Origin of the sequence: Paenibacillus sp. WLX1005 (genome assembly GCF_046603685.1) — a bacterium.
Lineage (GTDB): Bacteria > Bacillota > Bacilli > Paenibacillales > Paenibacillaceae > Saccharibacillus.
In genome coordinates, this window is the sequence record NZ_CP176756.1 from 1,689,632 (window position 1) to 1,747,302 (window position 57,671).

A 57,671-nucleotide genomic window follows, 5' to 3' on the forward strand; every position below is an offset into this window, starting at 1 on the left:
GATTCTATCGCTGCTGCTCATTCCAGTCGTTATCTGGTCGCGATCCTCACGGCAACCTGTGTAAGAATGGTTGACCAATGGATATAACCTTTACAAAAGGTACTGTTTATATTGTGATATGAAAATATCGATATGGATTGGATCAGACAACAACTTCAGAATATAGGTACGAATGAGAAGATGATCCAAGAAGCAGAACGGTTGTTCATAAGAACAGCCGTTTTTTGCTATATTGTGGGTTGTTCTGGCTTAGCTGTATATAGCAATGCCCAGCATTACTAGTGAAAAACCGGATATACAAGCAGCATAGCTCACTGTTATCCTATCGATTGATTGAACTTTTTGTTGCAAATGCAATATGAATACGATAGATTAAAGGTATCTAATTTTGTTGCATTTGCAATAAAATGAATATTGGAGGATATTATAATGACAGATATTTTACGTGAGGTCGGCATGATTGCGAGAGCGCTTGATTCCATTAGCAATATTGAATTCAAAGAGTATGATCTGACAAAAGGGCAATATTTATATTTGGTACGTGTCTGTGAGCATCCGGGCATTATTCAGGAAAAGCTTGCCGAAATGATCAAAGTTGACCGCACAACAGCTGCGCGTGCAGTGCAAAAGCTGGAACTGAGCGGATTTGTGGAGAAGCGCGAGGATGAGCATAATTTGAAGATCAAAAAGCTATTTCCCACTGCCAAAGGTCAGCAGCTGTACCCGTTTATCCAGCGCGAGCATCATCATTCGGAGCAGGTTGCATTGAACGGATTGACAGAAGAAGAAGGCGCTATGCTGCTGGCATTGTTGCAACGCGTGCGCAGCAATGTGGAGAAAGATTGGGAATTTGTGAAAAAAGGCAAAAAACGTCAGTATTAAGGAAATGACCAGCGTCGTGTGCGAGATCAATCGTATACCAAACATCAATGGAATATGAGCAATCAATATCATTGTGTATGTTAGAAATCATGAAATGATAACAGGACATTGCTGACCTGTTAGGTTGTGCATACCTATAAGCAATAAGGAGTGAAATACGATATGACAATCACGCTAAGCCGCTGTACCACCGCAGATGTGCAAGCGCTGCGTAGTATCAGCTACGAGACATTTGACGAGACGTTTGCTCCATACAATACACCGGACAATATGAGTGCTTATATGGATCAGGCATATGATACGAACAAGCTGGAAGAGGAGCTGTTGCATCCACATTCGCAGTTTTATTTTGTGATCAAAGACGGACAGCATGCCGGGTATATGAAGCTGAATACAGATGATGCGCAGTCGGAGCCAATGGGCGATGAAGCGCTAGAGATCGAACGGATTTATGTACGCAGTACGTTTCAAAAGCTAGGATTAGGACGTTATTTGTTTGATCAGGCACTGAATATAGCGGCAGAGCATAAGAAAAGCAAAATTTGGCTAGGCGTATGGGAAAAGAATGACAATGCGCTGGCGTTCTACCATCGGCTCGGCTTTGTGCAGATTGGTGAGCATTCCTTTTACATGGGAGATGATCGGCAAATCGATCTTATTATGATGCGGAAGCTGTAGTTAGTGTGTCATATGGATATTGAAGTGGTAAGCGACCAGTCGACGGTCATGAATAGTAATTGTATATAGTAAGAACACCCCTATCTGTTGATTGGATAGGGGTGTTCTGGGTTATGCTCCTACGCATCTTTACATGACGTTTTGCACAGTTATATTACATCTGGTGCATTTACAGAAACGGATGGTTGGATGTGGTCGAAGATTTGCGTATATACGGTTTTTTCTTCCAACCGCCCGCCTTTTTCTCTTTTGATGATAGAGAGAACGGTGTATAACCACCTGCATACATCGTCCCCGGCTTGTAACCAACAGCAGACGATAATTCGGCAGGTGTGGCATGCTGCTTATGTTCTAGCAGCTTGAGCAGCACTAGCGCCGCTGCGCGAGCATCTTCTAGTGCATCATGATGCTGAAGCTCAATGCCGTAATACGCAGCCAGATTATTAAGACGATGAGCAGGAAGCTCATTCAGTACTTTTTTGCTAAGCAGGTATGTGCAGTAATATTGAAAAGCGGGATACCCTGTTGCTGCCGCGTCCAGACTATGACGCAACACGCTCATATCGAAGGCAGCATTATGTGCTACCACATGTTTATGTTCAAAATAAGGCAACAGCTCTGACCACAATTCGCCGAATGTCGGTTCATGCTCCACCATAGACGGCGTAATTCGGTGAATACTAATATTCATGGGATCAAAATGCTGCTGTGGGTTGATCAGACGCGAATATTCGTTCACAATCTGTCCGTCCGCTACCTCGACGATCCCAATAGAGCAGGCGCTACTGCGACTGGAATTGGCAGTCTCAAAGTCAATCGTTACAAAGTTCATTCCATTCATCCTTTCCCGGCAATCCCCGGGTGCTTATGTTTGATTCCAATCCTGTTCGGATGTCCTATCCTATTAAAACGTTACAAAACCGTTGTTGACGAACCGGCATTCCACCTGTACCCTTTGAAAGGAAGCCGAATGATAAAGAGCGGTACATTTATCTATACAGGCACAGGGGGCATAACAATGCTCAGACTTCTTATTGTAGTACATATGTACGTCGTATACCAGTGAGTTACACACAATAGGCAGCAGCCAACCGACAATTTGAGATGCAAGGGGTTAACAGGACATTGAAGAGCAGACGTAGCGAACGACAGCACAGACGAAAAAAGAATTCCATACGCGCATGGCTCCTTACATTGCTTGCCGTATTGATCATTGGAGTGGGTGGCACAGTATGGTACATGCAGCAGCAAGTATCCACCGCCGAAACTAACAACGCAGCCGATTCGAATGGGCAAACTAACAATGCGGCTGCTCAAAGTCAGAATGGAATGACTTCGACGGACGTCTCCAACCCGACAAGCGGCAATGATACAACTGCTCAGCAACCGGCACCGACAGTGGATGAGCAATACGATCTCGTGCTGATCGGAAGCGAGATTGAAGGCATTCTGATGGCAAAGGCAGCGCACGATGAAGGATTGAATGTACTGATCCTTGATCCGCGGAACGAGCCGGGTGGTCAGCTGTTACAGGGACAGATGCTCGTACTGGACGAGCCGAACAACAATAAGAAAGTCAGTCTTGTTCAAGGCGAGATGAAGAAGCTTTATAATGCCTACAATAGCGGCGAAATTCGCAAGGAATCCGATTTTGTGGAATATTATAACGGGTTGATTCAGGGCATTACGCTCAAAAGCGGCATCACGCTCGGGCATATCCAGCAGGACGAAGTGAACAATATGCACTCCATTTCCAGCATCACATATACGGAGAAGGATGGTGCAGAGCATACGGTATCAGCACGTTATTTTGTGGAAAATACCGACTATGCTGCACTCAGCTCCAAGCTGGACGTTACGCGGATTCCGGGTGTGGAGTCCATTTTCAGTGATAGCGATAAGCCCGAGTATATGGCAGCAACATATATGCTCAAATTCAAAAACGTCGACTGGATCGCTCTCCACAGTGCGACATTATTGGACTATCCGCTCTCCAATCTGGAAGCGAAATATGGAACGAACACGTATGTCGATTACGACTTTGGCACCGGATTCAACAAGGTGACCGACAAGCTCAAGCTGGCGGATTCTCAGCTCAAGCTACGCGGCATCAACTCAACTTATCAGAAGCATGGCGATGTGATCATCAATGCACTGCTGATCTATGATGTCGATCCATCCAATCCAGAATCCGTCAGCAAAGCAATCGCCAAAGGCAAAGCCGCGGCGCCGGAAGTGCTGAAATTTCTGCGTGACAATATTCCCGGCTACAAAAACGCCGAGCTGAACGGGTTCCCGGATTATCTATATATCCGTGACTATAACCGGTATCAGACAGATTATGTGCTGACTTATAACGATGTACAAGACAGCAATATGTTCTGGGACAATGTGAGTGTGGGCGGTTATCCGATGGATATCCAAGGTACACGTGAAGTTCCAACAGGCAAAGGATACGGCAAACCAGACTTTTACGGCATTCCAATGCGATCATTTGAATTGAAGAATTACGATAATGTATTGGTCGCTGGTAAAAATATCGGTGCAGAGATTCAGGCATACGGTAGTGCACGCATCACTCCAACTACCGCGTTGGCAGCCGAGACGATGGGCATTATTTTGGGACATGAAGGTAAAGACAAGCGTCTACGTGAGCTGACCAAACAAGATTTTGAACAGATTCATGACTATTTGCGTAAAGATTACAATATCTCGTTGGAATAGGATGTATTGCTGCATTCCTGCATTCATGTATTCGCGGGTAGAGCATGAACAGATACTAGCGACATGATCCAACATACAAAACAAACAGGCACGCCGGTTATATAGAACCATGGACCGTTTCATCCCATTTGGGATAATATACGGTCGCATGCTTCTTATAGTGGCGTGCCTGTTTATTGATTTCTACATAAGTATGGCAAATCTATAAGTAGACGGTAAGAGCTGAAGTAAGCGGAGCGCAGACGAGACTATCGAATGCGCTATAAGAAAATATCTTCAATTTCCAGATTGGATTGCATGGACAGGTCTTTGAAGCCTTTATCTGTTTCGATCAACGGGCGGAAATAATCCGACGGATTGGTCATGACGATTTTGCCAGTTTCGCCGGAGTTGAGACGAACTTTTTTGCCGATCATATTCGGTAACATATTGCGGATAAATGTCTGCGCTGCATCCGGGTACAGCTGACCGAAACTCATACGATGCAGCTCTTTTAATACTTTGAGCAGCTCTTGCTTGGATTGATACACCCGATTGGTCGTCATCGCACTATAAATATCAGCAACCGAAACGATTCGCGAATATGGGTGAATATCTTCCAGCTTGAGACCGTGAGGATATCCTTTGCCATCGGTACGCTCATGATGTTGTAGAGCGACAATGGCGCTAATCTCATCCCCTGTAGATTGCATAATCAGATCATGCCCAAATGTCGTATGTTGCTTCATAATCTCAAATTCGTCCGCAGTCAGCTTGCCCGGCTTGTTCAGAATCTGAGGTGGAACCTTTGATTTGCCAACATCATGCAAATAACCAGCGCGTCCGATAATATACGCTTCACGCTCTGTATAGCCCATCCACGTTGCCAGATAATAAGACAGCATGCCAACCTGAAGAGAATGGGTATACGTGTAATTATCCGTATCATTGAGCACGAATAGGACGGATACGACGTCCTTCTGAGTATGCAGCTCGTTCATTAGCGGCTCCAGCATCTGATCCACCTGGCTACCATCGAATTCGCCACGCGAAGCCGCACTCAGAAACAGATTTTCAAAGCCCGACAAGGCAGTATCAAAATGCACTTTCGCTTCTTCCAGCGAACGCACAGGTTCGGTCTGTAAAGAATCAACCGTGTTCTCAATCTCCACATAATCAACACCATGCTGTAGCAGCTTGCTGATATCATTGGAAAGAAGAGTATGGCCCTTTTGCATAATGTGAATGCCGAATGAGTTGAATGTATCACTTAACAGCGTATCTCCCGGCTTTAAATCTGTCACATGCACTCTCAATGCGGGGCACCTCCATAAATGAATGTTAAATGTATCATATCAAGAAAGAATTTTGATAACAACGGAAACGTGGATAAAAGGACTCAGGACTTTGGCTCTACCGGATTCCACGGTCCGGTTTGCGCACCTTTCCATTCGGAACCGTCCGCCCATATTTCTTTTTTCCAGATTGGCACGGTTTCTTTGAGCCGTTCAATGGCGAAGCGACTGGCTTCATATGCATCATTGCGATGAGAGGAAGATACCGCGATGATGACACTCGTCTCGGCGATTGCAACGGTGCCAGTACGATGACTGATTGCACAGCGTGTGCCGGGCCAGCGGCTGGCAATTTCAGTTCCGATTTTTTGCAATTGACTCAATGCCATCGGTACATAAGCTTCATATTCCAGATGAATCGTCTGCATCTCGCCAGTCATCTCGCGTGTTGTGCCGATAAACGCAATCGTAGCACCGTGATTGTTATCGCCAACTTTGGCAATCACTTCTTCCGCAGACAGCACATTGCCGGTAATGACATACAGCCCATCTGGAGTTTGCGCGCCGTTATCGGCACCTGATCCACCGGATACGGGCGGAATAAGTGCCAATTCGTCATTTTCCTTAATAGTATTATCGACCGAAGCGTACTCTTGGTTAACAGCTGCAAAGGCGTGACGGATGGAATTTTCCGCATCAGGGTATAAAGAAGATAGCGTTTCCTTCAAATGAGCTACTGTAACCGGCAATGTGGTGCCATCATCAGCGACTGGTGGCTCGATATTTATTTGAACTTCGGACTGTCCGATTCGTTCGGCAAGCCCGGCGAATAATTTAATGGTATACTGCATAAAAGTAACGACCTCCAACATGTATTTATCACTTTTGATAGTACCATATTCTGATGTCATATTGGTGTGACAAGAAAAACACATACGGACATCGGCAGCAATGATATAATCAATGTTTATATTTGCGATAATACCCGAATTTGTGCGTGATGATACATCATCATAGAAGCTATTGAGACGAAAGGGGTTCCCGTATGAACACAGAACAGCAACGAGACAGCGATATGATCACGATTTTGCATACCAATGATCTGCACAGTCATTTTGAAAATATGGGCATCCTGGCTGCAATCGCGGATGAATATCGGCAACGCTGCGGCGATGAGCATGTGCTATTGCTCGATATCGGCGATCATATGGATCGGATGGCGATGGAAACGGAAGGCTCCAGCGGTGGTGCCAATGTCGATATTCTCAATATGACCGGCTATGATGCAATCACAATTGGTAACAACGAAGGGTTGACATATACGCCAGAGATTCTGAATCAGACATATGCTGGCATTGTTAGTCCGGTCATATGCAGCAATGTGATAGAGTATGAAACAGGGGCGCCGCCAGTATGGATGGAGCCATACCGAATTATCGAGAAAAGCGGCTGGACAATCGGACTGGTTGGGGCAACCGCGCCTTATGGTGATTTCTACGACATTCTGGGCTGGAATGTAAGCGAACCACTGGCAAGCTTACAACCACTCATTCGGCAGCTTCGAGGTCAGGTGGATTTGCTAGTGTTAATGTCGCATCTTGGATTGTCCACCGATCAGAGATTGGCAGAGCAATTACCGGAGTTGGATGTAATTCTGGGCGGTCATAGCCATCATGTACTGGAGCGTCCGTTGCAGATCGGTCATACCGTAGTCGGAGCAGCTGGCAAATTTGGACATTATATGGGGTATATGAGCTGGCAAAAGGATGTACATGGCAACCGTCCACGTCTATTGGATAGCGGGCTAGTTCCAACCTCACCAGAGATGGAGCGTAGCGCCGAGATTGAAGCGGCGATTGTGCTTCATCGTCAGCGTGCAGAAGAACGGATGAGCCATGCGATTGCGATGCTGGAAAGACCATTAGATATCAACTACGAGCATGAATCTCCGCTTGGCAATCTGTTGGCGCAGGCGGTGCGCCGTTATACCGGAGCGGAGCTGTCCATCGTGAATAGTGGACAATTGCTTGGCCCATTGCCAGCAGGCGAGATTAGTGAGGCACTGCTACACCGTCTCTGTCCGTCACCGATCAATCCGTGTCTGACCTTGCTCAAAGGCAGCAGCATTCGGCAGGCGCTGGAACAATCACTGCTAGGTGAATTTACGCATAAGCCGATTATGGGTTATGGCTTTCGCGGCAAAGTGCTAGGTGGGTTATGTGTAGATGGCATGAATGTTCATGTGGATTGGTCGCGCCCGCCCTATGAGCGTATAACAAGCATCAAGATAGGAACAGAGATACTGGATGACCAGCGTGAATATAGCGTTGGCTCGCTAGATATGTTTACCTTTCGAATCGGATACGAATCGCTCAGCGAGAGTGCGGGTGTGACATATATGCTGTCCGAATTTATCCGCGATCTGCTGCGAAGTGAATTGCAAACGCCGGGTGCGGTGTCTAGCTGTGCCGGAGCGCGCTGGTTTATGTTATGATAAACAAGACCTTGTACCAACAATTGCATAGTAGATGTGCATATGATCCGTTATGCAGAGTGAATTTCAGGGTTAATACATGAAATAAGGTGAAAAATAAATGACAGTTATACACAGAAGTGAGTGGCCGCTGAAGGAATTATCCCCGAGTTACGATCCGTGGGACCCACTGCAATCACTTCGCCAGTACGGCAAACATACGCTGACAAGCGTGGAGATGACGGTGACCAATCTGTGCAATATGCGCTGTGAGCATTGCGCGGTCGGCGATTCGCTCGTATTGCGCGAACCGGACATGATCCCGCTACCGCTGATGCTCAAACGCCTTGATGAGGTAGAGCATTTGCAGACGATCAGCATTACCGGCGGGGAACCGTCGTTTCGTAAAAAAACAGTAGATGAGGTGATCGTTCCGCTGCTGCGTTATGCACGCGAACGCGGGATCCGTTCTCAGATCAACTCCAACCTGACGCTGGACATCGGCCGATACGAGCAATTGCTGCCGTATCTGGACGTTATGCATATTTCATTTAACTATACATCACCCGATGATTTCCATGAGGTGGGCTTTGCCAATAGCGGTCATCCGGTTCCGCGCGAAGCCGCTGTACGCATGTATGACAAGATGATCGACAATACGCGTCGTCTGAGCGACGCAGGCATGTTCATTTCCGCCGAGTCGATGATTAATTACCGCACACACCGCAAGCTGCCAGAGATTCATAATCTGATTCGCGAAATGGGCTGTCAGCGTCATGAGGTGCATCCGATGTATGCTGCTGATTTTGCCGCTAAACTGCCAGTGCTGTCACTGGAAGATTTCCGTGCTGCGATTCACGATCTGTTGGATCATCGGGATCAGGATATGTGGATGCTGTTCGGTACATTGCCATTTTTTAGCTGCAATCCGGGCAAAGAAGATCGCGAGATCGTATCGCGTCTACGCGGCGAGCGCAATGTAACGGTACGTAACGATCCAGACGGACGCAACCGGGTCAATGTGAATATGTTTACCGGGGATGTGTTTGTAACCGACTTTGCGGCGATTCCGGCATTTGGCAATATTGCAAACCGTAAGCTGGATGATATCTTTGGCGAATGGAGCAATAACCATCCGCTGAATCAGCAGGTCAATTGTCATTGCGATCTGGCTGCTTGCTGCGGTCCGAATCTGCTCGTGGCAGATATGTATTACAAAGATACGGATTTCAAATCACGCAAAGCGATACTGTAAAAGTCGCCTTCATTGTGCGCAGGTACGCCGTGTATGGGTTCCGGCGGCAGTGTGCGGCTGATGTACCATATATCCGAGAAAAGGGGCGTTCCGGTTGGGGCATGAGTTTGAGATCGGCAGTTTAATACTCAATTTGGCTCTTGTATTTGTACTTGTATTTTTGAATGGATTTTTTGTGGCCGCCGAATTCTCACTGGTCAAAGTGAGGCATTCGCGGCTAACGGAATTGAAAAGTGAAGGCAACCGTCTGGCAGGGTATGCGCTCAAGGTAAACAGCAAACTGGATGCGTATTTGTCAGCTACTCAGTTCGGTATCACACTTGCCTCGCTCGGGCTTGGTTGGGTCGGTGAGCCGGCGATATCCGAGCTGCTGGTAGAACCGCTTATGTACAAATTAGGCTTTACCGACGGCACGTTAATTACGACGATTTCGGTCATTATCGGATTTGCGGTGATTACGTTTTTGCATATTGTACTAGGCGAGTTGGCGCCCAAGTCGCTGGCTATTCAGCGGACAGATGGCGTATCGCTGGCATTGTCTGCGCCGCTGCTGTTCTTTTACCGGGTATTCTTCCCGTTTATCTGGTTGCTGAATACGGCTGCCAATGGTGTTCTGCGCGCAGTTGGTATTGAGCCTGCGAGCGAAGCGGAAGGTGCGCATTCTGAAGAAGAAATTCGCATTCTGATGAACCAGAGCGCTAAGAGCGGGGTTATGGATGAAGGCGAGATTGAGCTCGTTAACAATATTTTTGAATTTTCCGATCTGCTTGCACGTGAAGTGATGTTGCCTCGTACCGATATGAATTGCTTGTATACGAATCTGTCCAAAGAAGAGAATCTGGCGATCATTCAGGATACGAAGCATTCGCGTTATCCAGTGGCGGTGGAAGACAAGGACAGAATCATCGGCTTTGTACATATTACCGATGTACTGTTGTCGCCAGTTAATCAGCCGTATGATCTGGCTGCGCTGGCTCGTCCGATCCTTAACGTACCAGAGTCGATGGAGATCAGCCATGTATTGCAATTGATGCAGAAGAATCATGCTCAGATGACGCTGGTAGTTGATGAATACGGCGGTACTGCTGGTTTGCTGACTGCTGAGGAGATTCTGGAAGAGATTGTTGGCGAGCTGTACGATGAGTTCGAAGATGAGCGGCCAGATGTGGAACGGATCGGCGATATCATTTCGGTGGATGGTCGTATGTTGATCGAAGATGTGAACGAGCTGTCCGGGGTGGAGATTGACGACGATGAAGTCGATTCCATCGGAGGCTGGATGTTCAAGGAGCTAGAGGGCGTACCGGAAAATGGCAAAACCGTCGAAGTGGACGGTGTCGTATTCGAGGTTGCCGAATCAGAGCGTCTGCGCATTATGCGGGTGCATGTTCATCCGCTGCCTCAACAGGAAGATGAAGAGGACGAGGAAAATGAACATCGCAATGAGGAGCGTTCATCCGGCGAATCGTAAACAACTGTAGAGATGCAAATCGTTGAGCCGATAAGATTGGTTTGAATCATACAATGGTATACAGGCGGTATGGATCTTGTCCATACCGCCTGTGCTACATGTATACATAGTATAGAAGTATGGAAAAGGAGTGCGAATGATGAGTGAATTTCCAGTACTACGCAAGCCAGAAGCGATGATGTTTGATATGGACGGAACGCTGTTTGAAACGGAAACCGTTCTGCTGCCCGCCTATTATGCCACCTTTGAACAACTGCGTCAGGAAGGGTTGTACGAAGGCGAGACACCGCCGGAAGAAATTATTCTCGGTTCGCTCGGTATGCTGCTGGAAGATATCTGGGCGCGTGTGATGCCCGGTGTGGGAGAACGCACAATTGTACGCGCGAATGAGCTGCTGGAACAGCTGCAAATTGATCGTATGAAGGCAGGTACATCGCGTTTGTATCCGCAGGTGGAGCAGACACTGCGTGAACTACATCGTCACGGTGTAAAGCTATTTATCGCCAGCAACGGGCTAGAAGGCTATGTAAAAGGGATCGTGGATGTGCACCAGCTTAACGATATACTGGATGGCGTCTACAGCGCGGGCGAGTACCAGACAGCGACCAAGGTTGATCTCGTGAAGCTATTGCTGGAACAGCATCAGATCGACCGCGCATGGATGGTCGGTGATCGTTCGTCCGATGTCGAAGCAGGACGCCAGAATGAGCAGACCGTGATCGGTTGTCGGTATGCGGATTTTGGTGACAGTCATGAGCTGGATGGCTCGGATGTGATTATTACGTCGTTTGAACAACTGCTGGATGTGTTTAATAAAGCGGAGTAGCGGCACGGTTTTACTTTGACCTGCAAATCAGTTACCCTGTAATGGATATGTTTTGGCCTGCCGTGGCTGGAGCTGCGGGCAGGCTGTTAGCATGTATAAAACAACGGTGATGGATTCACCGGAAAGTGGGGCTTTTTATGACAAACATTTATGACAAGGCCAACGAATTGTCTCAATCGATTCGCGATAGCAAAGAAGTGGCTGATATTACCGCAGCGATGCAACTGATCGACAACGACCCGGAAAGCAAACGCATGCTGGACGATTTCCGTGCGCGTCAGATTGAAGTACAACAACGTATGATGTCTGGCGATATGCCGAACCCGGAAGAAATGGAACAAATGGAAAAGCTGTTCGAGGTACTGAATCTGAACCTCAACATTCGTCGTCTGTTTGATGCCGAGCAACGTCTGAGCACAATCATCGAAGATATTAATAAAATCATTACTGACAGTTTGAGCCATCTGTATGGCGGTTCAGCTCAATAATCTGTCATAATGCAGCATTGCAATAAGAGTATAACAGCATCCTTTCATACTGATAGGATCACAGCAGGAACAGTTAATGCTTCCAGCTATTACTAATCATCGGTTATAACTTCGGATGACGATATCGCCCGGAGCAGAGAAGCAGCGCGACTTATCCCAAATTGGGAGGAGACGCGCTGCTTTTTTGTGCTATAATACAACAATAGTGATACAGATACGGAAAGGTGGTGCTACAGTTGCAAGAACAGGATGATTCGATTACGAAGCATGAGCAGCTGTTACAACATATCGAAAAGCTCAAAGTTGGCTCCAAAATCTCGGTACGCAAGCTGGCAAGGCAGATGGGTGTTAGTGAAGGTACTGCCTATCGTGCGGTCAAAGAAGCGGAAACGATGGGCATCGTCATTACACGCGAGCGGATTGGTACGGTACGGATCGAGAAGCGTCCACGCGGTGTATCTGATCAACTGACATTTGCCGATGTAGCGGACATTGTAGAAGGCAAAGTATTGGGCGGCGGCAGTGGTCTAGACAAAACGCTTGTGAAGTACGCGATCGGTGCGATGAAGCTGGATGCGATGATGCGTTATGTGGAAGCAGGTAGTCTGCTTATTGTCGGTAACCGAGAGGATGCCCACCATCTGGCGTTGGAGCATGGCGCAGCAGTGCTGATTACCGGTGGTTTTAGCACTAGCCCGGAGGTCAAAGCGCTTGCGGATGCACGCGGTCTGCCGATTATTTTGTCGCGTCATGATACATTTACCGTGGCGTCCATGATTAACCGAGCCTTATTCGACCGGATGATCAAAAAGAAAATTATGCTAGTTGAGGATATTATCGCTGGTAGACCGAAGCCGGGTGTACTGAAGGCATCCAGCACAGCGGATGATTTTCACGAAACGGCAGAGAAGACTGGCTATCAACGGCTGGCAGTAGTTGACGAATGGAATCGGATCATCGGCATTGTTGGACGTAAGGAAATTCAGCAATTGCCACCGGATCAACCTATTGAAAAGGTGTTAGTGCGTCGTCCGATTACCGCAACGCTGCAAACGTCACTGGCGTCCGCCGCGCAGACGATGATGTGGGAAAGTATCGACTTTCTACCTATCGTTGACCGGAACCGCAAGCTGATCGGCACGGTCACAAGACGTGAAGTACTGCAAGCGATGCGTGATGCACAGCATGAGCCGAATACAGGCAATATGGAGACGTTCGATTATCTGATCTGGAACGGATTTGCCGAAGAACGGGATGAAGAGGGTGGCGTGGTCTTCCATGGCTTCATTACGCCACAGATGGCGACGGAGCTAGGTAACATTTCCGAAGGCATTCTGATCTCGGTTATGATTCAAGCAGCGATTCGCACCGCACGATTATTTACCGGTCATGATTATGTACTGGACAATATGTCTACGTATTTCCTGCGTCCGGTTCAAATTGAGGATGCGATTATGATTCGTCCGACCGTGCTTGAAGCAAGCCGCCGCACATACAAAGTCGAGATTGAGATTCTGTACGAAAATGCGCCCGTCTCCAAATCGATGCTGACATTGCAATCGATTGATCATGGCTGAGAGTATACGATGAAGTGACATGCTACAGTAAGGTGAAGCGATATATCGAACCAACATGTATACAGCAAAGAGGCTGCACCGATATAAGCGGGCAGCCTCTTTGGTATATATAGCAATGCACTGTTGCTGAACAGTGTAGTCTGATTACACTTTAAAACGGTCAACCATGCCTTTCAATTCCTGCGCCACGCTGGACAAAACAGCTGCGGACGAAGAAATCTCTTCCATTGTCGCCAATTGCTGCTCGGTAGCAGCAGAGACCGATTCGATCTCGCCAACGGCTTGACTGCTAATACCAGACATTTCGTTGACCGATTGAATAACTCGGCTCGTACCATGAGACAGAGTGAAGGATGCGTCGGATACACTTTGGATACTATCGACCACCTGATTTACATAGCTACGAATCTGACCGAACGAATCACCTGCCGTTTGCACAGCGCTGATGCTTTGTTTGACCTCGCTGGCACCAGCATTCGTTTTGCCAACGACGGACTGGATTTCGGTCTGAATGTTCTGGATCAAGCCGCCAATCTGATTGGCAGAAGAGGATGCTTCGTCTGCCAGATTCCGGATTTCCTTGGCAACGACGCTGAAGCCTTTGCCATGCTCACCAGCGCGGGCGGCTTCGATACCTGCATTGAGAGACAGCAGATTGGTCTGCTTGGCAATCTGAGCAATGGCAGTTACAATCTCGCCAATCGTTTGAGAATGCTGGCTCAGATTACCGACGGAGCCGGACAATTCATTGAAAATAGATTGCAGCTTACCAATCTCATCGTTCGCAGAGCGCAGCGCATTGTCGCCCTCGGTTACTTTATCTGCGGTCAAAGCAGCGGTGGCGGCAACCTGCTGAGCGCTACCGGCAATATGCTGAATACCATCAGCCATCTGATACACGGTACCTGAAGTATGATTCACCTGCTCGGACTGTCGCTCCGAACCGGAAGCCATTTGCTGGATCGATTCGGCGATATGCTGCGACGCGTGTGTCGTTTCGGTAGAACTGGCATTTAATTGTTCCGAAGAAGAAGCCAGATGCAGCGACGTATCTTTGACATGGGCGACAATCTCGCGCAGGCTGGAAGTCATCTCGGCAAGTGATTGCGATAGCGCCGCTACTTCATGCTTGGCACGAATATTCCATGTTGTCGTCAGATCGCCTTTGGCAACCGAATCGGTCGCTTGAACAAGCTGCATAATCGGTCGTGTTAATCGTCCGGCAAATATATAACCGGCTACAATCGCAACAATCAGGGAGATGACAAGAATAATGATACTGCTGTACAGCAAGGTGAAATATTCCTGCATAATCAAGCTGTATGACTTCTCGCTGAATACCGTCCAACCTGTAATTGGATCTTTCATATAAGAAACGACCTTTTTCGCGGCTCCTGTTCCATAAATGAGTGTGCCACTGTTACCAGCTGATCCTTGTTGAAAGGCAGTCGTTGTATGAATATCGCTATCCAGCTGTGTCGTATCAGGGTGAGCCAGCACTACACCGGCACGGTCAGCAATATAGGCAGTTTGCCCATTGGTGGAAAATTCCTTGGCATATGTGCTCATCGTATCCAGCGGCAATGAACATTGTACAAAGCCAGTCAATGCATTGCTGTTATCAAACACAGGGTAAACGATGTTAATAATTTTTTTGCCGGAAGATTTGCTGACTAGCACATCGGAGATGACAGGCTTCTGTGTGGCGATCAACTGCTTGTAATAATCGCGATCACTGACATTATCCAAATCGGCATCGGTATTTTTGGCGATCTGCTGACCATCCTGATCGCTAAATACAAGCGTTTGCAATTCTGGATGCAGACCAGCTACTTGAGCGAGCAGATTTTTCGTTTGGGGAAGCTGGTCAGGTGTATACTGTTTGAATTCCGGGTTCGTTGCCAGCTGTTGCAGCATGGACAGCTCGCTGTTTACGAGTGTTTGTGCCTTTTGCAGCACGAGATCGACGTTCTGCTCATTCATGGCATATGCATCGTTCTGGATTTTCTGGGTTGTGCTAATCAGACTGAACGCTCCGAACACCAACAATGGTACAATGGTGATAATTGACACAACAAGTATTAACTGCCTCTTCATGATTTTGCCCCCGCTCTCCACTTAATCAAGTGTAAACTTGCATACAATATTCTTTTTATCGGTGACAATAAGTAAAACATTAGAAAGTATTGTCAGTATTTGTCGTGACCGAGTATAAAGTTTTCGTGGAACATACAGATCAATGGACCATTTATGGTAAAATAATAAAGCTGAGTATGCCCGCAAAATGGTGGGTAATGGCTGTATAGAATCTCAGAAATACGACTACAGAAAGCAGGGAAGCGTATGACCCCATTCGTACATTTGCACGTGCATAGTGAATACAGTCTGCTCGACGGGGCTGCGCGTATTCAAGATCTAGTGAGCCGTGCAGCGGAGAATGGCATGACCTCGCTCGCGCTGACGGATCATGGCGTGATGTATGGAGCCATCCCATTTTACAAAGCTTGTTTACAGCACGGCATCAAGCCGATTATCGGCTGTGAAGTCTACTATACTGCCGGTTCGCGCCGTGAAAAGGCTGCGCGCAAAGATCAGCCGATTCATCATCTGCTGTTACTGGCGAAGAACGAAACTGGTTATCGAAACCTGATGAAGCTGTGCTCAATCGGGCACCTCGAAGGCTTTCACTATAAGCCCCGTATTGATGGGGAAGTGCTGCGACAATATCACGAAGGCATTATTTGCCTGAGCGCCTGTCTGGGCGGCGAGATTCCGCAGCATCTGCTGAACAATGAACCGGAAAAGGCTAAACAGGCTGCCCAGCGTTATCTGGATATTTTCGGTGAAGATTTCTATATCGAATTGCAAGATCACGGTCTGGCAGAGCAGAAGAAAGTCAATCCGCTGCTCATTCAATTAGCACGCGAATTACATGTGCCACTCGTCGCTACTAATGATGTGCATTATCTCACCGAGGACGATGCCAAAACGCAGGATGTGCTGATCTGTATCGGCACTGGCAAAACGGTAGACGATGAAAGTCGTCTGCGCATCCCGACGAACCAGCTATACCTGAAAAATGGTCAGCAGATGGATACGTTATTCCCGCATGTGCCGGAAGCGACTGCCAACACGGTTGCTATCGCTGACAAATGTCAATTGAATATTCCGCTTGGTCAATCGCTGTTGCCATCGTATCATCCATTGCCGGAAGGGGTAGATGCTGCCCGCTATCTGGAACAGCTATGTCGTGAAGGATTGGAGCAGCGGTATAGCGAGGGCGAGCTATGGAATGTACCAGAACAACGTGCCGAGCTAGAGCAGCGTCTGCAATACGAATTATCTGTCATCGGCAATATGGGCTTTGCCGATTATTTTCTGATTGTATGGGACTTTATGAAGTTTGCTCATGAAACCGGCATTGTGACCGGACCGGGCAGGGGCTCATCAGCAGGCAGTCTGGTAGCATATGTACTACGGATTACGAATGTCGATCCGATTCGATATAAGCTTCTATTTGAACGTTTCCTGAATCCAGATCGCGTATCGATGCCGGATATTGATATCGACTTCAGCGATCTGCGACGTGATGAGATGATTGATTATGTTGTATCCAAATATGGACGTGATCGGGTTGCTCAGATCATCACCTTCGGAACGCTGGCTGCCCGTGCAGCTGTACGCGACGTTGGACGAGCACTCAATGTGCCCTATTCTGATACCGACCGCGCTGCCAAGCTGATTCCGGCGCAGATTGGCGTGACGATTCAGCGCGCGCTGGATCAGGTGTCCGAGCTGCGTGACCGCGCTGCTCAATCACCAGCGGTGAAGGAATTGATCGATACCGCGCTCAAGGTCGAAGGGATGCCGCGTCATGCTTCTACTCATGCCGCAGGTGTCGTCATTTCCAGTGGTCCGCTAACTGATGTCGTACCGTTGCAAGAAGGTAGTGAGCATGCCGTGCTGACCCAGTATGCGATGGAAAATCTGGAAGCAATCGGTATGCTGAAAATGGACTTTCTCGGACTACGCACCTTATCTATCATCGAACGCTGTTTGGACTGGATCAAGGAACAGACCGGTGAAGTGATTAATTTTGACCAAATTCCGATGGATGATGCGCTCACTTACAAAATGCTCAGTCAAGGCGATACGATGGGCGTATTCCAGTTGGAGTCGCCGGGAATTCGTCGTGTGCTGCGCGATATGAAACCGAGTGAATTTGAAGATATCGTCTCGGTCAATGCGCTGTATCGTCCAGGTCCAATGGACTTTATCCCGCGTTATATTGAAGGCAAGCATGGCAGCATTACGGTGGAATATCCGCATCCCGATTTGCAGCCAATTCTGCAAGATACGTATGGGATTATCGTGTATCAGGAGCAGATTATGCAGATTGCTTCCTTGATGGCGGGTTTCTCACTTGGGGAAGCCGATCTGCTGCGCCGAGCCGTTTCTAAAAAGAAACGCGAAGTGTTGGATCAGGAGCGTGCCCACTTTGTGGAAGGTAGTCTCAAGCAGAATTATAGCGAGCAGGATGCCAATGTTGTGTATGATATGATCGTTCGCTTTGCCGATTATGGTTTCCCGCGTGCGCATGCGACCGCTTATGGCGTGTTGGCATTCCAGACCGCTTATCTCAAAGCGCATTATCCGGTTCAATTTATCGCATCAATGCTGACCGCCGTTATGGGCGTACATCGCCGAGTGGCAGAATTCGTACTGGAATGTCAGCGTATGGGTGTGGAAGTGCTACCGCCGGATATTAATCAGAGCGGTGTAACCTTTACCCCCGTGCCAGATGAATCGGTATCCAGTGGTGGACATATCCGCTTCGGTCTTGGCGCCGTGAAGAATGTCGGTACGCAGGCGATTAACAGCATGATCAAGGAACGCGAAGATCGTCCGTTTGACAGTCTGGTCGACTTTTGCCGTCGCGTCGATCCGAAGGCGTGCAACAAGCGCGTCATCGAGTCGCTCATTCAAGCAGGTGCTTTTGACAATTTGCCCGGGCATCGTGCTCAACTGCTGCAAATGCTAGATGAAGTGATCAAGGAAGCGGCAAAATGGCGCAAAGAGCGTGAGGAATTGCAGATTGAGATGTTCGACTTTGATCTGGGCGAGAAGCCGAACTGGGAAGTGTCGTACCCGGATGTGCCGCCATTTAGCGCGGGTGAACAGCTGGAGTTTGAACGTGAGCTACTCGGATTATACTTGTCCGGTCATCCACTGGACGATTATGAGCAGCCGATCGAACAGTCCGGTCTGTCACGGTTGATGAATCTGCATGAAGCCGAAGACGAAAGTCTGGTCGCTGTTGCCGGTATGGTCGTTTCGCTCAAAGCAATTACGACCAAGCAGGGCAAAGCGATGGCATTTATGGAAATGGAAGACCAGATTGAGAAGTGCGAAGTTGTGATGTTCCCCGAAACGTGGCGCAAATGCCGCGATCTCGTTGACAAAGGCGTACTGCTGATCGTGCGCGGTCGTCTGCAACAGGAAGACGAGGGCTTCAAACTGCTGGCAGAAGAAGTAATACCTCTCACTCCCGATCATACAGTGGAGATGGCGGAAAAGGTCAAGCAGCGCATTCAGTCTGCACGCAGCAAAAAGTCCCTGTCATCCAGTAGCGGAACTAGCAGCGGTTCATCAACCGCCGCGGCGCGTTCCATCGCGCGCACATCGACAGCAGACGGCGGAACCGCCTCATCGCGCAATACGGCATCTTCAACTGCCGAGCGTAGTGCAGCCGCAGTCGTAGATGCGTCGAAGCAGCACGTCTATATCAAAATTACGAGCGAAGCCCAGCGTGCAGGCAAGCTGGAGCAGCTCAAGCAATTGTTCGCCAATCATCCCGGTCAGCTCGGTACGATTCTCTTTTATGAAGAATCGCAAAAGCTGTTCGATCTGAGCGGCAGTTATCGCATCAAGCCTTCTCCCGACCTGTTCAAGCAAATGGAGCAGATGCTAGGCGAAGGCACCGTACGTGTAAAATAAAAAATAACATCGTTTCTAAATAAGATTTTTATAGTATCGATCTGCCATTGTCCCTATCAACACTCCCATCGATCCACCGCTCACCTCTGAACGGTGGATCGATTTCTTATGATGTTTCTTTGTTGCGGCAAAAAAGTGTGGTATGGTATCATTATCCCATTATGTGGGCTTCGGCCTGCCATTTTATCATGATCGTATCATTTATCAAAAACAAAGCACATTCATAAACTGGGGAATAAGTATACGTCTGAAGAGGTGTAGTTGTGTTTAGAGATTTATTCCAGAAGAAAAAAAAATATGCGACCATTCCTTCACAGCGCTGGAGTAATGAACCCGCATCAGATGAGCAGCCACAGGAACGCCCGAAACGTGAAATTCCCGAAGGCCTGATGAACAAGTGCAGCAAATGCGGCACGATTCATTACAGCAAGGAACTGGAAAAAAACCTGAAGGTATGCAGCAACTGCGGTTATCATATGCGATTGAACGCGATTGAGCGTATCGTTATGACCGTGGACGAAGGCAAGTTTACCGAGTTTGACGCGGGTATGGAATCTGTCGATCCGCTGAACTTCCCGGGCTATGCCAAAAAGCTGGAGCAGCAGAAGATGAATTCTGGTCTGCGCGATGCTGTTATTACCGGTCAGGGCGAGATCGACGGTCATCCGGTCATTCTGGCTGTGATGAGCTTTGACTTTTTCAGCGGTAGTATGGGTTCGGTTGTCGGCGAGAAGATCACCCGTGCGATTGAAGCAGCTGATGAGCGTAACTTGCCACTGATTATGTTCTCCACCTCTGGCGGAGCGCGTATGCAGGAGAGTATTATTAGCCTCATGCAGATGGCGAAGACGAGCGCAGCATTGGCACGTTTTCAAGAGAACGGCGGACTGTACATATCCGTCATTACCGATCCGACGATGGGTGGCGTATCCGCCAGCTTTGCGATGCTGGGCGATGTGATTATGGCTGAGCCGGGCGCATTATTCGGTTTTGCCGGTCGTATCGTTATTGAGCAGACGATCCGCCAGAAGCTGCCTGACAATTTCCAGACAGCCGAGTTCAATCTGGAGCACGGACAGCTCGATATGGTTGTCAACCGTAAAGATATGAAGTCCATGCTGGGCGAATTGCTGGACTATCATACATGGAAAGGGGGATTTTGAGTGGCAGGAGAGATGCCTTTTGAAATGCCTCTCGTTGAATTGCGCAAAAAGATCGACGAGCTGAAACAGTTTGGTCAGGAAAAAGAAATCGATTTTACCGATGAGATCAACCGTCTGGAAGAGCGTTATCGTCAGATGGAAGGTGAAATCTATACCAATATTAGTCCCGCCCAGAAAATGCATCTGGCGCGTAATCAGCAGCGTCCAACAACGCTGGATCTGATTCCGCTGATCTTTACCGATTTTATCGAATTGCACGGCGACCGCATGTTTGGCGACGATCTGGCGATTGTCGGCGGACTGGCGCGTCTGGATGGTAAGCCGGTAACGATTATCGGACAGCAGCGTGGGAAGGACACGAAGGACAATATCGCTCGTTTCTTCGGCAGCCCGCATCCAGAAGGATTCCGCAAATCAATCCGTCTGATGAAGCAAGCCGAGAAATTCGGACGTCCGATTATTACATTTATTGATACCAAAGGCGCGTATCCGGGTAATACAGCAGAGGAGCGCGGTCAGTCAGAAGCGATCGCCCGCAACTTGTGGGAGATGGCAAAACTGCGTGTGCCTGTCATCTGCGTCGTAATCGGCGAAGGCGGTAGCGGCGGTGCACTGGCAATCGGCGTGGGTAATCGCGTCCTGATGTTGGAGCACGCCATTTACTCGGCAATCTCGCCGAACGGTGCCGCTTCCATCCTGTGGAAAGATGCCTCCAAAGCCGATCAGGCAGCAGAAGCGATGAAGATTACGGCAAATGATCTGCTGGAGATGGAAATCATCGAAGCGATTATTCCCGAACCACAGGGCGGAGCGCACAAAGACTATGAAGCAACCGGTACGGCGATTCGCAGCGAGCTATTGAATCAGCTGCGTCAATTGTCCGGTATGGATGCAACATGTCTGGTGGAAGACCGTTACCAGAAATTCCGCAAGATCGGCGAATTTGTCGAGAAGCAGGTACCGACTAACTTTGGTACAACCAATCAACAAGAGCAGCAAAAGGAACAAGCCGCAGACTCCGTATCGGCGGCAGGGGAAGACGAGCAGAAGCTATCCCCGGTGACCACTGCCTTTCATAACGACGATTCGACCGATGCGTTGCCTCACTAAGCATCGATTGATCGCCACCTAGTCAATCATGCCGTCCATGCCTCCCGGCAGGGAAGGGTATGGGCGGTTTTCTGTTGTGCAGGTGCACATCTACCGCTCCAAAGGCAGATTCAGGGCACGGCGGGATAAATAATATCCATCCCTGTATACAAAACGGAGAATTTGTAGTACATTTAGTTGTTGGGGCCTGTTATCTGTCCGATGACAGGTTATGTTGGAAAACAAACAATAGAGAGACCTTGAAAACGGAGGAAACACATTATGCGTAAATCTAAGATTGTATGTACGATTGGACCGGCAAGCGAATCCCTGGAAAACACGAAAAAACTGATTATGGCAGGCATGAACGTTGCCCGTCTGAACTTTTCCCACGGTGACTTTGAAGAGCACGGCAACCGTATCAAAAACATCAAACAAGCCAGCAAGGAACTGGGTAAAACTGTAGCTGTCCTGCTGGATACCAAAGGTCCGGAAATCCGCATCGGCAAACTGAAGGAAGAACCGATTGACCTGGTTCAGGATGAATACATCACGCTGACTACCGAAGAGATTCTGGGTGACCAGCATCGTCTGACTGTATCGTACAGAGAATTGCCGGGCGACGTTGAAGTTGGCTCTACAATCCTGATCGATGACGGTCTGATCGGTCTGAACGTTGTACAGGTACAAGGCACTGAGATCAAATGCCGTATCGTCAACGGTGGACAAATCAAAGGTCGCAAAGGCGTAAACGTACCGGGCGTGAACATTTCCCTGCCGGGCATCACAGAAAAAGATGCTAACGACATTATTTTCGGTGTTGAGCAAGGTGTAGACTTTATCGCTGCTTCCTTCGTTCGTAAAGCAAGCGATGTACTGGAAATCCGTGAACTGCTGGAACAAAAAGGCGCAAAACATGTACAAATCATCTCCAAAATCGAAAACCAACAAGGTGTCGACAACCTAGACGAAATCCTGGAAGTATCCGACGGTTTGATGGTTGCCCGTGGTGACCTCGGCGTAGAAATCCCGGCTGAGCAAGTACCTCTGGTACAAAAACAAATGATCGAAAAATGTAACCGTGCCGGCAAACCGGTTATCACAGCTACACAAATGCTGGATTCCATGCAACGTAACCCACGCCCAACGCGTGCGGAAGCAAGTGACGTGGCGAACGCAATCTTCGACGGCACCGATGCAATCATGCTGTCCGGTGAAACAGCTGCTGGTAAATACCCAGTAGAATCCGTACTGACAATGGCTCGTATCGCTGAAAAAGCAGAATCCGCGCTGAACTATCGCGAAATCTTCTTGAAACAAAGCCATGCACAACAAACGACAGTAACAGAAGCGATCAGCCAATCGGTAGCTAGCTGTGCGATGGATCTGAATGCAACAGCAATCATTTCTTCTACTGAGTCCGGTCATACTGCTCGCGTAGTAGCGAAATACCGTCCGCAAGCGCCAATCATCGCTGTAACGACGAACGACCAAACGATGCGTCGTCTGTCTCTGGCATGGGGCGTGCACCCGGTTAAAGGTACACAAGCGCATTCCACAGATGAACTGTTCCAAGTGGCACTGCAAGGTGGTAAAGATTCCGGTTTCCTGAAAGAGGGCGACCTGGTTGTTATCACTGCCGGTATCCCACTGGGCGAATCCGGTTCCACGAACCTGATCAAAGTAGCACAAATCGAAGCATAATCCCTTCGTTGTGTGTATAGCATAAGCAAAAAAGCAGTGGAGCGAATCCATTGCTTTTTTGCTTGTTTTTCGTATCATCGTCTGGCAAGGAGGAATTATAATGGCAAAACTGGAATTGAATCTGCCCAGTGCATGGCATGGCATCGCCTTCCGTGTACGGTATCAGGAGAACGATCCGATGGGCGTTGTCTATCATACGAATTATTTAAACTGGTTTGAGCTGGGGCGCACGGAGATGATTCGTGATCTCGGTTTCCGTTATCGCGATATGGAACAGGCGGGCGTACTACTGCCGCTTGTTGATGCTTCGTTATCATACGGACACCCGGCACGATACGATGATCGGGTCGCTGTGTATACACGCATCGTTAATTTCTCGCGGCTGCGTATTGATTATGAATACCGTATTCATCTGCTAGATGAGCATGATGAGCAATCGGTTGGCGAAGCTTCATCTTCACGCCAGCGTCCAGTATTTGCTGCTGACGATGAACTGCCCGGCAAACATCTGACGAGTGGAAGTACCCGGCATGTGTGGGTCAGTCGTGAATTTGTGCCAGTGCGGCTTGATAAAGTATTGCCATCGCTGTATGATGCACTTGTAAGGTCTTTGCAAGTGTAGAGAGGAGAGGTACCGCTTGAAGAAATGGATTGCTGCGCTAATCATCATTGTGCCACTCCTGGAATGGTACGTGTTTTTGCAAATGATTCAATGGATTGGCGGTTGGAATACGCTAATTCTACTCATATTGACATCGCTGATCGGTGTAGTCATGATGCGATTTGAAGGTCGCAAAGTGCTGGAGGATACGAAGGCTTTGATTAACGCCAACCAGCCACCGGGACGTAAAATGCTGGATGGATTATGTGTATTCATTGGCGGTATTATGCTTGTATTGCCGGGATTCGTGCTGGATGTGATTGGCTTTACTATCGTATTCCCGCTCACACGTCCGCTGTACCGCAATCTGCTGCTCAAATGGATTGAAAAACGGATGAAAAAGGGCTCGATCACTATTTACCGTCCGTAATAATATGTATGACTTCATGATGTGCATGAATATAATGAAAATGAGCCTTTCGCTGTGCAACAGGATGAATGTCCTGAGCATGGCAAAAGGCTTTTTTGTATTGCAGCTTTTATCTCTTTATTCCATTTTTAAAAGATATTCATGATTGATCAAGTTACTCTACCGTTCACGATATAGTTGCGCAGATCGCGGAAGACGTTAGCACGATTCAACGCGGCAACAAATACAAGTGTGACCGGACCAATGATTAATCCCAGTGCACCAAACAACTTCAGCCCGACAAACATACTGATCAGTGTTGCGAGTGGATCAAGCCCGACATTGCTGGCGAGAATCTTAGGCTCCATAATCTGACGAACAATCAGAACGACGATATACAGCACACTCAGACCGATACCGAGTCCTAGATTGTTGCTCATAAAGCTGTAGATTGCCCATGGCACCATCACAATACCGACACCAAGATAAGGCAGCAGATCAACCAACCCAATCAGCAAACCGATCAATAATGCAGATTGTACATTCAAAATGAACAGCCCGATAATGACGATAATGCCTGTAATAGAGATGAGAATGAATTGTGCTTTTACATAGCCGAACAGCGCTTTTTGCAGATCATTCCAGATGGCGACCGAAGGCTGGCGAATAGCGGAGGGAAACCACCCGGATACCATGCGTGTATGGCGTTCCCAGCTATTGCTAATAAAGAATGCCGACAGCACAACGACTACGATAATCCAGGCAAAATTCGGCAGTGCCGTCAAGAAGGATAGCAAATAATTCAAAATGCTGGTGACAATCCCGCTGACCATACTGGTCAAACTTTGCGTCGTCTGATGCAGATTGTCATTAATCGCACCCTGTGCAGGTCCTTGCTTCAAAAAGCCGCTGATCTGGTCGATGATCGATTGAATGCGGTCATTTTGAGTCCAGCCGACAAACATCTCGCGCCAGCTATCGATATGCTCATTGAATGTTTCCATCAAGGTAATCGTTTCCTGCACGAGTCGCGTGACAAGCAGCGATAGCAGTGCAAGTAAACCCCCTACATAAATGAGCAACGAAATGGAGACTGCCAACCAGCGCGGAAACCGAACCCGCTTCTGAAATAGCCGCACTAGCGGGTTCATCGCATATGCAAACAGCCAGGCAAGCAGCAACGGATAGAGGAGTGGGAACAGATAACGAACGGCAATACATGTCAAAACAATCGCTACCAGCACCCACAACCCTCGTAAAATCCGGTTGCGGATAATTGTGTTCAAATGGCTCGCTCTCCTTACTATTCATACTCACCGTTATGTAACCCGGTTCATATAATGAGTTAAACGATACAGTAGCGCTTTGAAACGAATAGGCACTTGAGTGAGCAATCTTTTATGTATGCGATGTGTTCATCCTATAAAAAGGAACCCTATTCATTTTATTGATTATTTTCCGATATAAGAAATTGGTAGGTGACTAACTGTGCTTGCTATCATTCAAGTAGAGAAGGGAAATGAACATTCCATGTGTACAAAAAGAGTAAAAATGATGACAGGATTTACAATAATGATGGTGATGCTATTCAGCTGGCTCATTCCTTCACAGGCTCAAGCAGCAGATACTGTTACCGCAGTGAAACGGATGGTATTTTCCATTCCTGCTAATACGTTTTGTGATCAATCGCATCTGGTGGAGTTATCATTAAATGTAACGAATTTGAGCAATGCCGATCAGAAAGTAAAGCTGGATTTTTTAAAAGCAGATGGGACTTCTTTTGTAACAGCGGGAACTACATATAATGGGATGACATCCGAGCTGATTCCCGGCTCAGGAGTAACAGTAGCAGCAGGTCATGCTTCCACGTATCATTTTACCTTTGGTGGGCAAACGAGCAATTGCGGAGATCGTCCATTTACAGGTATTCTGACGACGAGCGGCTCAAGCAATGCCGAGCTGATTGCTTCTGGATTCGTCAATAGTTCATTGTATAGTGTACCGATTATTATCAATGGTGGAATGGAATGGCTGTCTGCGCCACAGACCGATAGCACCGAGCCAACTCCTGCACCAGCGCCAACACCAATCAATCAACCTGTTGATCAGTGCAGTGTGACACCTGTCAATTCACTGATTCATGCAATGACCGCTAATCAAGATGTATACGGCAAAGCCAGTTCCAGTAGCTATGATACATCATGGGATGCACAAGCTTATCATGCGTTTGATAACAAATGCTATCCATTTTCCACAAAAAACGGCGAGATCAAAGGTTGGTTAAGTTACGAGTTTACTGACGCCAAAACCGTAACATCCTATTCGATGCAAATGAAGCAAAACGATAGTCAGTATGGACTGGCTCAAGCGCCAAAATCATGGGTATTCGAAGCTTATGATGGGAAAGCATGGGTGACATTGGATAGTCAAACTGGAATCAAAACTTGGACAACCGACAAAGCTAACGTCTATACGATTCCGAATACGACTGCGTACAAACAATATCGTATCCGCTTCTTAGAGAACAATGGCGGCAATCTGATCTGCATTAGCGAAATGGGCATGATGGGATATTAAAAGCAGTACCAACATACATCAAAAAAGTATATACACTTTAATGTATGTTTATAAATAAAATTCCTTCTCCATGTTCATTGCAGGCGGATCGAATGCAATATCATAGTAGTATAACTGCTGTATATTATTCGCCAAAATGATTTTGCCTAAAGCATAAATCGCTTCAAAACATACCGACCGACCTTACATAAATAAGGGTCGGTCTTTTTATTTTCGGCATATTCGTATACAATGAGGTATCGACGAATTTGTGAATAAAAGCGAGCGAGCACTATTGTAAAGGCTTACAAAAAATAATTTATCAAAAGGATAAAACAATTTGATATCCTATCAATCTCCACTTTTGTTCACAAGTCCGTCAAAATAAAGTATGATGATATAAGGTTCTTGGAAGGTTAATGACAGGTGTAAGGTTCAGCAACCTCAAAACACCTTAGTTCCTGCATACTACGATCTTCATAATTTTAACATTTTTAAAAATGTAAATGTTTTCATTAACAAATTAGACAAACTTCAAGAGTCGTTTTGCAAAGGAGAGAATCACATGACAGCTACCAAAGGTTTAGAAGGCGTTGTTGCAGCAAGTTCATCCATTAGCTCCATTGTCGATGGAGTTCTAACGTACCGTGGGTACGATATTGATGATTTGGCTGTAAATGCCAGCTTTGAGGAAGTCGCCTATTTGCTCTGGTTTGGTAAGCTGCCGAATCAGAACGAGCTTGACCAGTTGCAAAAAGATCTGGATAAATATGCAGTACTGCCGGATGCGCTTATTCAACAAATCAAACTGTATCCATCTGATATGAACCGGATGGCGGCGCTGCGCAGTGCCATCTCGGCGCTTGCATTGTATGATGAGCAAGCCGATGATATGAGTACCGAAGCGAATCACCAAAAAGTGATTAAATTACAGGCGCAACTGCCAGCAATCGTTGCTGCAATCGGACGCATTGCTGAAGGCAAAGACCCGGTTGAACCGCTGAAAGGTGTGTCCATCGCGCACAACTTCCTGTACATGCTGAACGGCACCGAACCGGAAGCAACAGCGATCAAAGCGCTGGATCAAGCACTTGTGCTGCACGCCGATCATGAATTGAACGCGTCGACATTTGCTGCTCGTGTTACGGTGGCAACGCTATCGGACATCTATTCCGGTATTACGTCTGCAATCGGCGCACTGAAAGGTCCACTGCATGGCGGTGCCAACGAAGCAGTTATGAAAATGCTTGAGGAGATCGGTTCGCCCGACAACCTCGAAAGCTATATTCAACAAAAGCTCGACAACAAAGACAAAATTATGGGCTTCGGTCACCGCGTTTACAAAAACGGCGATCCGCGTGCCAAACATCTGCAACAGATGTCGCGTGAACTGGGCGAGAAGAACAATGATCTGACTCTGTACGAGATGAGCGTGCGTATCGAAGAATTGATCAATGAGCGCAAAGGATTGAAGCCGAACGTAGACTTCTACTCTGCATCCATGTACACGATGCTGGGCATTCCACGCAATTTGTTTACACCGATCTTCGCGATCAGCCGTGTAGCTGGTTGGGCTGCTCACATTTTGGAGCAATATGAGAACAATCGGATTATTCGTCCGCGTGCTGAGTATGTAGGTCCAACCGATCAACAGTATAGCCCGGTCGAGTCTCGCTAATCATTCCGCATTTGCAGTACATTTTTATCGCGGAAATGGTTGACAGCAATTCCGACTTTTCATTATCTTCCAGTGTCTGCTAAAATAAATACAACCGTTGTTTGGAGCGCATGTCAGTGATGTCCTTCACAGCATATGCCATCATGGCGTATTGCGGGCAAGAACAGGCAGGGTTTACACGATACGATGAGATCATATCAAGGAACGCGCAGAGCGGATCTCGCCATCTTGATGATGACATCGCAGTCAAACGGGAGGTTGTCAGGCACACGCTGACAGCCCCTGTGGAGTGCGCTGCTGCCAACATGCGCCTGAATATAGACGGAAAATGAGTCAATTCACCGGCGATACTGCCATAAGGCACAATCCGGAAATATGACGAGTCACCAAATACAACCGAGGAGGAACTTATATTATGCCGAACTTTGAGAAGTACGAACTGCCAACTGCTGGTGAACAAATCACCATTCAAGATGGAAATCTACAGGTGCCAAACAACCCGATTATCCCTTTCATCGAGGGTGACGGTACTGGTCGCGATATCTGGAAAGCTTCCGTACGCGTACTGGATGCAGCAGTAGAGAAAGCTTACGACGGTTCCAAAAAGATTGCATGGTACGAAGTATTCGCCGGTGAGAAAGCGTTTAATACATACGGTGAATGGCTGCCTGCTGATACGCTGGAAGCGATCCGTGAATATATCGTAGCGATCAAAGGACCACTGACTACGCCAATCGGCGGCGGTATCCGTTCCCTGAACGTAGCGCTGCGTCAAGAACTGGATCTGTACGTATGCTTGCGTCCAGTACGTTACTTCGACGGCGTACCTTCCCCGGTAAAACGTCCTGAGCTGGTGGATATGGTTATTTTCCGTGAAAATACAGAAGATATCTACGCAGGTATCGAGTACCAAGAAGGCACAGAAGAAGTGAAAAAAGTGCTGGAATTCCTGAAAAACGAAATGGGCGTGAACAAAATTCGCTTCCCAGAAACGTCCGGTATCGGTATCAAACCGGTATCCGAAGAAGGTTCCAAACGTCTCGTTCGCGCGGCTGTACAATACGCGATTGACCACGAGCGTAAGAGCGTAACGCTGGTACACAAAGGCAACATCATGAAATTTACAGAAGGTGCTTTCAAAAACTGGGGCTACGAAGTCGCTGAAGCTGAATTCGGCGATAAAGTATTCACATGGGCACAATACGATAAAATCAAAGAAGACCAAGGTACAGATGCTGCTAACGCTGCTCAAAAAGAAGCGGAAGATGCAGGCAAAATCATCGTTAAGGATGCGATTGCTGACATCGCGCTGCAACAAGTTCTGACTCGTCCAGCTGAATTCGATGTAATCGCAACGCTGAACCTGAACGGTGACTATCTGTCCGATGCACTGGCTGCACAAGTTGGCGGTATCGGTATCGCACCGGGCGCAAACATCAACTATGTAACAGGTCACGCGATCTTCGAAGCGACTCACGGTACTGCACCGAAGTATGCAGACAAAGACGTAGTAAATCCAGGTTCCGTTATCCTGTCCGGCGTTATGCTGCTGGAACACTTGGGCTGGCAGGAAGCTGCTGACCTGATCTACAAAGGTCTGGAAACTTCGATCAACAACAAAACGGTTACTTACGACTTCGCACGTCTGATGGATCAAGCGACAGAAGTAAAATGCTCCGAGTTTGCTGATAAAGTAATCGAAAACATGTAGGAGGATGACTCCATGACAGCGATTAAGCGCAAAAAAATCACGATTGTGGGCGCCGGGTTTACCGGCGCAACCACTGCTTTGATGATTGCCCAGAAAGAGCTTGGCGACGTGGTGCTGATTGATATTCCGCAACTCGAAAACCCAACCAAAGGCAAAGCGCTTGATATGCTGGAAGCGAGTCCGGTGCAGGGCTTCGACAGCAGGATTACAGGCACTGCCAATTATGAAGAAACGGCAGACTCCGATGTGGTGATTCTAACGGCAGGCATTGCCCGCAAACCGGGCATGAGCCGTGATGATCTGGTCAATACCAACGCCGGTATTGTGCGTTCCGTATGTGAGCAGATCAAGCAGCATTCCCCGGAGTCGACCGTTATTATTTTGAGTAATCCGGTAGATGCTATGACCTACGTTGCTTACCATGCACTCGGTTTTCCGAAACATCGCGTCATTGGACAATCCGGCGTACTCGATACAGCGCGATACTGCACATTTATCGCTGAGGAATTGAATGTCTCGGTTGAGGATGTACGAGGATTCGTGCTGGGCGGACATGGGGACGATATGGTTCCCCTCGTTCGTTATTCCAGTGTAGGCGGTATTCCGATTGATACGTTGATTGCGAAGGAACGATTGGACGAGATTGTGCAGCGCACCCGTGTAGGTGGCGGCGAGATCGTTAATCTACTTGGAAACGGTAGCGCTTACTATGCTCCGGCAGCAGCGCTAACGCAGATGACTGAAGCGGTGCTGAAGGATAAGAAGCGTATCCTGCCTGTAATCGCGTATTTGGAAGGCGAGTACGGCTACGATAATCTGTTTCTTGGTGTTCCAGCGATACTTGGCGGGAACGGCATTGAACGTATTTTCGAGCTGGAACTGACCAAGGATGAACAATCCCAGTTGGATCGATCTGCCGATTCCGTACGCGATGTGATTCAAATTGTGACAGCCTGACGTGTAGTATTCGCTCTTGCATGCAAATTATGCAAGATTGCGAATACTTTGATGGCAGGTGAAGCAATCTGCATAAGCACGAATATTACGACCTTTTCTGTATATCCATTGCTGTGGATACTACAGGAAAGGTTATTTTGTTGTGTACAACAATTGTCCAAGCACGCAACGTGAATATGCATTTTTGATAGTAATACTATATTTTCCACATTGGATTGGGTAAAATAGGAATGTAGCTTTATCCCTCAGATAAAGAAGTCGGATAGTCGAATTACATACGGTTTGAATGATCGGCTTACGGCAGAATTGATTTGAGTAGGAAGGCTCATTTTATTTTATGTAGATGGGGGAGAGGAATCAGTGATTGATTTTCTCGTGTTTTTGCACATTTTAGGTGCATTATCGACAGGGTTTTATTTGTTGTTACCGTTTATTGCTAGTAAATTAGCAAGTTGGGATGGGTCATCGCAGTCCGGTGCGATCCATATCATTCGTGTGCTGAATCGCATTGCTCAGTTTGGTCTGATTGTACAACTGCTGACTGGTGGCTATCTGATGACGAAGGGCGATTATTCAATCGCGTGGATGACGATTGTTGTAGTGCTGCTATTGGCAATTGCTGCACTGGGCGGCATCATGGGCAAACCGCTACGTCTGGCGCTGGCGGACATTCAGCAAAGTAAAGATATCGCTGTCTATACGGGCAAAATTCGCTCGCTTAGTGTTGGATTGGCTGTATGCTTGCTGCTGATGAGTTTTTTCATGGTATACCGTCATCTGATTTGATCAACATCTGATCTAATCAACGGATACAACAGAAAAGTCGTAACAACAAAAGCGCAACAACAAAGACATAACAACAAAGGCGCAGCAAAATGCTGTAACGAAAAGGTACAATAAAAGACGTAAAGACAAAATGTAACGAAAAACGTATCATGAATGAAGAACAGAAAACTGTATGACGAACGCAAAATAAAGAACAAAGAACAAAGAATAAAGAATAAAGAATAAAAAGCAAAAAACGCAAAACAAATAACGAACAGCAGAAACTGCTACTGAACTGCACTGTACCTCTAAATGCACATTGGTTTACCCGAGGTGGTATCTAATTGTCCATTTTAAGAGGTGCAGTTTCATACTAAGTAGCGGTTTTTTGTTGTTTTTCTTTGTATTGATATGCTTCCAGTCTATTTCATTGTCGCCGATGTTCTTTATTTTTCGTTGTCCTTCATTTGTTGCGCTTCATTAGTGATTTATTTTACATAAATGAAATATATAGGGAGAAATGAACGGTTATTTGTTTGAACATGAATTGGCAGTGGTAATAAAGCACCGTACTGTTAAAAATATTGCACTGTTGAAATACCACACTGTTAAAAGCGCCGTACCGTTATATGAGAAGTTCAATAGCATACATACGCTATTGTCAGAATAGAGCTGGATCATTCTAAACGATGAGAGGGGAACTTTATTATGTCTACACGTCCAGAACAATTACCACCGCAACATCAGGATCAACATCCGGGAATCGAGCAGGAGATGACACCGCGTCCGCAATTTGAGGCGCCCGAGTATAAAGCTGCTGGCAAATTAACTGGTAAAGTCGCTATTATTACAGGCGGCGATAGCGGGATCGGTCGCGCTGTAGCTGTGTATTTTGCCAAAGAAGGTGCCGATGTAGCAATCCTGTACAAAGATGAGCATCAGGACGCCGAAGAAACGAAAGCGCATGTGGAAAAAGAAGGTCGTAAATGTATCGCGATCGCTGGTGATATCGGCGACGAAGCTTTTGCCAAACAAGCGGTCGATCAGGCAGTACAAGAGCTTGGTAAGCTCGATATTCTGGTCAACAACGCTGCCGAGCAGCATGTCCAGAAGTCGATTGAAGATATCTCTGCCGAACAGCTGGAGCGTACGTTCCGCACGAATATTTTCGGAATGTTCTTTATTACGAAAGCGGCAATGCCTTATCTAAAACAAGGCGCGTCGATCATCAACTCGACCTCCGTTACCGCTTATCGTGGACAGCCAACGCTGATTGATTACTCATCTACAAAAGGAGCAATTCTATCGTTTACCCGCGCTCTTTCAATGAATCTGGCGGAAAAAGGGATTCGGGTCAATGGCGTGGCACCGGGTCCGATCTGGACGCCGCTCATTCCGGCTTCGTTTGACGAGGAAGAGGTAGCGAAATTCGGTCAATCCCAGCCGATGAAGCGCCCGGGACAACCGGAAGAACTGGCTCCAGCGTATGTGTATCTCGCCAGCACAGATTCGTCATATGTGAGTGGTCAGGTCATTCACGTCAATGGCGGCGAAGTAGTCAACGGATAGTTGTTATAAACTAGTCAACACTAGTCAACATTTGATCGTTATCCTATACGTCTATATATCTACACGTCTATATGCTGAAATATTATATGTGCAACTATGAAGTCAAGCCTGCGTGCTACGCGGGCTTTTTGCTTTGGGAATAGGTCGACAATCCCCCTTTTTAAACGATACATACGATAGATGTAGGCTGGATATTGCCCAATTACGAATAGGATCATAATGAGAAAATGGATATACGAGCGTTCCCGCGAATCTGCTCTAAACATATGTTCCGTATTGGTCGAAAAAGATAAAGAGATCTATTTTCCGATAAGGATGAGAACGAATGACATTGTTGAGAAAAAGAATTATACAACAGCGACAACAGATCATGCTGCAACTTCGCAAAGAAGACGGTTTCTCGTTAATTGAAGTAATGGCGGCGATTGTGATTTTGTCCGTCATCATCATGATGGGTCTGACGTACTTTAGCAGCTCCCTATCGTATACCAAAACGAATGAGAACAAGACGGTTATGGTGAATCTGGCGCGTAATGCGCTGGTTTACGCGGAGAAGCAGGATTTTGCTGCATGGAAAAAATACTTTATTACCGATAGTAAGGGTACCATCACAGGAACTGCTTGTACGAGCAGTAGTGCGTGCAGTCAGTATAGCTTTCTTGTGACCAATTCCAGTCCAGAGGTGCTGGCACGAGTGCTGAATCCGAATATTAATGGTGTTCAGTATACGGTGACGATCCGTTACCAGCCAACGTCAACAACGACTACTAGTACGTCGACTACAGCGACAGATATTCGTAACAATACGAGTTATTTGCTCCCGATTCAAGTTAGTGTGCAGCCGACGGGACGGACGAATGTCACCGGAACGAATGTGGAGGGATATATCACCAATGAGACAATTCGTTGACCGTCTGCGCAGTCAGGATGGATTTTCGCTAGTAGAGGTGCTGGCTGCGCTGATCATTACCGGCATCATGGCAGGGGTGATCTATGGAGTCGCGCTGTTTGGATTTCGTAGTTATTATCAGATCAATACCGATAATTTGCTGCGTTCGAATGGCGATATTTTGACGACATCGATCATTACGCAGTTATACAGCTTTGCCCCGGAGCGGGTGCGTCAGATTACGAGTGGCGGTAACCCGGTCGGCATTCGATTGGAACGTACAAGTCAGGCATCGACAGCGCAGTCGGGCGATATGGAGATGTCGGATATTTATGTGTACGGCGGTGTGCTGTATATCGGCAATGTGCAGCAGGTTGCAGCGGTGAACAAGGCGCTGCTATCAACCAATCTGGATCTGCCCGCAACGAGTACACAAGGAGCGCTGCTGCATGATGCGAATCGCGATGGCATTGATGATTTGGCAAAAGCAGTCTCGCTGCAAGGTCGCATTCTGTTGAACAATAGCTCTACGATTGCGATTCAATCGCCAGACGGCAGTACCTTTTATACGACTGGTATTATTAATGTATTGCTCAAACTGTCCAGTGACAACCAAGGGCAGAGTAACGGCATTTCGCTGCAAAGCAGCTTTGGTTTCTAACGAGTGTATAGCATACAGGAGAGGTTGGCTTCCATGATGGGGAGAAAGACAACAAAACAACATCCATCGGCATCCGCTGACCAGCATATTCGTATCGGTAGCCGCATACGGAATAACTGGCGCAGTGAACGTGGATCAGCGCTAGTGATGGTCATGTTTGTACTACTGATTATGACTGTGCTTGGTTTGGCGGTCATGCGTGCCACGCTGACGGATGCTTTTATGACCGAAGTACGCGAAAGCGATGTGCAAAGTTTGCATCTAGCTCAGAAATCACTGGATGAAGCGGTCGCACTCATTGGTTCACAGCTGAACTTGAGTGGAGATATCGATCCGGTCGCGCTCGCGCAAAAAGTCGCAACCGTCAACACTAGTTTGCAGAATCTAGTAGTTGCCAATGCGTCGGTGCCAGTAGCGAAGAACGGACAGAACTTTTCCCGATTAATCAGTGCTGCTATGAAACAAGAGACGACGACTCGCTTCGTCTTCACCTTGACTTCAGAAGCGACAGTAAACAAAATCTCACGTAAACTTCAGCAAAAGGTAACGATCGACAGCTATCCGGAATTTCTGAGCTATGCATTCGGTTCGGAAAATAATCTGATCCTGAATGGTGCGCCTGATATCGTCGGCAATATCTACGCCGGCGGACTGCTGACGACAGATAATATCGCTAATTACGAATACAAAGGCAAGCAGCTTACGGCGTCGACGACGTATCCACTTTTAAATGGCAATGCGTATGTGCAGTCATTCGGTTCCATTGTCAAATCCGGCGAACCGATCAGCCAGCAACCGCAAAATACGGAGAGCGCATTACAAACTGCTCTGAATATTCCAGTCGAAAATGTAATGATCAAAAACAAGCAAAAATTCGTTCAAGTGAATCTCGACGATACGTTTGTCGATAAGCTGGCACAGGCAACCGGCATTGCGCGCGATACGCTGAAAACGAAATATGCACAGACAGCCACCGATTCCACTGGCACCAAAAACGCAGCTACGCTGATCACATCCATTCTGAGCGATTCGGCGTACAGCAGCAGCACGACCTTTGATCGCCTGGATCTCAAACCAGTTACACTGCCTGCCAATCCGACAGATGAGCAGATTGCTGCGGCGCAGAAAGCGGAGGCGGACAAGCAGACCAAAGTGCAAACCAATCTGCCGCAGCTGACCAAATCGACTATTTTTGATGGCGATCTGACATTGGATGGACAGACGCTGAATGCACTTGTTTATCCAGAAAAAAGCAGTACCGTTACAGGCACGGACGGCGTATCTACATTTAACAAATGGTTTATCGTAAATGGGAACCTGAATATTATCAATACCGGCAATACTCCGATCAAAATCCAAGCCAATATCATCAGTACTGGAACGGTCACGATCAAAGGTAAAGTTACGATGGACTCGTCCATGTATGTGATGAAATCAGCAGTATCCGGTTCGTATTCAACCGTGCTGGAGGATGCGGTCATTACCGGGTTGAATGATAAAGAAGTAGTGATCATGTCCAAAGGATCGATTCTGCTAAATCGGTTTGATTCCTTCAATAATGCACAACCTGCACAATTGACCGGCTTCTTTTATACCGATGCACAGGCGACGCTATACGGTGTCGGTTCCAAATTTGCACTAAATGGCGGATTCTTCGCCAAAGGTGACCTGACCGTTAATGCGGTTAATGGAGCAGCCAATGCAGGCGAATCGACGATTGCCTTTTCCGCTCCGTTTAACCGTAGCGACAGTCGGTTTAAGGTGACGTACAGTGACAAAGTATACGCGCATCAAGGATTGGGATTACCGCGTGTCAATCAGATCACCGTTAATGTTGGTAAGCTTCAATTGTTACCGCAGAGTGCCTCTTGACGATGAATACGATGTGAATCTTTTTATCATATGCAAATGATCATGGTTGTAAAGTAAAGGTTTGATAGAGCAGAAGAAATAATCTGCTTAGCGTTACAACTTCCCATCGTTTCAAACGATCCTACAAGCAACAAGCCTAACATGCTATCCATGTCATAATTGAAAAAGCCCAGAACGCTGTTATTCTCAACGTTCCGGGCTTTTTGTTATGGCTGCATATCTGTTGACAGCAGTAGGACTGGTTTAGTTTTAGTACTAGATTAGTAGCGATTGCCATCCTGACTTGGACCGCTGCTTTCGCTCGTATCCGAAATAGTGACGGTCGTGGATGCGCTGATGCTTGGATAATTGGTATAGGTTGCTGTAATGGTAGCTGTTCCTTTTTTACGTGGTGTCAATTGACCTGTACTCGTATTGAGCGTAACGAGATCTTTGTTACTGGTGCTGAAGACGACATTCTTCCAAATATCCGCCGCCAGCTGTGCATCGGGATCTTGATTGAAGACCAGATCTTGTTTGAGATTGTAGGCGGTTAGATTACCGACCTTCAGATTGTTACGAGCCGTTTGTCCACTGGTCAGGAAGTTCAGACTGATCGGATCAATCGTGATCGTTTTTGATATATTGTTTTTTCCATCATCAGCTTCAATTGTAACCTCACCCGGAACGAGAGCGCCCAAAACCAATTTTGACGAATTTGTATCAGGCATACGTTTCAATTTGCCACTTGGATCGGAAATGGTCCAAGTAACGATGGGAACAGTACTTGAAGCCAGCTTAGCTGACAGTGTAATCACTTGTCCCATTTGTACAGTATCTGGTCCATTTAAAATTAATTGATCAGAAATCACTATAGTATGCGTAGTAACTTTACCACCGCCTTCAACGGTAATAGTGACAGTACCTGGTTTCATTGGTTTCAATGTAGCAGTATCGACAGTCCCAGCATTCAATGTTGCTACTCCATCTGCACTAGTCATAGACCATTTGAATTCAGTAGGTGTTAACTCAATTGGATCAGCAGTAACTTTAACCTTCAAATCAATGGAGTCACCACCAGCAATAGCGACTGTATCACCAGTTATCTTTAAGTCCAATGTACCATAAATTTGAATCGGCAGCTCAGCAGTATATGTTCTACCACTGGTTGCTGTAACAATGGCAACTAGGGTGACTGTACCTGGTGAGCTACCACGCACGATGACACTCCACGGATCAGTCGAATTGGCTGTTAACGTCGCTTTACTATCACTACTATCCTTGAACGACCATTTCACTTTTGCTGTTTGATCGACAGGGTTCAGAATGGCAATGTATTTACTTTGATCATTTACTTTTAATTTAGAAACTCCGGTAATGGTAAGACCCGGCTGAGTCACTGTAATTGTAGCGGTATAACTAATATTGCTGCCATCTGTTGTCGTCAGAGTAACATGCGCTGTACCCGGACTGATTGCCGTTGCCAGTGAGGTTTCACCAGATGCGGTCACAGTAAGCACCGATGGATTATCGGAAGTCCATTTTAATACTTTATTACTGGCATCTATAGGTGTAACAACGGGAATCAAGACCTCTTGAGCATTAACAAATAGTTCACGATCAGCCAACTTCACAGAAGTGATTTTGACCGAGGATTGGAATATAACATCAGGGAATACGACTTTCGTTTTATCACCAGTGCTGCTATCCGGTAAAGCAACATTACCGGCAAACAGTGGCAATGAAGCGCCCGTGCCGCTGCCTTTTAATGAAGCACCGATCAATGTACCTTGAATACTACCCCCAAAGGTAACAGCTGCCTGCGGAGCGAGAATAGTACCTTTCACGCCCATGCTTCCGATCGTTAGTGTTGTTGCTTGTTTGAAGTTAAACATAACTTGCCCTGGATCAAGAGTGTTGCCATTCTCATCCTTGATCGTAAGACCGCCACTCATGGATACACTAGTGCCACTAATATTAACGATAGCAGTTGATGTTTTTGGCACGGTAATGTTAAGTGAGTTGGTACTACTGATTGCGGTACCAGATACATTGAATACATTCAATGACTTATCAGTACCAGTCAGATTGACCGTACCCCAAGTTTCGACTTTGGTCGTCCCATTGGCAGTTAATGCTGCCAACTGCGTCGACGTGTTAATCAATTTGGTAAACGTAGTATCGAAAGCAATCGGTTTGCCTTGAGTAGCGGTATAGCTCTTATATTGAGGCGCCGTTAATGTACCTCCATATACAGCAATCCCGTTCAGCACTGAACCGCCCCCAACACTCAAATTACCGCCTGCGATTAGAACGGGTGTCGTGCTGGACGTATTGGTCAGCTTGCTACCGACACTAAACCCGCCGTTTAGTGTAATGTTGCCGCCGCCAGCCATTTTACCTTCGCTGGAAAAGCCGGAAGAGTCCATCTGGATATTACCTTTGATGAAGAAGTTATAGTTACCAGCAGAACCAAGTACATTCGTGCCGTGAATATCATAATATTGCAAATTGGCGTTAAGCAGACTATAGGCGCCTTTGGCTGTTGGTGTAACGACCAGCTGGAACTTGACCGGATCGGCTTTGTCCGGTGTATATGCCTGTACGCCATTCGTCGTTGTCAAACTGTAGGCGATGTCTGCATATGGCATAGTCAGCGTATAGCCAGTAGCTACAGTGCCAGTGACTACCATACCTGTAGGGAGAGAAGAACGATCAATTTCCAGATTGGCAGGCAATGTCTCTGTATACTGAATGCCGGAAACTGCCATATGAGCAAATCCTTGCTCTTCACTGCTAACCGAGCTGTATGCAATCGTCTGTGGAGTGATCGAATATTGCAAAGTCACTGGTTTGCCGCGCTCAGCTGTATTGGTTGTTGCATCTACACCAGACACAATTTTGCGTTCGGTCAGCAGATTTGCTTTTGCCGGATCGATCGTCAGATTGACTGTTTTGGTTGTAATCGCGCCCTGCTTGTCACGGGCGGTAATTTCGATTTGTAGTGCGCCGCCCTGTGGCAGCGGGTTCGTAAAGGTCTGGCTGATCGTTTGCCCGGATACGACTGTTTTCTCTGGGATTTCCAGATCGGTCAGATAGGCACCATTGGATTTGAATTTGACGCTTGTATACAGTGTCCGATCCTTCAGATCCCAGTCATTCGGTGTATAGCTCAGCACCAGATCGCGCAGATAGGATGGCTTGCTGCTGGCATCCTGCGGCGCTACCACCGTAATATCGGGCGCGTGATTGGCACCGATAAAGGCACGGTACATCGTATTGACGAACAGCTTTTGCTCCCATTCCGGGAATTGGGTATTCGTATGACCAGTACCGGAATAGGTGACATTGCCGTTGGAGTACGTATAGTAATGGTTCCAGCTATCCTGTACATCTCGATTGCTGCCAGTAATGTTATACCAGGACACGATATCCGGGTCTTCCAGATTCAATGTAAAGTACTGATCATGCGTCGTATTAATCTGACCGACACTACCAGAAGTCGGTTTGGCAGTGAGATCAAACGGATAGGTCGTTAGCAGACCGGTATTGACAACCTGTGTCGTGGTGGACGCATTCACCGAGTTCAGACCGATATTCGTTTTCGGTGCAATCTGCCCGGACAACGCTTGGAAATTGTCGATCCACGGCTTCGTTTTCGCTGCGCGTGTCCCCGATGTTGATTCAAAAATCGTATCATGCGTAAACATGACTGCTTGTCCAGAATTGATAAAATCTTTGATTGCTTGAATCGAATTGTCCGTCAATGGTGCATAGATGTTGTACTCGTCACGGAAACCGAAGATCAGCATATCATACGTGCCGTTCAAGCTTTTATAAGCCGTTGTATTGAAATCAGTCATTTGAATCGCTTTAATATTAAGCTGATAATCGGTGCCGCCCAGATAGCTTTGCACCATATTGGATGTGTTGAGCAGACTGCTGTTTGTATTGTCCGTTGGCATCACCTGAAGTACACGGACAACGGTTTTCTCATCCTGATACCGGATGACGCCATTCGTATAGTTGGACAGGGCGCTACCGGACTGGGTATTAACGATTTCCAGTTTCCAGTACAGCAAACCCGAATAAGCTTTGGGCAAAGTATACGTCAGACTGCCATCGGAGCTGCTGAGCGAAGCGCTGGCAACCAGATTGTCGCTGTTCGTTTGCAGTACTTTATCGACGCTCAGATACAGATTGGCATGAACATTATCAGATGAGTAGCTAGAGATATTGTCAGTTGTGAAGGTGAATTTTAGCTGATCGCCCAATTTGTAAATGTTCGCTTTGTTCGTACTATAGTCAATCGGCAAGCTGCTAATGGTCATCTGTGGTCGCTGGGTCATCAGCTTGTACAGACTGGAGCTGGTGCTCTTGATCTGCGTTACAACAGAAGGCAACGTCGTATCGTTTACAAACGTTACATTGCTCACTTTACCAGCAGTCGTGCTGTATTTGGCAAATGTGCTGTATAGAATGCGCTGGTCGGCAGCCACTTTGGTCGTATTTGCAGTCTGGCTAAGAATAGACTCATGCAAAATAACCGGCAATCCTTTGCCAATATAGTTGTTGACGATATCGTCCGCTTTCAGATGCGTAATATCGTTCATAATGCCAGCGGTGTTATGATCTTGTCCGTTCACACCGGCGGTACTATACGTTCCTTTACCGATATAGATCGCATCATACTTGCCGCTCAAATCCTCGCGTAGAGCAACAAATTGCTTCATCCGCATCGTGGTCACAGTCACGTTGGATGTCCCTTGCAGCTGAGTGCTCAGCGCAAAATCCCCGTTATCGTTGATCTCCAAAATTTTGATCGAATACGGGGTAGATGCTCCTGCCATCATATGGAATAGCGGAATGCTGACCAAGCATAGTAGCGCGGCAAGCAGGATGATTTTTACTTTTTTAAGCTTCATTGGCGGGCGCCTCCAGCAATTTTAATTCAGCTGTAATCTTTGATATCTCAGATTCCGATACATAGAGTACGTACTTAATTATATATCGGCTTACACCGCCGATTTATGAACGACAAATAACCTAATTTCGGCAAAAAAATGAAGTAGATTCAACATTTCCATCTACTATACATTTCAATCTGATTCTGCCGATAATGGTACTATAATATCCGAATTCTTCCATTTTATGCTGGAGATGAATAACGACATGAAGATTATGAAAAAAAAGCTGGGAGACTTGTTATACGAGAACGGTCTGATCTCTCAGGAGCAATTGAATCAAGCACTGGAAGAACAGCGAAGCTCCAAACGTAAATTGGGCGATGTATTGCTGGCGCAAGGGTATATTACCGAGCAGCAACTGATCGAGGTATTGGAGTTTCAGTTGGGGATTCCGCACGTCAATCTGTTCAAATATCAGATTGATTCTGCGGTCACGCAGATTATTCCAGAAAGTATGGCGAAGCGCTATCAGGTGTTGCCGTTTATGAAAGAAGGCAGCAAGCTATTCGTGGCGATGGCGGATCCGCTGGACTATTTTGCAATCGAAGATTTGCGTATGAGTACAGGATTCCGTATTGAACCGGCGATTTCCAGCCGGGATGAGTTGCAGCGCGCGATTGCCCATTACTATGGTCTGCGCGATTCGATGAGTCAGATGATGGGGGAATTGCCAACAACCGAGGAGATCGAGGAAACAGAGATTACCGATGAATCCTCGCCAGTTGTAAGGCTCGTTAATCAGATGATCCAGCAGGCGGCGCATCTGCGTGCTTCCGATATTCATATCGATCCGAATGAGAATGATGTCGTAATTCGCTACCGGATCGACGGACAGCTGCGCACCGAACGTCATCTGCCCAAGCAGATGCAAGGCTTCATTACCGCCCGTTTAAAAATTATGGCAAAGCTGAACATCGCGGAACGCCGGTTGCCACAGGATGGACGGATCAAATTACAAGTTGATCTGAAAATGATCGATATTCGGGTCTCGTCCTTACCAACCATGCACGGTGAGAAGATCGTTATGCGTTTGCTGGATCTGAGTACAGGTGTGAAGCCGATTGATCAGCTTGGTTTCAATTCCCATAATGCAGCGGCTTTTCGTGAAATGATTGAGCAGCCGTATGGCATCTTGCTCATTACTGGACCGACTGGTAGCGGGAAGACGACTACGCTGTATTCGGCGCTAAATGTGCTGAATGTAGAAACGTCCAACATCATTACCGTTGAAGACCCGGTGGAGTACCAGTTGGAGGGAGTCAACCAGGTACAGGTGAATCCGGGGATTGGACTGAGCTTTGCATCCGGTTTGCGTTCGATTCTGCGTCAAGATCCGAACATCATCATGGTGGGGGAAATCCGGGATAACGAAACAGCCGAAATTGCGATTCGTGCATCATTAACCGGTCACTTGGTGTTGTCTACCCTGCATACGAATGATGCTGTTAGTACCGTCATGCGTTTGCAAGATATGGGCGTGGAATCGTATCTGATCGCTTCATCCCTACTTGGAATCGTGTCTCAGCGTCTTGTACGCCGAGTATGCCCGGATTGTCGTCAGCATTATGAGCCAACAGAACAAGAAGCGGTATTGCTGCAAAGTCGCGGGATTCCGATTGATCGTTTACAGCGCGGCAAAGGCTGTGGTAACTGTAACCATACCGGCTATCGTGGACGGGTGGCGATTCATGAAGTGTTGAAGATCGATCAGCAATTGCGCGAGATCATTTCTCAGGGTGCATCACTGGAAACGATTCGTAATGCCGCTCGGGAACAACAGATGATCACGCTGATGGAAGATGGCTTGCGCAAAGTGGGAGAAGGCGTAACAACCTTGCAAGAAGTGATGCGTGAAACGGTATCCTACTAAATGTAAATAACCGTCCTATCGTGGCTGATGTCATAGGCAATATCGTGGCAGGAGCCGGCAAGAGACAGGGGGAATGAAGTAATGAATGATATACACCCGGATATCCGACAGATGCTGACCGATATGGTTCGATTGGGCGCTTCCGATTTGCATTTGTCCGCCGGTTCTCCGCCGATTATGCGTGTAAATGGAAAGCTGGATGCCCGCTCCAATGAACCGCTAACGAGCGAGCAGATTGGACAGATGGCGCTGCAACTGCTTGGCGATGAGCGATATGCCCATTTTCAACAAAAGGGCGATATTGACTTCTCGTACGCAGTAGAGAATAGCGCACGCTATCGGATTAATATTTTCCGGCAAAAGGGAGCGGTTAGCGTCGCCGCCCGCCGCATTACGAATGAGATTCCAACGCTAGAGCAGTTGGGATTGCCGCCGCTGTTAAAAGGTCTGACTGAGCGTCATCAAGGATTGATCCTCGTGACCGGACCGACAGGCAGCGGCAAATCGTCCACATTGGCGGCGATGATCGGTTACATCAACAATCGTCAAGCCAGGCATATCGTAACGCTGGAAGATCCGATTGAGTATGTGCACAGCCACAAGCGTTCGCTGATCAATCAACGGGAAGTAGGTAATGATACGGCGACCTTTGCAAGCGGAATTCGCTCGGCGCTTCGTCAGGACCCGGATGTGCTGCTCGTCGGTGAGATGCGCGATCTGGAGACGATCTCCGCCGCTGTTACCGCCGCCGAAACTGGTCACTTGGTGCTAGCTACGCTGCATACGAGTGATGCGCCGCAGACAGTGGATCGGATCATTGATGTGTTTCCTGCCCATCAGCAGGGACAGATTCGGATTCAGCTGGCAGCCGTATTGACCGCTATCGTCTCGCAGCGGCTATTGCCAACGCTAGATGGAATGGGACGCGCATGTGCGACTGAGATTCTGATCAACACACCGGCAATCGCCAACCTGATTCGTACCGAGAAGACGCACCAGATTCGCAGCATGATGCAAACCGGCAAACAGCAGGGCATGCACACGCTAGAGATGAGCATTCGCGATCTGATGCAGTATGGCAAGATTGATCCTGCAATCGGTCGTCTGTACTTGCCGGAGGTGAGTGTCTGATGAAGCAATTTCAATATCAGGTTCGCACCGTTAATGGCAAGGAATTAAAAGGTACGCTGAGCGCGTCCGACAAAACGGCTGCACTAGAAGAATTACGTCGCCGCGGATTGACTGTATTTTCACTAGAAGAAAAGCGTATTACGCTGCTGACGAAGGATATTTATATTGGTAATCCGGTCAAAACGATTGATTTTATCGTCTATTGTCGCCAGTTTGCTACTTTGATCAAAGCAGGCGTAACGATTCTGGATGCAACCCGTATTCTGGCGGAGCAGACGGAGAGCAAGATTTTGCGCAAAGCATTGCAAGATGTGCACTCCCGTCTGATGCGCGGGGTGTCGCTATCGCAGGCAGTTCAGGATCAGCAAAAGATTTTCCCACGATTGTTTATTAGCATGATTCGCGCAGGCGAAGAATCTGGTGATCTGGAGAATACGCTGGAACGACTTGCCGTTTATTTTGAAAAGCGGCATGTCACCAAGGAAAAGATCAAATCTGCTCTTGCTTATCCAGTCACCGTTGGCATTCTGGCGGTAGCGGTCACGATCTATCTGCTGTGGGCGATTGTACCGCAGTTTGTCGATATGTTCGCTTCGATGAATGCCAAGCTGCCGACGATCACTATCGTCGTCCTAGCACTCAGTAAAAGTATCCAGCATCAATGGTACATCTGGGCGCTCGTTCTGCTGCTGCTCATTATCGGATTTGTCATGATGAAGCGTTCAGAAAAAGGCGCTTACTGGATCGATTATGCCAAGCTGAAAATGCCGGTGTTCGGCATGCTGAATCAGAAAGGCTCGATCGCCCAGTTTGCTCGCACGTTCTCGTCGCTGTATGCCAGTTCCGTACCGGTATTGCAGTCGCTCTCTATCGTGACAGAGGTGGCAGGCAATCGTGTCATTGAGCGATATCTGAATGAAGCTAGTGAATCGCTGCGCAAAGGACAACCATTGTCCGATCCGCTCAAAAAAGCATGGGTCTTCCCGCCGATGGTCACACAGATGATCGCGATTGGCGAAGAAACCGGTGCACTGGATCAGATGCTTGCCAAAGTCGCTGACTTTTACGAGATGGACGTAGAAAATACCGTTGACCGTCTCAAATCACTCATTGAACCGCTGTTAATCGTCTTTCTGGCAGCCGTCGTTGGCGTTATCGTTGCAGCTATTATGCTGCCGATGTTCAGCCTCTATAACTCGCTATAATCGTTCAACCGATTATATATATGCACTACCACTTAAATTCATCCATTGGGGGAAAAACAATGTTAACTACAAACTTGAAAGCATTTGGTAAAAAAGGATTCAAAGCACTGGGTAAAGACGAAAAAGGCTTCACACTGATCGAGCTCTTGGCGGTTATCGTTATCCTCGGTATTATCGCAGTAATTGCAGTTCCATTGATCGGTAATATTATCAATAAATCAAGAACAGATGCCGATGTGAACACAGCTTCCCAAGTGTACAATGCCGCTCGTATGTATGTTATCAATCAAAATAATGGTGATTTTACAAATCAAAGTGTAACAGTTACACAAATGCAAACTGGTAACTTCCTGGATGCTACGCTGGTATTACCAAGCACGAAAAAAACCTTGAATGGTACGGATTCAAAAGTTACTTTTGATAAAGATGGGAAATTGGTTAATGTAATTCTTAAAGATTCAGGCACCTCGAATACAACGTATACAGCTGCTGAAGTGTTGGCGGCAGCGAAAGCTTCTTCTTAATTTAAAGTTCTAATCATAACCATTCGATTTTAAAACAAATCATCAACTCACCTACTCACCTACAGGAACCGGAACACAACTCCGGTTCCTGTTTACATTCTGCAACAGGAAAGTGAACGTGAACCGCAATGACAATACTGATCGGAATCTATATGCTCATACTCGGTATGGTACTGGGATCTTTTTATAACGTGGTCGCTTTGCGTGTTCCGGCAGGCGAGTCGGTCATTCATCCGCCTTCGCGCTGTCCGCACTGCGGCACACGGCTGACAGGTGCTGATATGGTGCCAGTATTCAGCTACATCTGGAGTCGGGGGCACTGCCGTCACTGTCAGGCACCGGTATCGATGCTGTATCCGGCGGGCGAAGCGCTGACGGGGCTATTGTTTCTATGGATGTATCTGGCATATGGCTGGAGCATGCAAATGGTGATCGGGCTGGTGCTGATCAGCCTATCGGTAATCATCACAATAGCCGATATACATGTTATGAAGATTCCGAACCGGATTTTGCTATTCTTTTTGCCGGTTGTGGTAGTACTGGTATTGCTGTTCCCGTTCACATCGTTATGGAGTCATCTCGCAGGCGGGATTGGCGGCGGATTGATCTTACTGATCGCTGCGCTTGCCAGCCGCGGCGGTATGGGCATGGGCGATATCAAATTATTCGCATTGTATGGCTGGGTGCTGGGTTTGTCGAGTATGCTGGTCGCCTTGTTTGCAGGTTGTCTGCTCGGCTTGATCGTCGGACTTCTTCTGCGCGCGATCGGTAAACATGGCAAGCAGCAGCCGATTCCATTTGGTCCATTTCTGGCAGCCGGTACACTGATCGCTTACGTATACGGACCATCCATTATCAGCGGGTATCTCTCGCTGTTCGCATAGGAGGAAAGCATCGCATATGCTTCAATTCAAATCATCGACACATGCAGGTCTCTCGATTGAGCAAACCGGTATTCGCTATGTTTCCCTGAAAAAGAAAAAGCAATGGGAGCTGGAGCAGAAGCGCTTTTTGCCATTGCCTGCCGGTGTCATCGTCGAAAATCAGATCGAAGATGCAGACACACTAGGACAGTTGCTACAAGGGTGGGTGACCAAGGAAGGGCTGAAAAATAAATCCGTTTCCCTGTCCATTCCGCCATCCCGTATTCTCGTGCGCACGATGAGCATTCCGGTTTCTTCGGTGAAACAGGCGGCACAACTGGTGCAGCTGGAAGTAGAAACGGGGATGCATTTGCCGTTTGAAGACCCGGTATACGATTATATCGTAACGAGTACGGATGCAGACGAAGCACATCTGCTCGTGTTTGCCGCGCCTAGTCAGATGGTCAAGGACTATGTGCAATTGTTCGAAAATGCTGGTATGCGCATTGCCTCTGTAGAGATTGCTACGACCTCATTGTCACGCGCTGTGATGATGGAACAGGATCTACAATTTACCGAAACGATGCTGCTGCAAATTAACGGTCGCGTACTCGATATGTATATGTTCCGCTCGGGCTATCCTGTATTTATGCGGACGATTACACTCGCATTGCCGGAAAATGAATATTACAGCGAAGAGGAAAATCGTCAGTTAACCGAGGAAAGTCTGGGCGATATTACATCCGAGATTTTGCGGATGCTGAACTTTTACCAGTATAGTCTGCATGACGGTTCGGTACGGATCGAGAATATCGTCGTTACCGGTTCTGACCGCGAGCGTACCTTGCTGGAAATGGGCTTGACCGATGCACTCACCGATCTGACATTATCCAATGTGAACTTTCAATCTGGTAACGGTGCATTTCGTAGCGATGCCGAACTAAATGATTATCGGATGGCGGTCGGTGCGGCGCTGAGTCATGAAGGGCAGCAAACGATTAATTTGTTACCACGTACCGAACGTCGCAAGCAGCAGAGTTCCTATGTACTTGTTGGTGCGGCGGCGGTCTGGGTGCTGCTGATGGGTTTGACGTTGTTCGGTTATTTTGACTATCATGCGCGTATTGATGCGCAAGAGCAGCAAATTCAGCAGCTGACTGACGATAATACGACCGCACAACTCGAATTGAACAAGCTGAACGGCAATGGCGCAAGCGGTGGCACTAGTGCGCAGGCGATTATGAATGCTGTCATCCAGTATAAAATGGATGTCGTTAACGTACTTGGTCAACTTCGCAGTGCATTGCCTGCTGGTGGCGCGATGCGCAATATTGCCTTTGACCGCAGCAGCGATATCCAGTTGACGGTCAATGTACGTACGCTAGCAGACGCATCGGCGTATTTGATCAAATTGCGCGGTATGGGTTTTGCCAATGGGGTGGATATTAATACCGCATCCCGCGACAATACCGCAGGCGCTACTTCTACCAGTGTCGTGCCGCTGCAACTATATTCTGTCGTGTATACAATCCATTTACAAAATCCTACTACCGCGCAGAGCAGCACCGTAGCAGGGCAAACGGGTACGACAACATCTGGTACATCATCAACATCGGCGCCAAGTACATCCACAACTTCAATCACTACACCAACATCCCAGCAGGAAACGACAACTACAACCACGACCGAAACGGAGGGCACCAATGGAACAGCTAACTAAATCACGTCCTGCTATGCTGCTCGGTCTGTCTCTACTGTTTCTGATCCTGCTGGCTGTCTATATGCTCGGTGTTCGACCGCTAAGCGAACGATCTGCCGAGTATGACCAGAATATTGCGCAGATGCAGGAAGAGAATACTCTGTTGCAGCAAAAGGTCATCGAATTGAAAAGTAATGCCGCAAGTGAAGAAACGGTCACACAAGCCGTTCCATCTGCTGATCAGAGCGAACAATTGCTGCTATCTCTGCAACAAGTTGGACAAAAAAGTAATGCTCGCCTGACCGACATTGCCTTTGCAACCAAAAATGCAGCTACCGATACCACTGCCACATCTCCCGATGCGCAATCTCTACAAATCCCGGGCGGACAGCTGCAAATGAGCGCCCAAGTTGAAGGCGGCTATACCGAAATCAAAAACTGGCTACGTGAAGTACAGAAACTTCCGCGCCTCATCACCGTCGATTCATTCAGCTTTGACGAACCGTATCAAGCATCCAAAGCGACTCCATTCATTACAGCCAAAGTCGTCCTCACCGCTTACTACACGCAATAAAAAGCAGCTTGTTTCATATCCAAACATCTAGCCCATCGGAATCAACTCCGGTGGGCTAGTTTCATGATTTGCAGTTTTCATTAAAATGCACACGTTAAACTTTTATTGCCTATCGCTTATTTCCGCACATTTTCAGGTGAACAGGTATGTTATGATAATAGTTGTCAACACAACCGTTATAGATATGAATCGTCCTGAATTGCTTTAGAAACCTTGTGAAACGTAGATGTGGAGATGAAACTAGATGAGAGAATGGACAGACAACTTTACCCGAATATTCGAAAAATATATGTTTGCCATCATCCCCGGCACGCTGTTGATCGGCTTTTTGCTGTCGGATCAGTTGATTGATTATGCAGGCTGGATTCCGTATTTGTTTGCTTATGTTACCTTTGTGATGGGGATCGGCTGTGGTCGGCGGCATGTGCAGGGAGTACTGCGCAGACCGCTACCTGTCATTATTACATTGCTAGTGACGCATCTGGTTGCGCCGCTGTTTGCTTACGAATTGGGACAGCTGATGTTCGGACCAGATTCGCCGTATACGATCGGGCTGGTGCTGTTTACTGCTATTCCGCTTGGCGTATCGTCCGTATTGTGGGTCAGCATGTCGTCTGGCAATGTGGCGCTTGCGCTTGCGATGGTCATTGTCGATTCGGCAATTAGCCCATTTGTCGTACCCGGTTTGATTGAATTGTTTTTCGGCACAGGTGTGCACTTTGATACGCTCGGTATGATTCGCGATCTGATGTTGATTATCGTACTGCCAACAATGCTTGGCATGATCGTATATGAAGTGTCCGGTGGCAGATTTAAGCCGTGGTCGGCGCCGGTTACTTTGCCATTGTCCAAGCTGTGCTTTATCGGCGTCGTTCTGCTCAATGCAGCAGCGATTGCGCCGCAACTGCATGAACTGAAAGGCGATCTGCTAGTTGTTGTTCCGTCGGTCTTGATCATCGTGGCGCTTTGCTATGGACTCGGTTACGTCTGTTCTGGTATACTTCGCGCAAAAGGTCTTGAATTGCCCGCAACGCTTGCTTATGCGTCGGGGATGCGCAATATTTCGGTCGGCATGGTCATTGCGATGAGCTATTTTACCCCGCAAGCGGCTGTACCGGTAGTGCTTGGCATTATGCTGCAACAGCCGATGGCAACGCTGCAATATTCGATCTTTGTGCGTGTCGCCGCTTATCGCAGCAAACAGCGGCTCAAGGAAGCCAATTATATCAAAGGAGATTGAATGTTCCGCATGAAACCGTTCCGTATCCGCCTCACGCTGATCATTATGCTGCTGCTCGCCGTTCTCGGTTTGGCAGCTGCTTTTACGATGGCGCATATTTACAAAAGCTCGCATGAGCAAACATTGGAAGACAATATGCTACGCGAAATTCGGCTGCTGGAAACGACCTTTGACTTTCAAGCGGTCGGCACGGAAGGACAACCCGCCAATAGCATACTGGATTATTACACCCAGCAAGCACAACAGATTGGCAAGCTGACCGATTCCAGAGTGACTTTTATCGAGCTGGACGGTACCGTGATCGGCGATTCGGAAACGGATCCGCGCGGCATGAACAACCATAGCACGCGTGAGGAGATTGTGGCAGCCAAGCAAGACGGCGTTGGTAGCGCCATCCGGTACAGCAGCACACTCAAGGAAAATATGCTGTATGTCGCTGCACCGGTGAACAAAGGGGATACATTTAACGGGTATATTCGCCTGTCGATGAGCCTGACGGCGGTGGAAGATGGCGTGCGCAGTGCATGGACGATTATGGGCATTAGCTTGCTCGTGCTGTTCATTGTAGCGGCATTGGTCAGTTATTATGTTGCTGCCAGTCTGACGCGTCCGCTGGAGCATATTACTCGGGTCGCGAACCGAATTTCGCGATTGGATTATGGAGCGCGAGTCAAGCTAGAACGTCAGGATGAGATTGGCGAACTTGGCAAGGCGATCGATAACATGGCAGACAGTCTGGAGATGCAACTTAAAGTCATTCGCGATAATGAAGACCTGCTGCAAAGCGTACTCGCTAACATGACCGGTGGTATGGTTATGGTCGATGATGGCGGCAAAATCGCACTGGTGAATCGTTTTGCCGAGGAAATGCTAAGTATCAACTCCCGCCGTATGATCGGCAGACCGTATCATGAGCTGAAGCAGCATTATGAGCTGAGTCGTCTGCTTGGGGAAGGATTGCGGCGCAAGGAGCGCATTCATGATGAGCAAACATTGTACAATCCAGAGCCGCGTTTGATCGAGATTGACGGGGTGCCGATGTTCGAGGACGACGATGCGTATCGCGGGATGCTGTTTCTCATTCAGGATGTATCCAATATCCGTCGTCTGGAGCGGATGCGCAGCGAATTCGTCGCGAACGTATCGCATGAATTGAAAACGCCGATTGCTGCGGTCAAAGGCTTTGCCGAGACACTGCTCAGCGGCGGTGTCAATGACGAGCAGACGGCGCGGTCGTTTTTACAAATCATTTATGATGAGAGTGAGCGGCTGAATCGATTGATCGGTGACATTCTCGAATTGTCCAAAATCGAATCCAAGCGCTCGCCGCTGGAGTTTTCACCGATTCATCTGCAATCGTTTTTCGAGACGATTCGTGAGATGCTCAATTCATCGGCAGCGAAGAAGAAGATTACGATGGAGATGAATGTGCCAGAGGAGTTATTTATGGAGGCGGATGAAGATCGGCTGCGGCAGATTTTTGTGAATCTGATCTCCAATGCGATTAACTATACGCAGGATGGTGGCATGGTCAAGCTGGCTGTGCATGAAACGATGTCTGAGCGTGGTGAGGAACGTATCGTATTCGATGTGACCGACACCGGTATGGGCATTCCGCGTAAAGATCTGCCGCGTATTTTTGAACGCTTTTACCGAGTGGACAAGGCGCGCTCACGCAGTTCAGGTGGCACAGGACTGGGATTGTCCATCGTTAAGCATCTGGTCGAACTGCATCATGGGATAGTGACGGTGGAGAGTGAGGTTCATATTGGCTCTACCTTTACAGTGAATCTGCCACTGCTGCAAGGCGATGAGTACGATTTGTAATCTTGTGCAGACAATGTTTTCTAGAAATTGTAAAATGAATGTATGCTGCTGTGTTGTTTGACGCAGTAGCATGTTCATCTTGCGGAAGATATGTTGATGAATGTTGAACCGCGGGATTATCAAATTATTTTATTTTACACTCTGTTAACAAAATAGTGATATGCTGGTCACGGTGAATGAAATGTAAACCCGAGTGGAGGTTACCATGACGAAACGATTGCTGGTCATTGAAGATGAATCAACGTTGTCCCGGCTGTTATCCTACAACCTGACACAAGAAGGATACGAAGTAACGGTAGAGGATCACGGCAGTGCCGGTCTGGAACGTGCACAGAATGAATCGTTCGAGCTGATTCTGCTCGATCTGATGCTGCCAGGCATGTCGGGATTGGATATTTTGCGCAAGCTGAGAAGCTCCGGCATTCGTACGCCGGTTGTCATTTTAACAGCCAAAAATGCGGAAGAAGAAGTGGTAGAGGGTCTAAAAGCAGGAGCCGACGATTATATCACCAAGCCGTTTGGCGTGTCCGAGCTGCTTGCCCGTGTAGCTGCTGTTCTGCGGCGTGCAACGGGGCGCGAAGATCAGCCAATGGATGAAGATGTACAGGAAAGTCGCATTGAGCTGGGTGATCTGATGATCTACCCGGATAAATACGAGGTGGCGCTTGGTACTCAACAGATTACACTGCGTCCCAAAGAGTTTGAAGTATTGTTGTACCTTGCTCGCAAGCCCGGCGTCGTGATGACACGCGATGATCTGATGAATGCGGTCTGGGGCTTTGATTATATCGGCGGACAGCGTACGGTGGACGTTCACGTCAGTTCGCTGCGTAAAAAGTTAGAGCTGGACCCGGATTCGGTACATATCGATTCCATACGCGGTGTCGGCTACAAATTGGTCGTTCGCAAAAAAACAGGTGCTCCTCATTCCGGTTAACGGAGTGACGGGCATCTTTTTTTGCGGCAAATTACATAAGCATGCGGTAGTTCTGCATTTGATTTTACAATGATCCTTTAGTCTTGTAGATAAGAGTGCTACTAAAGAACTAAGGAGTGTATAACCTTGACTAGCCCCGCCCTAAAAGAACGCCGGCCTCAACCAGCCGCTTCATCATTAGAGACGGATACCTATACAGCAATCCCAGCTAATTCGCAGCCATCTTCCCAATCTATACAGCCAGAAACCGAACGCCCGGAATTGCAATTGCGTCACTATCTGCTCACCGTACCCGGCATCCCGAAAACGGAACATTGTGGCGATACGCTGCAACGCTTTCGCAACGATCAGCAGATGCCGTGTGTTGCCGTATGCGATGAACACAATATCCCTCTGGCACTGGTGATGCGGGAACAGTTTTATCGCCGTATGGCAAGTCGATTTGCTAGTGAATTGTATTATGCGCGTCCAACAAGTCGCTTCAGCCAGCCGGAGCCGCTCATTATGCAGATTAGCGATGATCCAGCAGTCGTTGTCGATGCGGCACTAGCACGTCAAGGCGAAGCTTTTTATGAATGTGTGCTGTTGACTGATCAAGGCAAGCTCGTCGGCGTAATTACGATTCGCGATCTAATGGAGCTGTCACGACATTTGCAGGCACGCTCTGAGCAGCAGCGTGTGCGATCACTGCAGCAATCCGGCGGCTTTGTACAGCAGATTGCCGAAGCGGTTCAGACAGTTAGCGGCGCTGCTCGTCAGACATCACAGCAATTGCTATCCATCAAAGAGCGCACGATCAGTGGTCATCAGCAGCTACATGAAGCAAGTCACAGCTTCCAACAGGCACAGCGGCTCGTCAATCACCAGCGTGTACAGGCAGAGCAAATGCTGGAGCAGACCGTTCAAGCACGGAAAGTCGTCGATGATGTAGCAGAGCTTGCCGGGCAAAGTAGTATGCTCGCTCTCAATGCATCTATTGAAGCGGCGCGCGCAATGCAGGCAGGACGCGGCTTTGCCGTTGTAGCATCCGAGATGAGATTGTTGTCGGAACGCATTACGGCGATGTCATCGGATATCGGACGACTGCTGGGCAATCTGAACGGTATGATCGGTCAATCTGCTGAATCCAGCCAGACGGCGGAGCGTACGATGGATGACAGCATGAACCGTATTCAACAGGCGGATCAGTTGTTTGCAGAGATGGCATCTTCGGCGGACGCGGCAACCGAGCAGGCAGAGCAATTGCGGAATACGGCGGGGACAGCGAGCCGATTGACGATGCTGGTCATGCAGGAATTAGAGCGACAAGCTTGATTGTAATTTTTACATTGCCTTTACAATTCAAAAGTTCTCGGTTTACAAATATCCCGTATGATTTATAGATGCTGGCATCCACAGGGATGTCGATAGGTATGAATAGAGAATTAGGGGAGTGTGACCTTGTGTCAGACATTATTCGCATCGAACAATTGAACTTGTACTATGAGAAGCATCATGCTCTTAAAAATATTGCATTGAATATTAAAGAAAAAGCAGTCACTGCCTTTATCGGTCCATCCGGTTGTGGGAAGTCGACGCTGCTGCGCACGTTGAACCGGATGAACGATATGATCCCCGGTACACGCATTGAAGGCAAAGTAGAAATTGCCGGTTCTGACATTTATGGAGACGATGTGGAAGTAGAAAGTCTGCGTCAGCAGGTCGGTATGGTATTCCAGCAGCCGAATCCATTTCCAAAATCGATTTATGAGAATGTCGCCTACGGTCCGCGTCTGCACGGCGTCAAATCCAAAGCCGAGCTGGACAATATTGTAGAGCGCAGTCTGCGCCAATCCGCATTGTGGGAAGAAGTGAAGGATTACCTCAAGAAATCCGCCTTCAGTCTATCAGGCGGTCAACAGCAACGTCTTTGTATCGCCCGTGCGATTGCCGGTCAGCCCGATATTCTGCTGATGGATGAAGCGACGTCCGCGCTGGACCCGATCTCCACGCTCAAGATTGAGGAGCTGACGCAGGATTTGAAAAAGGAGTATACGATTGTGATGGTGACGCACAATATGCACCAGGCAGCACGTATTTCCGATCAGACCGCCTTTTTCCTGAACGGTGAAGTGGTGGAGTCAACCGATACGACAGAGATGTTCTCCAATCCGACGGATTCGCGTACAGAGGATTACATTTCCGGGCGTTTCGGCTAATACCTGCCACCCGGCAACTGCCAGTGGACATTTGAACAAGTTAATAGGAGGATCATGTATGCCCAACCGGAAAGGATTTGACGACAGCCTGTACGAACTCCGCGATCTACTCACAGCAATGGGTGATCATGTAGTCGACGCATTGCAGGAAGCGGTGCAATCATTGCAAAACAAAAACATCACGCAGGCGAAGCAGGTCGTGGATAACGATTACCGTCTGAATGAACTGGAAGAAAAGGTTATGGATATCGGCTCGCGCCTGATCGTTACGCAGCAGCCGGTAGCGAAGGATTTGCGCCGTATTATCGTCGCATTCAAAATCTCCAGCGATCTGGAGCGCATGGGCGATCTGGCACTGGATGTAGCCAAAGTTACGCTGCGACTGCAAGGTGCCGAGCTGATCAAACCGCTCAAGGATATTCCGCAAATGGCGGACATTGTTGTCCAGATGACGCAGGATTCGATTCGCTCGTATCTGGATGAAAATACCGATCTGGCGCACAAAGTCGGCGTCGATGATGATCAGGTGGATCATCTGTATAGCGGTATGATCCGCGAACTGCATGAGCATATGAAGGATAACGGAGCAGATGGTCCGCAGGTCATGCTGCTGAATCTGACTGGACGATACATTGAGCGTATCGCCGACCATGCAACCAATATCGCCGAGAGCGTCGTGTACCTCGTCACCGGCAAGCGTCCCGATCTGAATAGTTAGAGACTCATGATGAATGAACTGCATAACAGCCTGTTTCTTCCGCAAGCACCGGACAAGTTTCCGGTGCTTTTGTTTTGGAACGGAAGCCCTTGTGGTATCATAGAAGAGAGAGATTGGTGACGACTTTTCAGTCATGGAATACCATCCCGGTGTACGTGTCGACTACAGGAGGAACTATGGAAAAATTCATGTTAATAGATGGAAATAGTATCATTTACCGCGCCTTTTTCGCGATGCAGCAGCCGATGACGACTTCATCCGGTATGCACACGAATGCGGTGTATGGATTTACAAATATGCTGTTGCGCTTATTGGAAGAAGAGCAGCCGACCCATGTGATGGTCGCCTTTGACGCGGGCAAGATTACTTTTCGTCATAGCAGCTATGAAGACTACAAAGGCGGACGCCAAAAGACACCGCCAGAGCTATCCGAGCAGTTCCCGTTGCTCAAAGATTTGCTGACTGCGTTCGGCATTTCCCATTATCAGCTGGAAGGCTACGAAGCCGACGATATTATCGGCACATTGTCTCTTCAAGCTGAGCAAAAAGGCTGCAATGTGCTGATCATTAGCGGTGATAAGGATATGCTACAGCTTGCATCAGAGCATGTGAAGATTGCTTTAACTCGCAAAGGCGTCAGCGAAATTGAGCCATATGGTCCTGCTGAAGT

General features: G+C 47.7%; 45 protein-coding genes (2 of these 45 running past the window's edge). 39 read left to right on the top strand and 6 right to left on the bottom strand.

Annotated elements, in window-relative coordinates; genetic code table 11:
- From ACE3MZ_RS07370 to ACE3MZ_RS07380, 3 genes are all read left to right on the top strand, one after another.
- A protein-coding gene (locus tag ACE3MZ_RS07370; RefSeq protein ID WP_411345805.1) for an MFS transporter crosses the window boundary here: on the top strand, positions 1-64 show its 3' end. Its footprint begins 1,235 nt before the window's first position; only the last 64 of its 1,299 coding nucleotides appear in the window; its start codon lies off the left edge, out of view; it ends in the stop codon at positions 62-64.
- A gap of 365 nt (positions 65-429) precedes the next feature.
- The gene (locus tag ACE3MZ_RS07375; protein ID WP_411345806.1) at positions 430-882 is read left to right on the top strand and encodes a MarR family winged helix-turn-helix transcriptional regulator; all 453 of its coding nucleotides are present in this window, start codon (positions 430-432) and stop codon (positions 880-882) included.
- 162 nt (positions 883-1,044) lie between these two features.
- Positions 1,045-1,560, top strand: coding sequence for a GNAT family N-acetyltransferase (locus ACE3MZ_RS07380; protein ID WP_411345807.1), 516 nt, complete (start codon positions 1,045-1,047; stop codon positions 1,558-1,560).
- 169 nt (positions 1,561-1,729) lie between these two features.
- On the opposite strand, the gene ACE3MZ_RS07385 is transcribed toward ACE3MZ_RS07380, so the two are convergent.
- Positions 1,730-2,392, bottom strand: coding sequence for a 3'-5' exonuclease (locus tag ACE3MZ_RS07385; protein WP_411345808.1), 663 nt, complete (start codon positions 2,390-2,392; stop codon positions 1,730-1,732).
- A 407-nt stretch (positions 2,393-2,799) separates the two neighbouring features.
- Between ACE3MZ_RS07385 and ACE3MZ_RS07390 the strand changes: the two genes are divergently transcribed.
- Complete coding sequence (locus ACE3MZ_RS07390; RefSeq protein WP_411345809.1) at positions 2,800-4,284, top strand: FAD-dependent oxidoreductase; 1,485 nt, start codon at positions 2,800-2,802, stop codon at positions 4,282-4,284.
- A 260-nt stretch (positions 4,285-4,544) separates the two neighbouring features.
- Here ACE3MZ_RS07390 and ACE3MZ_RS07395 read toward each other — a convergent pair whose 3' ends face one another.
- Together ACE3MZ_RS07395 and ACE3MZ_RS07400 are read right to left on the bottom strand one after the other, a co-directional pair.
- Positions 4,545-5,579 (bottom strand): HD-GYP domain-containing protein, encoded by a 1,035-nt coding sequence (locus tag ACE3MZ_RS07395; RefSeq protein WP_411345810.1) that lies wholly within the window; start codon positions 5,577-5,579, stop codon positions 4,545-4,547.
- 83 nt (positions 5,580-5,662) lie between these two features.
- On the bottom strand, positions 5,663-6,409 hold the full coding sequence (locus tag ACE3MZ_RS07400; protein WP_411345811.1) for a molybdenum cofactor biosynthesis protein: 747 nt from the start codon (positions 6,407-6,409) through the stop codon (positions 5,663-5,665).
- Between the two features lie 194 nt (positions 6,410-6,603).
- On the opposite strand from ACE3MZ_RS07400, the gene ACE3MZ_RS07405 reads away from it, so the two are divergent.
- From ACE3MZ_RS07405 to ACE3MZ_RS07430, 6 genes are all read left to right on the top strand, one after another.
- Positions 6,604-8,052 carry a bifunctional metallophosphatase/5'-nucleotidase gene (locus ACE3MZ_RS07405; protein WP_411345812.1) on the top strand — a complete coding sequence of 483 codons (1,449 nt, stop codon included), beginning with the start codon at positions 6,604-6,606 and terminating at the stop codon, positions 8,050-8,052.
- Positions 8,053-8,152: 100 nt separating this feature from the next.
- The gene (gene yfkAB, locus ACE3MZ_RS07410; protein WP_411345813.1) at positions 8,153-9,286 is read left to right on the top strand and encodes a radical SAM/CxCxxxxC motif protein YfkAB; all 1,134 of its coding nucleotides are present in this window, start codon (positions 8,153-8,155) and stop codon (positions 9,284-9,286) included.
- A gap of 94 nt (positions 9,287-9,380) precedes the next feature.
- Entirely contained in the window at positions 9,381-10,757 is a 1,377-nt protein-coding gene (locus ACE3MZ_RS07415) for a hemolysin family protein (RefSeq protein WP_411345814.1), read from the top strand.
- Positions 10,758-10,896: 139 nt separating this feature from the next.
- Complete coding sequence (locus ACE3MZ_RS07420) at positions 10,897-11,583, top strand: HAD family hydrolase (protein ID WP_411346725.1); 687 nt, start codon at positions 10,897-10,899, stop codon at positions 11,581-11,583.
- A gap of 137 nt (positions 11,584-11,720) precedes the next feature.
- Positions 11,721-12,071, top strand: a complete 351-nt coding sequence (locus tag ACE3MZ_RS07425) for a YlbF family regulator (RefSeq protein WP_411345815.1) — start codon at positions 11,721-11,723, stop codon at positions 12,069-12,071.
- A gap of 236 nt (positions 12,072-12,307) precedes the next feature.
- Entirely contained in the window at positions 12,308-13,648 is a 1,341-nt protein-coding gene (locus ACE3MZ_RS07430) for a DRTGG domain-containing protein (protein ID WP_411345816.1), read from the top strand.
- A gap of 144 nt (positions 13,649-13,792) precedes the next feature.
- Here ACE3MZ_RS07430 and ACE3MZ_RS07435 read toward each other — a convergent pair whose 3' ends face one another.
- Complete coding sequence (locus ACE3MZ_RS07435) at positions 13,793-15,745, bottom strand: methyl-accepting chemotaxis protein (RefSeq protein WP_411345817.1); 1,953 nt, start codon at positions 15,743-15,745, stop codon at positions 13,793-13,795.
- 246 nt (positions 15,746-15,991) lie between these two features.
- On the opposite strand from ACE3MZ_RS07435, the gene ACE3MZ_RS07440 reads away from it, so the two are divergent.
- From ACE3MZ_RS07440 to ACE3MZ_RS07465, 6 genes are all read left to right on the top strand, one after another.
- On the top strand, positions 15,992-19,645 hold the full coding sequence (locus tag ACE3MZ_RS07440; RefSeq protein WP_411345818.1) for a DNA polymerase III subunit alpha: 3,654 nt from the start codon (positions 15,992-15,994) through the stop codon (positions 19,643-19,645).
- Positions 19,646-19,908: 263 nt separating this feature from the next.
- A complete protein-coding gene (gene accD / locus ACE3MZ_RS07445) occupies positions 19,909-20,808 on the top strand; it encodes an acetyl-CoA carboxylase, carboxyltransferase subunit beta (RefSeq protein ID WP_411345819.1) in 900 nt (299 codons plus the stop codon).
- Positions 20,809-21,918 carry an acetyl-CoA carboxylase carboxyltransferase subunit alpha gene (locus ACE3MZ_RS07450; protein ID WP_411345820.1) on the top strand — a complete coding sequence of 370 codons (1,110 nt, stop codon included), beginning with the start codon at positions 20,809-20,811 and terminating at the stop codon, positions 21,916-21,918. It begins immediately after the preceding gene.
- Between the two features lie 261 nt (positions 21,919-22,179).
- Complete coding sequence (pyk, locus tag ACE3MZ_RS07455; RefSeq protein WP_411345821.1) at positions 22,180-23,601, top strand: pyruvate kinase; 1,422 nt, start codon at positions 22,180-22,182, stop codon at positions 23,599-23,601.
- Positions 23,602-23,701: 100 nt separating this feature from the next.
- Positions 23,702-24,223, top strand: coding sequence for an acyl-CoA thioesterase (locus ACE3MZ_RS07460; RefSeq protein ID WP_411345822.1), 522 nt, complete (start codon positions 23,702-23,704; stop codon positions 24,221-24,223).
- A 16-nt stretch (positions 24,224-24,239) separates the two neighbouring features.
- Positions 24,240-24,632: an FxsA family protein gene (locus tag ACE3MZ_RS07465; RefSeq protein WP_411345823.1), complete on the top strand. Its 393-nt coding sequence runs from the start codon at positions 24,240-24,242 to the stop codon at positions 24,630-24,632.
- A 149-nt stretch (positions 24,633-24,781) separates the two neighbouring features.
- Here the strand turns inward: ACE3MZ_RS07465 and ytvI are convergent, their stop codons facing one another.
- On the bottom strand, positions 24,782-25,897 hold the full coding sequence (gene ytvI, locus ACE3MZ_RS07470; RefSeq protein ID WP_411345824.1) for a sporulation integral membrane protein YtvI: 1,116 nt from the start codon (positions 25,895-25,897) through the stop codon (positions 24,782-24,784).
- Positions 25,898-26,183: 286 nt separating this feature from the next.
- On the opposite strand from ytvI, the gene ACE3MZ_RS07475 reads away from it, so the two are divergent.
- The 9 genes from ACE3MZ_RS07475 to ACE3MZ_RS07515 all read left to right on the top strand — a co-directional run bounded on the left by ACE3MZ_RS07475 (position 26,184) and on the right by ACE3MZ_RS07515 (position 37,269).
- Positions 26,184-27,188, top strand: a complete 1,005-nt coding sequence (locus ACE3MZ_RS07475) for a discoidin domain-containing protein (RefSeq protein WP_411345825.1) — start codon at positions 26,184-26,186, stop codon at positions 27,186-27,188.
- Positions 27,189-27,732: 544 nt separating this feature from the next.
- Positions 27,733-28,845 (top strand): citrate/2-methylcitrate synthase, encoded by a 1,113-nt coding sequence (locus ACE3MZ_RS07480; RefSeq protein ID WP_411345826.1) that lies wholly within the window; start codon positions 27,733-27,735, stop codon positions 28,843-28,845.
- Between the two features lie 415 nt (positions 28,846-29,260).
- Positions 29,261-30,556, top strand: a complete 1,296-nt coding sequence (gene icd / locus ACE3MZ_RS07485; RefSeq protein ID WP_411345827.1) for an NADP-dependent isocitrate dehydrogenase — start codon at positions 29,261-29,263, stop codon at positions 30,554-30,556.
- 12 nt (positions 30,557-30,568) lie between these two features.
- Positions 30,569-31,513, top strand: a complete 945-nt coding sequence (gene mdh / locus ACE3MZ_RS07490) for a malate dehydrogenase (protein ID WP_411345828.1) — start codon at positions 30,569-30,571, stop codon at positions 31,511-31,513.
- A 360-nt stretch (positions 31,514-31,873) separates the two neighbouring features.
- Complete coding sequence (locus tag ACE3MZ_RS07495) at positions 31,874-32,299, top strand: hypothetical protein (protein ID WP_411345829.1); 426 nt, start codon at positions 31,874-31,876, stop codon at positions 32,297-32,299.
- A gap of 687 nt (positions 32,300-32,986) precedes the next feature.
- On the top strand, positions 32,987-33,847 hold the full coding sequence (locus ACE3MZ_RS07500; RefSeq protein WP_411345830.1) for an SDR family oxidoreductase: 861 nt from the start codon (positions 32,987-32,989) through the stop codon (positions 33,845-33,847).
- A gap of 325 nt (positions 33,848-34,172) precedes the next feature.
- Positions 34,173-34,757: a prepilin-type N-terminal cleavage/methylation domain-containing protein gene (locus ACE3MZ_RS07505; RefSeq protein ID WP_411345831.1), complete on the top strand. Its 585-nt coding sequence runs from the start codon at positions 34,173-34,175 to the stop codon at positions 34,755-34,757.
- The gene (locus ACE3MZ_RS07510) at positions 34,741-35,397 is read left to right on the top strand and encodes a prepilin-type N-terminal cleavage/methylation domain-containing protein (protein ID WP_411345832.1); all 657 of its coding nucleotides are present in this window, start codon (positions 34,741-34,743) and stop codon (positions 35,395-35,397) included. The genes ACE3MZ_RS07505 and ACE3MZ_RS07510 overlap by 17 nt, the downstream gene beginning before the upstream one ends.
- A gap of 33 nt (positions 35,398-35,430) precedes the next feature.
- The gene (locus ACE3MZ_RS07515; RefSeq protein WP_411345833.1) at positions 35,431-37,269 is read left to right on the top strand and encodes a hypothetical protein; all 1,839 of its coding nucleotides are present in this window, start codon (positions 35,431-35,433) and stop codon (positions 37,267-37,269) included.
- A gap of 260 nt (positions 37,270-37,529) precedes the next feature.
- Here ACE3MZ_RS07515 and ACE3MZ_RS07520 read toward each other — a convergent pair whose 3' ends face one another.
- The gene (locus tag ACE3MZ_RS07520; protein WP_411345834.1) at positions 37,530-42,173 is read right to left on the bottom strand and encodes a DUF5057 domain-containing protein; all 4,644 of its coding nucleotides are present in this window, start codon (positions 42,171-42,173) and stop codon (positions 37,530-37,532) included.
- Positions 42,174-42,420: 247 nt separating this feature from the next.
- On the opposite strand from ACE3MZ_RS07520, the gene ACE3MZ_RS07525 reads away from it, so the two are divergent.
- From ACE3MZ_RS07525 to polA, 14 genes are all read left to right on the top strand, one after another.
- The gene (locus ACE3MZ_RS07525; protein WP_411345835.1) at positions 42,421-44,085 is read left to right on the top strand and encodes a GspE/PulE family protein; all 1,665 of its coding nucleotides are present in this window, start codon (positions 42,421-42,423) and stop codon (positions 44,083-44,085) included.
- A gap of 81 nt (positions 44,086-44,166) precedes the next feature.
- On the top strand, positions 44,167-45,216 hold the full coding sequence (locus ACE3MZ_RS07530) for a type IV pilus twitching motility protein PilT (protein WP_411345836.1): 1,050 nt from the start codon (positions 44,167-44,169) through the stop codon (positions 45,214-45,216).
- Positions 45,216-46,421 carry a type II secretion system F family protein gene (locus ACE3MZ_RS07535; RefSeq protein ID WP_411345837.1) on the top strand — a complete coding sequence of 402 codons (1,206 nt, stop codon included), beginning with the start codon at positions 45,216-45,218 and terminating at the stop codon, positions 46,419-46,421. The genes ACE3MZ_RS07530 and ACE3MZ_RS07535 overlap by 1 nt, the downstream gene beginning before the upstream one ends.
- Positions 46,422-46,480: 59 nt before the next feature.
- Positions 46,481-46,945 (top strand): type II secretion system protein, encoded by a 465-nt coding sequence (locus tag ACE3MZ_RS07540; protein ID WP_411345838.1) that lies wholly within the window; start codon positions 46,481-46,483, stop codon positions 46,943-46,945.
- A gap of 128 nt (positions 46,946-47,073) precedes the next feature.
- Entirely contained in the window at positions 47,074-47,829 is a 756-nt protein-coding gene (locus tag ACE3MZ_RS07545) for a prepilin peptidase (protein WP_411345839.1), read from the top strand.
- Between the two features lie 16 nt (positions 47,830-47,845).
- Positions 47,846-49,528 carry a pilus assembly protein PilM gene (pilM, locus tag ACE3MZ_RS07550; RefSeq protein ID WP_411345840.1) on the top strand — a complete coding sequence of 561 codons (1,683 nt, stop codon included), beginning with the start codon at positions 47,846-47,848 and terminating at the stop codon, positions 49,526-49,528.
- A complete protein-coding gene (gene pilO, locus ACE3MZ_RS07555; protein WP_411345841.1) occupies positions 49,512-50,081 on the top strand; it encodes a type 4a pilus biogenesis protein PilO in 570 nt (189 codons plus the stop codon). Before pilM ends, pilO begins: the two co-directional genes overlap by 17 nt.
- A gap of 244 nt (positions 50,082-50,325) precedes the next feature.
- The gene (locus ACE3MZ_RS07560) at positions 50,326-51,321 is read left to right on the top strand and encodes a bile acid:sodium symporter family protein (protein ID WP_411345842.1); all 996 of its coding nucleotides are present in this window, start codon (positions 50,326-50,328) and stop codon (positions 51,319-51,321) included.
- A gap of 9 nt (positions 51,322-51,330) precedes the next feature.
- Positions 51,331-53,148: a two-component system histidine kinase PnpS gene (gene pnpS / locus ACE3MZ_RS07565; protein WP_411346726.1), complete on the top strand. Its 1,818-nt coding sequence runs from the start codon at positions 51,331-51,333 to the stop codon at positions 53,146-53,148.
- Between the two features lie 205 nt (positions 53,149-53,353).
- On the top strand, positions 53,354-54,085 hold the full coding sequence (locus tag ACE3MZ_RS07570; protein ID WP_411345843.1) for a response regulator transcription factor: 732 nt from the start codon (positions 53,354-53,356) through the stop codon (positions 54,083-54,085).
- Positions 54,086-54,211: 126 nt separating this feature from the next.
- A complete protein-coding gene (locus ACE3MZ_RS07575) occupies positions 54,212-55,399 on the top strand; it encodes a methyl-accepting chemotaxis protein (RefSeq protein WP_411345844.1) in 1,188 nt (395 codons plus the stop codon).
- 98 nt (positions 55,400-55,497) lie between these two features.
- The gene (gene pstB, locus ACE3MZ_RS07580) at positions 55,498-56,283 is read left to right on the top strand and encodes a phosphate ABC transporter ATP-binding protein PstB (RefSeq protein ID WP_411345845.1); all 786 of its coding nucleotides are present in this window, start codon (positions 55,498-55,500) and stop codon (positions 56,281-56,283) included.
- 58 nt (positions 56,284-56,341) lie between these two features.
- On the top strand, positions 56,342-57,001 hold the full coding sequence (gene phoU / locus ACE3MZ_RS07585) for a phosphate signaling complex protein PhoU (protein WP_411345846.1): 660 nt from the start codon (positions 56,342-56,344) through the stop codon (positions 56,999-57,001).
- Between the two features lie 176 nt (positions 57,002-57,177).
- A protein-coding gene (gene polA, locus ACE3MZ_RS07590; RefSeq protein WP_411345847.1) for a DNA polymerase I crosses the window boundary here: on the top strand, positions 57,178-57,671 show its beginning. Its footprint extends 2,197 nt past the window's final position; the window shows 494 of its 2,691 coding nt (coding positions 1-494); the start codon lies at positions 57,178-57,180; the stop codon falls past the right edge of the window.

Bases quoted from the DNA above. Each gene is read 5' to 3' on its own strand.
- ACE3MZ_RS07375 (WP_411345806.1), top strand. From the start codon at position 430: ATGACAGATATTTTACGTGAGGTCGGCATGATTGCGAGAGCGCTTGAT.
- ACE3MZ_RS07380 (WP_411345807.1), top strand. From the start codon at position 1,045: ATGACAATCACGCTAAGCCGCTGTACCACCGCAGATGTGCAAGCGCTG.
- ACE3MZ_RS07385 (WP_411345808.1), bottom strand. From the start codon at position 2,392: ATGAACTTTGTAACGATTGACTTTGAGACTGCCAATTCCAGTCGCAGT.
- ACE3MZ_RS07390 (WP_411345809.1), top strand. From the start codon at position 2,800: ATGCAGCAGCAAGTATCCACCGCCGAAACTAACAACGCAGCCGATTCG.
- ACE3MZ_RS07400 (WP_411345811.1), bottom strand. From the start codon at position 6,409: ATGCAGTATACCATTAAATTATTCGCCGGGCTTGCCGAACGAATCGGA.
- ACE3MZ_RS07405 (WP_411345812.1), top strand. From the start codon at position 6,604: ATGAACACAGAACAGCAACGAGACAGCGATATGATCACGATTTTGCAT.
- yfkAB (WP_411345813.1), top strand. From the start codon at position 8,153: ATGACAGTTATACACAGAAGTGAGTGGCCGCTGAAGGAATTATCCCCG.
- ACE3MZ_RS07420 (WP_411346725.1), top strand. From the start codon at position 10,897: ATGAGTGAATTTCCAGTACTACGCAAGCCAGAAGCGATGATGTTTGAT.
- ACE3MZ_RS07425 (WP_411345815.1), top strand. From the start codon at position 11,721: ATGACAAACATTTATGACAAGGCCAACGAATTGTCTCAATCGATTCGC.
- ACE3MZ_RS07435 (WP_411345817.1), bottom strand. From the start codon at position 15,745: ATGAAGAGGCAGTTAATACTTGTTGTGTCAATTATCACCATTGTACCA.
- ACE3MZ_RS07440 (WP_411345818.1), top strand. From the start codon at position 15,992: ATGACCCCATTCGTACATTTGCACGTGCATAGTGAATACAGTCTGCTC.
- pyk (WP_411345821.1), top strand. From the start codon at position 22,180: ATGCGTAAATCTAAGATTGTATGTACGATTGGACCGGCAAGCGAATCC.
- ACE3MZ_RS07460 (WP_411345822.1), top strand. From the start codon at position 23,702: ATGGCAAAACTGGAATTGAATCTGCCCAGTGCATGGCATGGCATCGCC.
- ACE3MZ_RS07475 (WP_411345825.1), top strand. From the start codon at position 26,184: ATGATGGTGATGCTATTCAGCTGGCTCATTCCTTCACAGGCTCAAGCA.
- ACE3MZ_RS07480 (WP_411345826.1), top strand. From the start codon at position 27,733: ATGACAGCTACCAAAGGTTTAGAAGGCGTTGTTGCAGCAAGTTCATCC.
- icd (WP_411345827.1), top strand. From the start codon at position 29,261: ATGCCGAACTTTGAGAAGTACGAACTGCCAACTGCTGGTGAACAAATC.
- mdh (WP_411345828.1), top strand. From the start codon at position 30,569: ATGACAGCGATTAAGCGCAAAAAAATCACGATTGTGGGCGCCGGGTTT.
- ACE3MZ_RS07500 (WP_411345830.1), top strand. From the start codon at position 32,987: ATGTCTACACGTCCAGAACAATTACCACCGCAACATCAGGATCAACAT.
- ACE3MZ_RS07505 (WP_411345831.1), top strand. From the start codon at position 34,173: ATGACATTGTTGAGAAAAAGAATTATACAACAGCGACAACAGATCATG.
- ACE3MZ_RS07510 (WP_411345832.1), top strand. From the start codon at position 34,741: ATGAGACAATTCGTTGACCGTCTGCGCAGTCAGGATGGATTTTCGCTA.
- ACE3MZ_RS07515 (WP_411345833.1), top strand. From the start codon at position 35,431: ATGATGGGGAGAAAGACAACAAAACAACATCCATCGGCATCCGCTGAC.
- ACE3MZ_RS07520 (WP_411345834.1), bottom strand. From the start codon at position 42,173: ATGAAGCTTAAAAAAGTAAAAATCATCCTGCTTGCCGCGCTACTATGC.
- ACE3MZ_RS07525 (WP_411345835.1), top strand. From the start codon at position 42,421: ATGAAGATTATGAAAAAAAAGCTGGGAGACTTGTTATACGAGAACGGT.
- ACE3MZ_RS07530 (WP_411345836.1), top strand. From the start codon at position 44,167: ATGAATGATATACACCCGGATATCCGACAGATGCTGACCGATATGGTT.
- ACE3MZ_RS07535 (WP_411345837.1), top strand. From the start codon at position 45,216: ATGAAGCAATTTCAATATCAGGTTCGCACCGTTAATGGCAAGGAATTA.
- ACE3MZ_RS07540 (WP_411345838.1), top strand. From the start codon at position 46,481: ATGTTAACTACAAACTTGAAAGCATTTGGTAAAAAAGGATTCAAAGCA.
- ACE3MZ_RS07545 (WP_411345839.1), top strand. From the start codon at position 47,074: ATGACAATACTGATCGGAATCTATATGCTCATACTCGGTATGGTACTG.
- pilM (WP_411345840.1), top strand. From the start codon at position 47,846: ATGCTTCAATTCAAATCATCGACACATGCAGGTCTCTCGATTGAGCAA.
- pilO (WP_411345841.1), top strand. From the start codon at position 49,512: ATGGAACAGCTAACTAAATCACGTCCTGCTATGCTGCTCGGTCTGTCT.
- ACE3MZ_RS07560 (WP_411345842.1), top strand. From the start codon at position 50,326: ATGAGAGAATGGACAGACAACTTTACCCGAATATTCGAAAAATATATG.
- pnpS (WP_411346726.1), top strand. From the start codon at position 51,331: ATGAAACCGTTCCGTATCCGCCTCACGCTGATCATTATGCTGCTGCTC.
- ACE3MZ_RS07570 (WP_411345843.1), top strand. From the start codon at position 53,354: ATGACGAAACGATTGCTGGTCATTGAAGATGAATCAACGTTGTCCCGG.
- pstB (WP_411345845.1), top strand. From the start codon at position 55,498: ATGAATAGAGAATTAGGGGAGTGTGACCTTGTGTCAGACATTATTCGC.
- phoU (WP_411345846.1), top strand. From the start codon at position 56,342: ATGCCCAACCGGAAAGGATTTGACGACAGCCTGTACGAACTCCGCGAT.